The sequence below is a fragment of the Bacillus sp. EA-CB0995 genome, from assembly GCF_055814245.1.
The window spans coordinates 3,420,125-3,477,795 of the sequence record NZ_CP169269.1; the positions used below are offsets into that span (position 1 = coordinate 3,420,125).

The following is a 57,671-nucleotide window of genomic DNA, read 5'->3' on the forward strand; positions in this document are numbered from 1 at the left end:
ACCAAGTTTTGGATTTGTAAATTCACCATCAAATACGAGATAGGACCTTCCACTTATATCAACTGTAACAAATCCTAAGGCTTCATCCATCGGTACATAAGCTGTGCCATAACGATTAATTCCTGCTTTATCACCAAGTGCTTCTTTCAAACAATTCCCAAGGACAATTCCAACATCTTCTACCGTATGATGAGCATCGATATGCACATCACCATCCGCTTCAATTTGCAATCCGAAGCGGCCGTGCTTTGCAAATAATGTCAACATATGATCAAAAAAACCAACTCCCGTTTGAATTGAAACTTCTTGATTACCATCTAGTTGCAGTGCTACAGATATCTTCGTTTCTGTTGTAATTCTCGTTTGTTTTGCGGCGCGCATTACTTTTCCCCTCCTTCAAAACGAATCTCAATTGCTCTCGCATGAGCTTGTAATCCTTCTTTTTCTGCTAGATTGACAATATGCTGTTGCACTTGTCCAAGAGCCTCTTTTGTATAAAATAAAAAGCTCGATTTTTTCATAAAATCATCAACAGATAATGGAGAAAAAAACCTTGCTGTTCCACTCGTTGGTAACACGTGATTCGGGCCTGCCATATAATCACCTAATGGTTCCGGCGCATACGGACCTAAAAAGATAGAACCTGCATGTTGAATATACGGAAGAGCTGTCATTGGTTCTTTTATGTGCAGTTCTAAGTGTTCTGGCGCAATTTCATTTGAGAGCTGGAACGCTTGCTCCAACGATTCTACAACAAGAATCGCTCCGTTTCTGTTAATGGATTCACGAGCTATTTCACTTCTCGGAAGGCTCATCAATTGTTTTTCTATTTCCCTATTCACTTCCTGCGCTAATTCTAAACAAGTTGTGATACAAATAGCGGTTGCACGTATATCATGCTCTGCTTGTGATAATAAATCAGCAGCAATATACGCTGCATTCCCCGTTTCATCAGAAATAACAACAATCTCAGACGGGCCAGCAATCATATCGATATGAACTGAACCAAATACTTCTCGCTTCGCTAATGCAACATATATATTTCCTGGTCCTACAATCTTATCAACACGCGGAATCGATTCTGTTCCATATGCTAACGCAGCAATTGCTTGCGCTCCCCCTACTGTATATACCTCATCAACTCCAGCAACTTTTGCTGCAGCTAAAATATGTGGATCTACTCCTTCACAATTCGGCGGCGTTACCATGACAATCTTATTGACGCCCGCAATTTTTGCTGGTAAGACATTCATGAGAACTGATGATGGATACGCTGCCGTTCCTCCTGGTACATATACACCAACAGTTTGCAATGGTCGAACAAGCTGTCCGCGAATAATTCCCTCTTTTTCTGTATCAATAAAAGCTTGTCTCTTTTGTTTTTCATGATAGGAAATGATATTCTTCTTTGCTTCTTCCAATGCTGCTAAAAATGCTGGTTCAACACTTTGATAAGCTAACTCCAGCTCTTCTTCCGAAACTTGAAATTTGGTTAACTCTACTTTGTCAAAAGTCTTCGTATACGAAAATAGCGCTTCATCTTTCTTTTCTTTAACACTTACAACAATTTTTCTCACATCTTGTTGAATCGTTTCTTCTATTGTGTTTGCCTGTTCCCTTAACTGCTTCACCTTACATAAAATACTAGAATAATCCTCGCATGTAATTTCCATATTTACCCTCCTTTATTCCTTTTCTATTAAGACGCTTTCCATTTTGTTTATAATATTGAATATTTCGTCTTTTTTCATTTTTAAAGATGCTTTGTTTACAATTAAACGTGCTGAAATGTCACAAATTTCTTCAAATACTAGTAATCCATTTTCTTTCAATGTTTGTCCTGTTTCTACAATATCAACGATTGCATCTGCTAACCCTAATAAAGGAGCAATCTCTACAGAACCTTCTATTTTAATAATCTCTACATCTTCTCCCTTCTTACGAAAATATGCAGAAGTAATATTCGGATACTTTGTTGCAATCCTCTTTTTGTTATAACCGTTTGGACTATACGATGAAACGGAAGCAACGCAAAATTTACAACGCCCTACCCCTAAATCAATCATTTCATATACATCGTTTTCATATTCAAGCAAGATATCTTTGCCGGCAATACCAATATCAGCTATACCATGTTGTACATACGTTACAACATCAACTGCTTTACAAGGATGAATGAAATTTGTGAGTTTTTACTTTGAAATACAAGCTTCCTTCCTTTATCCTTTAGCTCTGAGCAATCAATACCGATTCGTTCAAATAACGGTATCACATGTTTTTCTAATCTTCCTTTCGTTAACGCAATTTGAATGTTACGCATGAGGATTCTCCTTTTTTCTGCATAATCCATTTATCTTTCCAAACATATTCGACTAAAGTATCTCCTGATACATCAATTACAGTTTTCACATCATGTGTTCTTGCAAATTGAAATGTATCTTGTAAATTTTCTAACATCGACAATTCTACTTTTATACCATCTTTTCCAAGTAAAATACGTAATTTTTCTGCTTCGGAAATCATATCTAACGAATAATATATGAGAGCATCTATTTGTTTTTGGTATGAATTTTCTATCCGTTCTTGTAAGGTACGTACAATTTGATTTACTTGTATTGCTAAACCTACTGCAGGTAAAGATTCACCAAAATTCCCAATCAATTCATCATATCTTCCACCACTAACAATTTCTTCTCCAACATCGCATATATATCCACGAAAGATTACACCGGTATAATAATTGAGATGTTGGATCATCCCCAAATCAATAGATATATATTGACCATAACCAAGGCGATCAATGTTTTCATATATATTTTTTATCCTCGCAATTGCTCTTTTCATTTCTGTATTCACTGCAAGTTTTTCAGCTTCTTCAACTACTTCTAATCCACCAAATAAACGAGGTAATTTTTGTAATAATCGTACTGTTTCATCTTGCATATCCAACTGCTTTTCTTGTAAAAAACGGGACAAAGCGGCAAAATTTTTACTCTCAATATATTCTCGCAATGCATATTCATCTTCTTCTCGCAAAGACAATTTCTTCACAATGGATTTATAGAGTTCCACTTGGCCAATTTCAATTTTAAATGATTGAATACCAGCTGATTGTAAAGCTGCAATCGCGCTTACTATACACTCGATTTCAGCACGTATATTATCAATACCGATAATTTCAATGCCGGTTTGTGTAATTTCATTATATTTACCTGTTAAAGATTCATTTGCTCTAAAAACATTCCCACTATATGTTAATTTTAAAGGGGTTTTCATCTTTTTTGTTCCAATTACACGTGCTAACGGAATTGTCATATCAGGTCTCAGAACGAGGATACGTCCTTCAGAATCAAAAAACTTATACATTTTCTCCTCATCCATAGGACGATTTTGAAATGCAAACACATCATAAAACTCAATCATAGGTGTCCGTATTTCTTCATATCCCCTATCGATAAATGTTCGTCTTAATTTTTGTTCAACCTCTTCCATCAATGTACATTCTTGAAACAAAAAATCTCTTGTTCCATTCGGATTGGCTCGTTTCCATTTTTTCATCATTACACCTCTACTTTCTCGGCACATATATACAAAAAATCTACAATGATAACATATTTAATATGCTTCTTTTATATGTCCATTATTAATTTCTTGAACTGCTCCTACTCACCACTCAGCTATCCCTTGTAACACACTAGAAGCGGGAATCTTCTGACGGAATTTTGATACATTATTTGTTACGAGTTTATCTTCGAAAATACTCATACATTCATAACATAGCGCTAAGAAAACGAAAAAAGAGCTATGTAGATAAAAATACCTACATAGCTCTTTAGAGAATGTAGGTACAATGAAACAACCCTTGTACCTACACGTTTTTTCACGCTAGGTTCAAGGGTTTATGTATGATGATGTTGTGTAAATGAAATGACTGATTGTAAAGTGAACATTGTCATTACTCCCTTTCTCCTCTTGGTTTGAAGTCAGTATACTACCAATTAAATCAAAAGTAAATAATTTTCTATTATTTTTTTTGAAATAATATACAACTTATCCTCATATAAATACAAGTTAAAAAACTGACATAAAATCTTTCTTTTTAGATAGAAGAGAGCATCCAGCCATGCGCAGAAGCGATCAGACCCTCTCTCTCCCCATAAAATGCTATAACAAAGAGAAAAAACAAGTGTAGACCACTTTTTCTTCTGCATAGCAGCGACTTATATGTTAAAAAAACAAAATGAATATATATACATTAAAGACCTATTTTCATCTCGTATTCTGTAATCACACCTTCATATTGAAGCGTAACTCCAATATCATCTAAACCACTGAGCAACTTTTCTTTCCACATCGGTTCAATGGAGAAAGAAAAGCTTTCCTCAGGAGTTATTACTACTTCATTCTCTAAATCTATTTCTATCATCGCCTGGGGCGCTATAGATGCGAGCAGCTTACGAATTTCCTTTCCCATCACAATCGGAAGAATCCCATTTTTTGTACAATTCATATAAAAAATATCGGCAAAACTTCCTGCAATAATAGCACGAAATCCATAATCCGCAAGAGCCCACGGTGCATGTTCTCTAGAAGAACCGCAACCGAAGTTTTCTCCTGTAATTAGAATCGTAGCACCTTTTCGCTCAGGATCGTTCAATGGAAACGCATGATCTTCTTGACGATTATCTAAATAGCGCCATTCATCAAATAAAAACTCTCCAAATCCCGTTCTTTCAATCCGCTTTAAATACTGCTTCGGAATAATTTGATCCGTATCAATATTATCACGCATCAATACTGCAGTTGTACCTTTATGAATACGAAATGGCTCCATCGTAGTTCTCCTTTCTCACATCAACAAAATGACCGTAAATTGCTGCTGCAGCGGCCATGGCTGGACTAACGAGATGCGTTCTTGCTCCTTTGCCTTGTCTTCCTTCAAAATTACGATTTGAAGTAGAAGCACAATGTTCACTTTCTGGCACTTGATCTGGATTCATCCCAAGACACATCGAACACCCTGGTTCCCTCCACTCAAATCCCGCCTCTTCAAATATAAGATGTAATCCTTTTTTCATCGCTGCATCTCTCACTTGCTTTGACCCAGGGACAACAAGAGCCCTTACTCCTTCTTTTACCTTCTTTCCTTTCACAACCGCAGCGGCAATTTCTAAATCAGATAAGCGGGAATTTGTGCAAGAACCGATAAACACGTGGCGAATTGGAATATCCGCTGTACTTTGTCCTGGTTGAAGTCCCATATAAGCATACGCTCTTTCATCATTGATATCATTTGCCTGCGGAAGAACTTCATCAACGCGCAGCCCCATCCCTGGATTTGTTCCCCACGTAATATACGGTGCTAAACTTGCAACATCAACCGTAATAACCATGTCATACACCGCATCTGTATCCGTGTATAATTCACTCCACTTTGTAACTGCCTGTTCAAACTCTTTTGGTGCGTATTGTCGCCCTTTTACATAATCAAACGTCACTTCATCCGGTGCAATAATCCCAGCCTTTGCACCGCCCTCAATCGCCATATTACAAAGCGTCATCCGCTCTTCCATCGTCATTTCTTTTACGGTTTCACCATAAAACTCTATGACATGCCCCGTACCAACGGCTACTCCATATGTAGCAAGTACATGTAAAATAATGTCCTTTGCATATACTCCTTTTGGCAATAATCCTTTCAGTTCAATTCCCATCGCTTTTGGTTTGCGTTGCCATAATGTTTGCGTTGCTAAAACGTGTTCTACTTCACTTGTGCCAATTCCAAATGCTAATGCACCAAATGCTCCATGTGTTGATGTATGACTATCACCACATACAATTGTTTTTCCTGGCTGTGTAAGTCCAAGTTCCGGACCAATAACATGTACAATCCCTTGTTCCTCATCACCCATATCAGCTAACAGTACTCCAAATTCCTGACAATTTTTGCGAAGTGTATCCATTTGCTGTTTCGCAATTTTATCTGTAATATTCCAAACATCTTTTGTTGGAACATTATGGTCCATCGTCGCAAATGTTAAATTAGGCCGTCTAACTGTTCGATTCGCAAGCCGCAAGCCTTCAAACGCTTGCGGCGATGTCACTTCGTGAACAAGATGCAGATCAATATATAGTAAATCCAGGCCGTTTTCATTCGTTGCTACAACATGTCGCTCCCAGAGTTTATCTAATAATGTTTTCCCCATTATCTCCCTCTCCCTACCAGTGCCTGTTCTTCCATCGTTTGTAATACATACTTTGTAAACGAAGTTGTCGTTTCATTCCCACCTAAATCTGCTGTACATTTTCCAGAACGAAGGACTGTAGAAATAGCTTCTTCAATTGCTTCTCCTTCTTTTCTTAATCCAAATGATTGCCCAAGCATCATTGCAGCGGAGCGAAGCATTGCGATTGGATTCACTTTGTTTTTCCCAGCAATATCCGGCGCTGATCCATGAATCGGTTCATAAAGAGACGGACCATTCTCCGCATGACTTGCAGACGGCAACATCCCTAATGAACCCGCTAATACAGATGCTTCATCACTTAAAATATCGCCAAATAAATTTTCTGTAACGATAACATCAAATCGTCTTGGATTACGAATGAGTTCCATTGCTGCAACATCTACTAATAAATGCTCTAACTCTACATCTGGATAGCGAACTGCTACTTCTTCTGTTACTTGTCGCCATAGTTTACTAGATTCTAAAACATTTGCTTTATCGATAGACGTTACTTTTTTACGACGTTTTTTTGCTAATTGAAATGCGTATGAAACAATTCGTTCTACCTCACGGCGATGATAAGTAAGTGTATCTGTTGCTACTTCTTCTGTCCGCTCTTTCGGAAATGAGAAATAGATACCACCAGTTAATTCACGAACAACAACAAAATCAACTTGCTCTGCTGCCTTTAGTGGTGATAGGTGCGCCGTTGCCTCTTCAACGGAAACCGGTCGAACATTTGCAAATACCCCTAAGCCTTTTCGCAGTGTAAGAAGTCCTTGTTCAGGACGTTCTTTTGCATGATCCCAATATGGACCTCCAACGGCACCAAGCAATACTGCATCACTTGCTAAACACGCTGTTAATGTGCGAGGCGGAAGCGGCTGGCCAAATGCATCAATTGCCGCTCCTCCAAACATTTCATCCTGCAAATAAAAATGATGACCGTATAACCTTTCTACCATCTCTAACACTTGTTTTGCGCTAGCCATAATTTCTGGCCCAACTCCATCACCAGCTAAACAAACGATTCGTTTTTCCATCTTCAAGCACTCCTTTACGATTTTGTAAGTGATCGTAATGTTTTTAATTTCCCTGCTGCATATACGTAAGCACGAGCTGAAGCTTCCAGTACATCTTGCGCTACACCAAAACCTGAAACTTGGTGTCCGTCTTCTTTCAACTCAACATGAACATGAGCTAACGCATCTTGTCCTTGTGTAATCGATTGAATACGATAGTCAGCAAGCTCACATTTTAAATGAAGAATTCTTTGAATCGCATTATAAATTGCTTCAATGCTACCGGCCCCAGTCGCGGCATCCTCCAGCACATTTCCATCAGTATCTTCTAAACAGACGGTTGCACTTTGAATGCTGCTTGATACAAAATGAACTTGCAATTGTTTAATATCGTACTGCTGTTTAGCAAACGCAGTTTCTCCCAATACAAGCGCCTGTAAATCTTCTTCTGTAATTTCTTTCTTTCGATCAGCTAACCGCTTAAAAGCATGGAACGCTAAGTCCCTCTCTTCTTCTGTAAATTCATAGCCTAACTCTTTCATTTTTTCTGTAAAGGCATGGCGGCCAGAATGTTTTCCAAGTACAAATTTATTTTGTTCTTCCCCTACAAGAGAAGGTGAAATAATTTCATAAGTAGATGCTTCTTTTAAAACCCCATCTTGATGAATACCAGATTCATGGGCAAACGCATTTGCACCAACGATTGCTTTATTTTTCGGAACAACCATGCCTGTTAAACGGCTTACAAGTGTACTTGTTGCTTTAATTTCTTTTAATTGCATGGAAGATGACGCCCCGTAATAATCGTTTCGAATATGGAGAGCAACTGCAACTTCTTCGAGAGCAGCATTACCAGCACGTTCTCCAATTCCATTAATCGTTCCTTCTACTTGAAGTGCACCGCCTTCAATTGCTGCTAATGAGTTGGCTACTGCCATGCCAAGATCATCGTGACAATGGCAGGAGAAAATAGCTTTCTCAAAAGATGAAACATGCTCTTTTAAATATCGAAAAAGAGAAAAATATTCCTCTGGATTGGTATATCCTACTGTATCGGGAATGTTAATTACATCCGCTCCAGCGCGAATTGCAACCTCTGCAGCTTCTGCTAAAAAAGAAGGTGTTGTTCGCGTTGCATCTTCTGCAGAAAACTGTACCGTTGAAAATAATGATTTTCCAAGCTTTACAGAACGATGAATTGTATCTAATACTTCATCCTTTGACATACGGAGCTTATATTTCATATGAATATCGCTCGTTGCCAGAAATACATGTAATCGAGGAGATACGCCTCCTTTTAACGCTTCATATGCAGTACGAATATCACTTTCCTTCGCACGGGCCAGACTCATAACAGAAGCATTTTGAATTGTTTCAGCTATACGTTTCACTGACCGAAAATCACCTTCAGAAGCGGACGCAAAGCCCGCCTCCATCACATTAATTCCAAGCCTCTCTAACTGCCGTGCAATTTGTAATTTTTCTTGTTCATTTAAATTTACTCCAGGCGATTGCTCCCCATCGCGAAGCGTCGTATCCATGAACAAAATTTGCTTCATATTACTTAACCTCCATTTTCACTCTCGGCTTTACAAATGGCATCATCTCACGTAATTTACGACCTACCACTTCAATTTGATGCGCATTCTCCTCTGCATTAATTGCATGGAATTTTTGTCTTCCTGCTTTATGTTCAGCAATCCATCCTCTAGCAAACGTTCCATCTTGAATATCTTTTAATACTTCTTGCATCGCTTGTTTCGTATGCTCTGTTACAACGCGCGGCCCTGATACGAAATCCCCCCACTGTGCTGTGTCCGAAACTGAGTAGCGCATATTTTCTAATCCGCCTTCATACATAAGATCGACAATAAGCTTTAGTTCATGTAAACATTCAAAATATGCAAGTTCCGGTTGATAGCCAGCTTCTACTAATGTTTCAAAACCCGCTTTCACAAGAGCAGTTGCTCCTCCGCAAAGTACTGCTTGCTCTCCAAATAAATCTGTTTCTGTTTCTTCTTTAAATGTCGTTTGGAGTACACCGGCGCGAGTTGCTCCGATTCCATCTGCATACGATAGTGCCTTTTCATAAGCTGTTCCTGTTGCATCTTGATAAACCGCAAATAATGCTGGTACCGCTGCGCCTTCTACAAATGTTCGGCGTACAAGATGCCCCGGTCCTTTTGGCGCTACAAGAAATACATCCACATCTTCCGGCGGTGTAATTTGATCAAAATGAACGTTAAACCCATGAGCAAACACGAGTGCATTTCCTTCTTGTAAATTCGGTGCAATTTCTGTTTCATAAACTTCCGGCTGTTGTTCATCTGGAAGCAATACCATTACAACATCTGCTAGTTTTGTAGCTTCAGCAACCTTATATACAGAAAATCCATCTTCTTTTGCCTTTTCCCAAGACTTCCCTTGACGAAGACCTACAACAACGTCAAAACCGTTATCACGTAAATTTTGCGCATGAGCATGACCTTGAGACCCATATCCAACAATCGCTACTTTCTTTCCTTTTAATACATTTACTGTTACATCCTTTTCATAATAAACTTTTGCCATTTTCTTTCTCCTCCTATATTTTAAAAATTAATTAATTAACATTACTTGTTGTTTGTCTTGCTTTTTCATACTTCTTGTAAAGGCTGTTACTCCTGTTCTTGCAATTTCTTTTAAACCATATGGACGCAATAATTCAATAAGCGCTTCTACTTTTTCTTGTGCCCCTGTTACTTGAACGACGATGGAATCCTTTCCAACATCTATAACAGCTGCGCGAAACGGTTCAATTAAACTATATAATTCAGATCTAGAAGCAATTGTCGTAGACACTTTAATAAGTGCAAGTTCTCTTGCAATCATTGCTTCTTCTGTAATATCAGATACTTTTAATACATCAATTTGTTTATGAAGTTGCTTAATAAGCTGCTCCACTTGTTGGACATTTTCAACGTGAACAACAAATGTCATTCTTGAAATATGTGATGATTCTGTATGACCCACTGAAATACTTTCAATATTAAAATGTCTTCTCGTCATCACACCTGTAATACGGTTTAAAACCCCACTTTGATTCCGAACCGTTGCTGTAACAATCCGTTTCACTCTTCCACCCCCTCCATTTGGTGAACACCTTTTCCTGGAGCAACCATAGGCATAACTTTTTCAGATTGTAAAACGCGGCAATCAATAAGCACAGGTTCTTGCAAATTCATCGCTTCTCGCAATTGTTCTTTTGCCGTTAGCGGATTTTCAATACGGATCCCTTTAATTCCATAAGCATGAGCTAACATGGCGAAATCTGGTTGACAAGAGACTACAGAATGAGAATAACGCTGATTATAAAACTCATCTTGCCATTGTCTTACCATGCCGAGTGCTTCATTATTTAAAATCAGCACTTTAACAGGAAGATGATGTTCCTTTAAAACACTTAATTCTTGCAATGTCATTTGAAAACCGGCATCACCTACGATCGCTACAACGAGTTCATTGGGCTCGGCAATTTGTGCTCCAATCGCAGCTGGCAGGCCAAACCCCATCGTTCCCAGTCCTCCTGATGTAACCCATTTATCGGGCTGTTTCAAGGCATAGTATTGCGCTGTCCACATTTGATGCTGTCCAACATCTGTCGTTATAATTGCATTTCCATTTGTAACTTCATGAAGCATTTGAATTACAGCTTGCGGTTTTAACATTTGTGAATCGTCTTTATAGCAAAATGGGTAACGATTCTTTCTTCTTCGTAAAAGCTGTAGCCATTCTTTATGATTTTGTTTCTCTCCTTTACACTCTAACAACGCTTCTAGAGCATGTTTAGCACTGGCTACAATTGGAATTTCCGTCACAACGTTTTTTCCAATTTCTGCAGGATCAATATCAATATGCGCTACCGTTGCTCCCTTTGCAAAGTAAGCTAAATTTCCAGTCAGACGATCATCAAAACGGGCCCCTATATTTATTAACAAGTCACATTCATACAAAGCCATATTTGCTGCGTAAGAACCATGCATACCACCCATTCCCAAAAACAATGGATCATCCGGTGGAAACCCTCCAAGACCAAGTAATGTATGAACGACCGGAATCTGATACATACGTACAAATGCAGTTAATTCACTTGCCGCTTTTGCATGCAATACGCCAGCACCCGCTAAAATAAGCGGTTTCTTTGCTACTTCAATTGCTTGTAGCAGTTTGTTAATTTGTAGTTGATTCGGATGATAATTCGGTTGGTACCCAGGTAAATCCATCTCTACATTGCTACATCGCTCTCCCATTTCTACAACCATATTTTTCGGAAGATCAATGACGACTGGACCTGGTCTACCTGTTGCTGCAATATGGAATGCTTCTTTTATAATCCTTGGTAAATCCGAAACATTTCGTACTTGATAGTTGTGCTTTGTGACAGGCATTGTAAGTCCGATGATATCCGCTTCTTGAAAGGCATCACTTCCTATAAGCGTTGTTGAAACTTGCCCAGTAAATACGACAAGCGGTAAGGAATCCATCATCGCATCCGCTAAACCAGTAATCACATTTGTCGCCCCTGGCCCACTTGTAGCAATAACAACACCTGGCTTTCCAGTAATTCTTGCATATCCTTCTGCCGCATGAATTGCTCCTTGTTCATGCCTTGTTAAGATATGAGGAATTTCACAATCGTAAAGCGCATCATATAGCGGCAAAACAGCTCCTCCTGGATAGCCAAAAATGACTTCTACCTTTTCCTTTCTAAGCGCATTTAACAATAACTGTGCACCGGTTGCCATTTTCTCTTCCGTTTTTGAAGACATCGTTTCTACAAACCTCCTTTATGAAATACGCGTATAAATAAAAAAGTCTTTCGCCCACACTCCAGCTATGTGCTGAAGGGACGAAAGACTTCGTGGTACCACCCTTCTTTGCAAGAAAAATTCTTGCCTCAGTGACTCTAATAGAGTCAAGCTAATAACGGAGCTACCGTCCAAACCTAAGCAAGTGCTTCAGCTTGGCACTCAAGGGCGATGTTCGTCAACGTGAACCATCGGTTTCCACCAACCACCGACTCTCTGTGAGGCTTCACAATCAACTACTCCTCCCTATCAACGCTTTATCCTCCCGCGAACGGAAGTTTTACTTTATACTTTCATAATTCCTCCTGTATTTGCCGAAGTAACAAGCTTTGCATATCGTGCTAAATAGCCAGTTTTCACTTTCGGCTCTGGAGAAATAAATTGTTTTTTCCGTTGTTCTAATGCTTCTTTAGAAATTTCCCAATGAATAATACCATCTTTTAAATTAATAATGATTGGATCACCGTCTGCCACATATGCAATTGGCCCTCCTTCAGCCGCTTCTGGTGATACATGACCAATCGCAATCCCCCTTGTTGCTCCGGAGAAGCGTCCATCGGTAATCAATGCAACCTTTGTTCCCAGTCCTCTTCCAACAATCGCTGATGTTGGAGCTAACATTTCCGGCATGCCAGGTCCTCCTTTTGGACCTTCATATCGGATGACAACAACATGCCCTTCTTTCACAACACCACTATCAATCGCAGCAACCGCTTCATCATGAGAATCAAAACAAATCGCTTCACCAACAAATGATGTAACAGATTCATCGATAGCTCCAACTTTTAAGACAGAACCATCTGGTGCTAAATTTCCAAAGAGAATGGAAAGACCACCTGTTTTACGATATGGTCGTTCTTTCGGACGAATTACTTTTTCATCTAAAATTTTTCCTTCTTCTGCTGTTTCATAAATGCTTTTCCCTGAAATTGTAATGCGCTCTGGATGAATTGCCCCCGGGATTTGTGAAAGCTCTTTAATAATAGCTGCCACTCCACCCGCTTCATGCACATCATGCATGGAATAATGAGAAGCTGGGCTAATTTTCGCTAAGTATGGAACACGCTTTGCAATATCATTAATACGCTGCAAATCATATTCAATACCGGCTTCATTTGCGATGGCTAACATATGTAAAACTGTATTTGTCGATCCCCCATCGCCATATCTAATGCAAAAGCATCATCAATTGCTTCTTTTGTAATAATGTCGCGCGGCTTTATATCACGCTCAATTAAATCCATTAAATGAAAAGCAGCCTGACGAATTAAGTTATGTCGTTCTTTACTTGTTGCAACAACCGTTCCATTTCCAGGAAGCGCAACACCAAGCATTTCCATGATGGTATTCATAGAATTTGCTGTAAACATCCCTGAGCAGGAACCGCACGTTGGGCATGCTGATTTTTCCATATCAATCAGCTGCTCTAAAGTTAATTTCCCTGACTTATGAGCGCCAACTCCTTCAAATACAGATGCTAATGAAAGCGGAGTGCCATCTTTTGATTTCCCTGCTTCCATTGGTCCTCCAGATACAAAAACAGAAGGAACATTCGTCCGAACAGATGCCATTAGCATTCCCGGTGTAATTTTGTCACAATTTGGCATAAACATAACTCCGTCAAACCAATGAGCTTGAATTACTGTTTCTGCTGCATCTGCAATGATTTCTCGACTTGGGAGTGAATATCGCATTCCGATATGTCCCATTGCAATTCCATCATCAACACCAATCGTATTAAATTCAAAAGGAACACCTCCTGCTTCACGAATGGCAGCTTTCGCTACATCAGCAAGATCTCTTAAATGAATATGCCCTGGAACAATATCGATATATGAATTACAAATTGCAATAAATGGTTTATGAAAATCTTCTTCTTTAACGCCTGCTGCATGAAGCAAACTTCGATGCGGCGCTCGGTCAATACCTTGTTTAATCATATTGCTTCGCATCGGTTACTCTCCTATCAACTTACTTTATTTTCTTCATAAATTTTTTCGCCATCTTCTACAACAAGCTTACGAAATTCTTCTAACAAACGATTTGTATGCGCTCCTGGTTTCCCAGCTCCAATTTCTCTGCCATCAACCATTGTTACCGCAATAACTTCAGCTGCTGTACCTGTTAAAAATACCTCATCTGCTACATATACATCATGACGTGTAAATAATTCTTCCCTTACGTCATAGCCAAGCTTCTCACCAATTTCCATAATCGCATTTCGCGTAATTCCTTCTAGTGCTCCAGCAGAACTTGGCGGTGTAATTAACTTATTACCTTTTACAATAAATACGTTATCACCAGAACCTTCTGCAACATACCCTTGTTCATTTAACATTAACGCTTCCTGCACACCGGCAAGTTTCGCTTCAATTCTCACTAAAATATTATTTAAGTAATTTAGTGATTTCACTTGTGGCGTTAATACATCTGGACGATTCCGTCTTGTTGCAACTGTTACAACCGGAATTCCTTTCTCGTAATATTCTGCCGGGAATAACGCTAATTGTTCAGCGATTACAACAACATTTGGCTTTAAACACGAATCAGGATCTAAACCAAGATTTCCAACTCCGCGTGATACAACTAAACGAATATATCCATTAGATAATTGATTACGTCGAATTGTTTCAACAACAATATTGGTCACTTCTTCCAACGTATATGGAATTTCTAATAAAATGGATTTTGCAGATTCGTACAGACGAATGAGATGCTCTTTTAAGCGGAAAACATTTCCACTATAGACACGAATGCCTTCGAATACCCCATCACCATATAAATATCCATGATCATAGACAGAAACCTTTGCTTCATTTTTTGGAACAAATTCTCCATTTAAGAAAATCCATTGCTCGTTCACTTGAAAGCGCCCCCTATATCCTTGAATTTTTTTATTGGTTCCTAGTTTACGCCCCTTTTCAAATAAATCAAAGAAATTTTTTGAAAATTTTAAATTTTAAAATTTATGAACAACCCTCTTTATATTGATATATCAACATTGTTAACGTTTACAAAATGTCAAAAAATTTTTTTCGACATTTTTCTTACAAAAAAATATTTGTTTAGGAGAAGGAATTTTGTCAAAAGATGCGAATCTATTGTATTCAATAAACGGACGTTCTATCACATATTTTTAGAAAAAAGACTAGTAATAAAGCGAGGTGAAAAAATAAAAAATAAAATTTGAGGATAACACTCATATTTTTCCTTATTACTCATAATCCTATTTTCAAAAATCATTTTGACAAATTTAAGGGGGCTAATAATATGGCATGTTTACAAATTAAAGGAACAAGACAAGAAGTAATGGAAATGCTTCAGTTATTTGATTTAATGAATACAAAAGGACTGTGTAAATTAGAAGATTATGTAGAATTACTTCCATATGCAGAGCAAAATAGAACAACGCAAAATCCTATGTACATTGCCTCAGTTGATGTACTATCAAATGATTATACAATGCAAGATGTACAAAACGATCGTTTTGTAAGCGACATGTTGACTGGGGTTTATAACGACTAACTCTTTCCTACTCCTGCCAAACGTGTGAAACCTCTTTGTTAATTAGTGAATATTCTTCCGAAAAAGGAACATATTACTAGATGGGCAGGAGGTGAATGACATGGCGAAAATTGGAGTAGAAGATTCTTTAACAAACGTAAAACAAGCACTAGAACAAAAAGGGCATGAAGTAGTCTCATTGCAATCTGAAAGTGACGTTCAAGGATGCAACTGCTGCGTTGTAACCGGGCTGGATTCTAACGTAGCGGGGATTAGCAACGCTGCGATAAAGGGATCTGTTATCGATGCAAGCGGGTTAACAGCTGAAGAAGTTTGTCAACAAGTTGAAAGTAGAATTCAATAAAGTAAAATTTTAATCAGCGGGGCTCTTCCTCATCCCTGCTGATTAAAAGCCCCACTGATGGTTAGTTGAACCAATCGGGCACATGCTAGCAGTTATCCCCTACCTATCTTTCTGATTTCTCTCTGCATCTTGAGGTGGGGGTCTTACTGCCCGCAAATAGCGGATAAAATAAAAAGAAGGCCGCCTTTTACAAAAAGGCGCCTTCTTTTTTTATATTTAATTAACGGGAAAGTAACATATACTGGATGAAAGCCCTGCCTCTCTTTCATCATTGCGGTTCCAACGACCGCTCCTTATACGCTAGTACGTGTACAGCTTACAAATACAATTCATCATATACACGATCACTAAAGTTGTTGGCATCATTGCCCGATCTTTAGCAAACTAGTGACTTGTATAAGTAAGGAATAACCAATATATACTAGCTGTAACCGAGACACGAATATCAATTTTACTTCTTTTCGATAAAAATGTCAATACTTTTATCAAAATAAAAACAGACTACCAAGTAAGCCTGTTTGTTAAAATTGTGCTTTTTCTTTTAATACGTACACAACAAATCCGCTCACTAACATACATAAACCGACAACAAAATTCTTGATGTTAATCATTTATACCTCTCCCTTGTTCCTCTTAAATCCTAATTCTTTATATAGTCATTTACTTTATATTCGTATAATTTTTAAACACACTTCATCTACTATATCATAATTTCCTTAAAATGCAAGCGTTCCGCTATCTCTTATTTACTAACCGCTGCACTGCATTAGGTACTGCTTCCAATGCTTTTTCTACAAGATGTGTACCGCTATGTAAGTGCATAACCTGAATTCCTTTTGCCCCAACTACTAAAAACGCAACGGGGTTAATCGAAACCCCTGCACCACTTCCACCACCAAATGGATGTAAGTTCTGCCCTTCTTGTGGTTGTCCACTTCCTTTGAAATCACTTCCACCTGCACCAAAACCAAAAGCAACTTTTGAAACGGTTAAAATAACATTCCCATCAGCTGTTGATACTGGCTTTCCAACAATCGTATTTACATCCACCATTTCTTTTAAGTTTGTCATTGCTGTTTTCATTAAGTTTTCAATTGGATGTTGTGTCATACAAAACCACCTCTTTTTCCTATCAATTCCTTTTTATCGTTTCCAAAAACGCGGAAGACATACCAACTTTTGTAATTTAACTATCTCATGAAATGAAACTTTCATCAGGGGGAATTTTCTTCATCCCCCACTGATGGAAAGCTCTTACCAATCGCACTCTTACGACAGTTATCTTCCATGTTTCTTCTTTATTTTCTCAAAATCTTGACGTGAGGATCTTATTGCCCGTGAAATGGAGGATAAAAAAATAAAAGCAGTTCATACTAAACATGAAGCTCTTTATGAAAGGAGATATTATAATGACTGATAAACATGAAGAACGCTATAGAGAAAACGAAGACCATTTTGAAGAGGAATACGCAGCTGAAATTGCACCTAATGGTGTGCCTTACGATGGAAGAGAAGAAGGAACAACAAAAACAGGGGGAGCAACAGCAGGATTTATCGCTCTTGCCCTTGCAGTCTTAGCTTTATTCGTTTTCCCAGTACTCTTTGGACTTCTTGCTGTCCTAATTGGTATATATGCCTATAACCGTGGTGCCACTGTTACAGGTGGAATTGCAGCAGTAATGGGCGGCATAACTGCGATTGTTGCACTAATATTTCGAGCAGCTATTATCAGCTTGCTGTACTCTCTTTTTACGTAATAAAGTGAAACTTCCATCAGTAGAGGAAGGTTTATCTCCTACTGATGGTTAGTTGAACCAATCGAGCTTTTATGGGCAGTTGTTCCCATCTCTCTGCTTTTCTTTGAATATTGAGGTGGGATCTTACTGCCCATTAATGCGGTATAAAGTGAAACTTCCATCAATTAGGATCTTCCAGACAATTTTTCATCACGGAACATAATAAAAGGTATCTCGCTTTTCGCGAGATACCTTATCCTGTAAACACATCCTCAGATGGATAACGAATTTTTTGTTTTGCTGGCCGTGCAAGTGAAAACACAAGTGTTAATGGTCCAATTAATCCACAAAACATAACAAACATAATCACACATTTCCCAAAAGCTGATAAATCAGCTGTAATTCCCATTGATAATCCAACTGTTCCAAAGGCTGAAACCGTTTCAAACAACAATTCAATAAAGCTAAAGTTTTCAGTAAGCATAAGTACAAATACTGCTACAAAAATTAAAAATTGACTTGCAATTACAATCGACAAAGCTCTCATCACTGTTGACATTTTAATTGTACGACGAAATAAAATAACATCTTCTTTTTTCTTAAAAAATGAAATAACAGATGTAATTAAAATAACAAAAGTCGTAAGCTTAATACCGCCTCCAGTTGAAACACTTCCGGCTCCAATAAACATAAGTACCATCGTAAAAAACAACGTTGATTCATTCATACTTCCATAATCAATTGTATTAAACCCAGCTGTACGAGGGGTAATCCCTTGGAAGAATGATGCCCAAAATTTTTCATTTAACGATAAAGAACCTAATGTTTTAACATTACTATACTCTAATATAAAGATTACAGTCATTGAAAAAATAATCAACGCAATTGTACCAACAATCATAATTTTCGAATGCAGTGTTAATTTTCGAAAACTTCGACTGTACCATATATCAATTAGTACTGTAAAACCTAAACCACCTATTACAATTAAAGAACAAATACCAATATTAATGATAGGATCTCCAACATATCTCGTTAAATTATCTGGCCATAAAGCAAATCCTGCATTATTATAAGCAGCTACGACATGAAACAAGCTGTAATATAGCCCTTTTCCCCATCCGAATTCAGGAACAAAACGAATGGATAAAAATAATACTCCAACGAATTCAATACAAAGCGAGAAGAAAAACACTCGTTTTACTAATTTTACAAGTCCGCCAATATTCGTTTGATTTAATGCTTCTCCAATAAGAAGTCGATGACGTAATCCTATTTTTTTCCGAGCACCCAAACTATTAAAATAGCAATTGTCATTAACCCTAAACCGCCTGTTTGTATAAGAAGCATGATGACAACTTGTCCAAATATTGTAAATGTACTATTTACATCTACTACACCTAAGCCCGTTACAGTCGCAGCTGATGTTGCTGTGAAAAAAGCATCAACCCAACTAATAGATGTTTTCGTCGCAATCGGTAATTTCAATAATATGCCGCCAACAATAATTAAAGCAAAAAATCCAATCGCTAAAATTTGTGGTGGACTTAATCGTATAAAACGATCATTCAAGTCACGTTTTTCTATCATTTCCATAATACTAACTCCCTTAATCCGTCCTCCATACTCCATACATAGTTGAGCATAATCTTTTTTCTTTTGAATTTCAACTTTTATTTTCGTATAAAAAATAGAAAATTCCTTATTCTTTCACGCCAAATTCACATTGAATTCACATCAATCTTTTATAGTATAACTATCGAAGCTGTTCCTCCCTAATAATGAGACATCCCCTAATGTCTCGAACAGCTTTCTATCCCTAGCTTAAATTGACAGAAATTGTCCCCCCTTCCTAAGCCATCTTGCAATGACAAGATGGCTTTTTTTATCCATCTACGTGTGGGACATTAGAATTACGTCGCAAAATTCTAAAAAAAGCGGTTAAGCGATGAATACTTGCTGGCATACACCCGTTTAGTGAAAACTTTCACTTTATTTAATAATAAAGAAGAAGTGAATATGCTTCACTCCTTCCTTGATTTGCTCCCTTTTTTCGAGCGATATTCTTTCCCTTTATTATCATCACCAGTAACAAACTCTGTGCCGAACTCCTGTTGATATTGCCCTACTTTGGGTGCTCCTTGATTCCCGCTTCCTTTACTACCATTACGACTTGACATACTTCTTTCTTCCCTTCTGTATAATGATATTGTTAGTATGCTCCATTCCATTCTAAATACACATGAAAAGCCTTCGCATTGATTGCGAAGGCTTTTGCATAGTAAGACCGCTCCTTAGTTTGGAATTTACCCCGCTATTCGCGGGTAGTAAGACCCCCATCTCAAGATTCAGAGAAAAGCGAAGAAGCTAGATGGGGGATGAAGCTCCCAGTTTCACTTCATTATCTTCAATGCCTCATATGATTCCCTAACTTTCCCACCATTTACTTAACAATATGAAATATGAATGCTATTTCTTACTAAATTAGCTTTTGTAAAATAGAAATCATGACTTGCATTTCATCTTCAGACAAAGTAGAAAATCGCTCTTTGAAATATTCCTTCTTTCGCTTTTCCATCTCAGCCACTAATTCTTTCCCTTTATCAAGAATCTCCAAATACACAACACGACGGTCTGATGTACAGCGCGAACGCGTTACAAGTTCTTTTTTAATTAATTTTTCTGCAACAGCCGTAATGTGGCTATTCGATACGTTCAGTTCATTCGCAACATGGGAAACCATTTCTTTTTGGACCCGATTTAAAATACGCAACACGATAAATTCATTCCATGGAATATAATCACCGAAAATTTTGCCCATATCATTACGTAATGTACGAAACATAGCAAAAAAATTCGTAGACAAATCTTCCATTAGCAACTCGCGATTATTAGACATTTTGTACAGCACCTCTATTTATTTAATATGATTAAATAAAAACATTATGAACTATATTAACGTACTTTTTGGAATTTGTCATCCATTTTATTGGGAAAATCATGTATCTTTTTTTAGTTACTTGGTAATAGATGATAAAGGTTGCTTTCATAAAATGCTGTAAATTTTATCAGCAAGAAAACAGGGTGCAAAGAAGCACCCTGTTTTCATTTTATCCCGCATTAACGAGCAGTAAGCTCCCCCACCTTAAGATGCAGAGAGAAACGAGGAAGATAGGTGGGAGATAACTGCCCGTAAAAGCCCGATTGGTGAGAGCTTTCCATCAGTAGGGAGGATGAAGAAAATCTCCACTGATGGAAGTTTCACTTTATTGTTCTAGCTTTTTACACTCGACAAAATATGGATTACCAATAAAAGTAACTTTACCAGCTTTCCCGTAAAATATTTGGTACAATATGAACAAATAGAGAAAGAGGTGTAGTACATGACATTACTTCAATGGTTTAAAAAAGGCATGTCCTTTGAGGCATATGTAAATAATATGACGGTGAATCAACACGAATTACTACATATTTATAATAATTTCTTAATTCCGAATGAACTTCTTCCTGTTTTAGAGCAACATCAAAACGATCGTTTAAACGTTATCGTTTTAACAGCAGATTGGTGTGGCGATGCCCTTCTTTGCGTACCAATTATGAAACGCATTTGCGAAGTTGCCAATATCGAGATGAGCCTACTCATTCGTGATGATAACTTAAAATTGATGGATCAATATTTAACAAATGGTACCGCGCGCGCGATTCCAATTTTCATTTTTATGGACGCAGCAGGAAATGAAAAATATATTTGGGGGCCACGCGCTCCAAAAGTTCAAGAGTTCGTTACTTCTATGCGCGCTACATTACCAGAAAAAGATGATCCACAGTTTGAAGAAAAGCAAAAAGAAATGTATGCTGCATTTCGTAAAACATTAACTTCTGATACTTCCATTTGGGAGCACGTAATGGAAAATATGATTGAAAAAATAGCAAAATAAAAAACTGCCAAATGGCAGTTTTTTTATTATAAAACAAAGAAGTAAAACACCGCGGCAATAATAAAACGATAATATGCAAATGGTGTTAATTTCACACGAGATAATAATTTTAAGAATGAAACAATTGCTAACATAGCAACCACAAATGCAGTAATAAATCCAGTTGCAAATAATGGGATATCTGCTGCGCTTAATTCATTCCAACTCTTAATTAAATCAAGACCTGTTGCAGCTACCATCATTGGTACCGCAAGAATAAATGTATATTCAGCAGCTGCTGTATGAGATACACGCGCTAACAACCCGCCACTAATTGTAGATCCTGAACGAGAAAAACCAGGCCATAATGCTAAACATTGAAACATCCCAATCGTAAACGCTTGTTTATACGTAATGTCATCAAGTGTTTTCGCTGTGCTTGGCTTTGAGAATTTCTCAGCAATAATCATTAAGATACCACCAGCAATTAAACTAATAACAACTGGACCTGGTCCAAATAAAACCTCTTTAATTTTGTCATGTAATAAAACACCAAGTAATCCAGCTGGAATCATACCGATAATAATATGTAATAAGTTTAACGATGGCCCTTGCTTTACTCGTCCAATTCCAACTAACGACCATAATCGCTTCCAAAATACAACAACAACCGCTAAAATAGATCCTAATTGAACAACAATTTCAAACGTTTTTGCTTTATCGCCTTCAAATCCAATTAAATGCCCTGTTAAAATCATATGCCCTGTTGATGATACAGGTAAAAACTCCGTTAACCCTTCAACAGCACCCATGATTAATCCAATTAACCAATCAGCCACGACCGTGCCTCCTTAATACCTTATAATACTTTTTTCATACTTTATCATAATACCTCATCTTCACTAAACACGCATCGTTTTTTTCATATTCGTTCAAAATGCACCAATGTTGTTATAGATACATATTACTTTTCTAAATTCCTATTCAATAGTATGATTGAAACGGCCTATTCGTATTTTAGAAAGGAGTATATATGAAAGAAACTACATCGATTTCACAAAAAATTAAGCAATTTATCTTATTATTTTTCCCCATATTTGTTACACAAATGTCATTATTTTCAATGAGTTTTTTCGATACGACGATGTCAGGACATGCAAGTGCCACTGATTTAGCTGGAGTTGCAATTGGAACAAGTATATGGCTTCCAATTAGTACAGGATTAACAGGTATTTTAATGGCAACAACTCCTATTATTGCTCACCTTATCGGCTCCAAACAAAAAGAAAATGTAGCTCACGTTGTGACACAAGCCGTATACTTAGCAATCTTGGTCAGTGTTATTGTTATAATCATTGGATTTCTTGTGGTTTCACCAATTTTACATGCCATGCATTTAGAGAAACAAGTAGCCCAAATTGCTGCTCAATTTTTAAGTATTATCGCATTTGGTATCATTCCGCTATTTGTATATACAGTACTCCGCTGTTTTATTGATGCCTTAGGAAAAACCCGCACAACAATGATTATCACTTTACTATCTTTACCGATTAATATCATTTTGAACTATATATTCATTTTTGGTCATTTCGGTTTCCCAAAACTCGGTGGAGTTGGAGCTGCCATCGCTTCAACATCGACATATTGGTGTATTTTACTTATCACTATTGTCATTATCCGTACGAAAGAGCCTTTCTCTTCTTATGGTGTCTTTCAACGTTTGTATCGCCTCTCTATATCAAGCTGGAAAGAATTATTAAAACTTGGTGTACCAATTGGATTTGCAATCTTTTTTGAAACAAGTATTTTTGCTGCTGTTACATTATTTATGAGTAATTTTGACACAACAACCATTGCTGCTCACCAAGCTGCGATGAACTTCGCATCTCTTTTATATATGACACCACTCAGTTTATCCATGGCAATGACAATTTCTGTCGGGTTTGAAGTCGGTGCTTCCCGATATAAAGATGCCAAGCATTATAGCTTTATTGGTATAGGATTAGCACTAGCTTTTGCACTGTTATATTCTATCTTACTGTTTTTATTTGATGACAATATTGCCTCTATTTATACAAATGATTCTGCAGTACACGACTTAGCGAAACAATTTCTCGTGTTTGCAATTTTATTCCAATTTTCTGATGCCATTGCAACACCAGTACAAGGTGCACTTCGCGGTTATAAAGATGTGAATGTAGCACTTGTTATGACACTAGTTGCATATTGGATAATAGGTCTCCCGCTCGGTTATACACTTGCAACATATACAACTTTGGCTGCAAAAGGTTATTGGATTGGTCTCATTTTAGGACTAGCTTTTGGTGCAATCTTTTTACTCGCTCGTCTATTTCAAGTACAGCAAAAATATATTACATTAAAAAGCCGCTAAATAGCGGCTTTTTTATATATCCTTAATATTTTTTATATAAATAAAAAAGTAATAGGATTCTTTATAAAAGAAAGCTATAATAAATTTTGATATTTACATAAAGGAGACTAATTTAATATGAGGAAGATTGCGATTGCACTATTATTATTCTTTTCTTCTATGCTTCCTGTTAAGACAGCTGATGCAGGGACATATCAGCAAGAACATTTGTTAATTGTCAATGTAGCGACAAATAAGATGGCATATTATGAAAAAGGTAAATTTGTAAAAGAGTTTACAGTTGCTACTGGAAAAAGCAGCACACCAACACCCCTAGGAAAATATAATATTGTCAACAAAATTAAAAATCGTCCCTACTATACCAAAAATATTCCTGGCGGTGATTCACGCAATCCATTAGGGGATCGATGGCTCGGTCTGAATCTCAAAGGAACAAAAGGAACAACATATGCCATTCACGGAACTAATAATGCAAGCGCCATTGGAAAATGGACAACACTCGGTTGCATTCGCATGTATAATAGTGACGTACATTGGCTATTTGATCGAGTTCCTGTCGAAACAACTGTAATCATCACAAATAAAAAAACAACATATAAAGCAATTGCTGCTACATATGGATTCAAACTCACATAATGTTTTTTGGGAGAAAAGGTTCTTTAAGTAAGAACACCTTTTTTCCTACAAATTATATACATAAATTATAATAATAGGATACATATATTATAAAACAACTATTTTTATAATATCTCCCAAAAAGAATTTCCCCACTATTTTTATAGAAGCATTTTTTTCATTTCATGTATAATACAAGTTAAATATTGGATTTTTAACAAAAGAAAGGAGAAAAATGTGAATTTATTCCTAAATTTTTTTATATATGCTGGAACAGGGCTTGCTTTACTATGTATCGGTTTTCTTCTATTTGATTGGACGACAAAAGTAAAGGAATTTCAATTAATTGCAAAAGGAAATGTATCTGCAGCTATGTCAATTGGCGGAAAATTACTTGGCCTTACGTTTATAGTGGGGGCAACCATCGCTCAGTCGGTTTCACTCATCGATATGATCATTTGGAGTGCTATCGGTATCGTAACGCAAATTATTGCTTTTTACATTGCAGAACTTGTTACAATGGGCTTCAGTATTAAGCAAGCAATTGAAGAAGATAATCGTGCTGTCGGACTTATGATTCTCCTATTATCCATATCTATCGGCTGGGTTCTCGCTCAGTGCTTAACATACTAAGAGTATATTTCTTCCTTATAACGTGCAACATATCAATAAAGTGAAACTTCCATCAGTGGAGGTTTAGTTGAACCAATCGGGCACATGCTAGCAGTTATCCCTCATCTATCTTCCTCGCTTCCCTCTGAATCTTGAGGTGGCCGTTAATGCGGGATAAAAAACATAAAGGAGTTGCAACAGTGGACGAAAAGGAAGAACAACAATCTTATCAAGAAGAGTTTGCACCGGAAATTTCACCCGGTTATCGTCAAGATGTACATAAATCACCTCGTTATTCTAACATGACGTTTTTAGTCGGCATTGTCATTTTTGGAGCTGTACTGCTATTACTTATTACTTTCGTATATTTTAAGTAAAAGAAAGGACGAATTCATATGAATAATAACTCAGCAAGTTCAAGTAAAAGGGTTATAAAAACACAAAAAGGATACGCTGGAGATTCTTTAGACAAACATAGAGCTATCGAAAATGCAAATCTTGATTTGAGTAAAAAGGAGATACAGCAGCAAAACGAGAATTTATAAAGTTCAACTTCCATCAGTGGAGAGTTTCTTCATCCCCCACTGGTAGTTAATTGAACCAATCTTTACGTAAAATTGTCTCACCTCTCAATCAACCCTACATCTTGAGGTGAGATTACCCGTTAAATACGGGATAAGAAAAGAAATCCTAGCTAGGGATTTTTTTCTATTTATAACTAAACGAAAGAGGCGAAAAAATGACAGACTTAGACTATATACAATATATTCAAAAAACACTCCCGAACTTGCCTATCCATTGCTTTCATCAAGATGAAAGCGGTTGGGATAATGTTGCTATTCTCATAAATGATGAATGGTTATTTCGATTTCCTAGAAAAGTTGAATACGCGAAAAAAATTCCTTGTGAAAAACAATTATATGAAGTACTGTCTCCTATACTGCAAACACAACAAATAGAAGTACCGAACTATCATATTCTATATGAAAATAAAGCAGATACAATTCCTGTTTGCAGTTACTATAAAATAATTCATGGTAAACCATTTAAACCAGCTTACTTACATAACCTTTCAATTAATGAAAAAACGAAAATTGTTACACAACTTGCATCATTTCTTGCTGCTTTTCATACAGTTCCTATTACACTTGCAAAAGAGTGGGGATTTCAGGTTGAGCAAACAACTGAATATTGGAAGAAGCTATATATGAAACTAAAACTTTACCTGTTTACTACATTTACAATAGAAGAAACTAAACGATTGAATACACTATTTCAAACATTTTTTGAGCAATTATATACAAGCTCCTCTCCACAAACAGTTATTCATGCTGACTTAACACATAATCATATTTTATTTCATCCTCTCCTGAGGCACATTGCTGGTATCATTGATATAGGAGATGCACAAATTGGTGATCCCGCATTTGATTTTGCTGGATTATACGCTGATTACGGCCATGCCTTTACACTAGAAGTATACGAGGAATATACTGCTTTAACGAATAGAACGGATACAACATTTTTTGAACGGATTATCTCTTTTTATCAATATAGTCCTATACTGCACGACCTTGTATATGGTTTTGAAACAAATGATTCAAAAATGATTGAAAACAATACAAAACGACTGCTACATGTTTTAAGGGGAATACGCTAAACGTCTTCCCTTAATTTCTTTTCTTCAAACGCCATTAAGAAAGGTGGTTTGTATATTCTGTACCAAAACGAAGGCACGCTTCAACATCTTCGTCTTCTGGTGTTAATTCTACTTTTAATCCTTCAAGTACAACGTTAGCTCCGCGCTCCTGTAACTTTTCTATTAAAATATCAACAGCTGCCCCGTATTTCGGATATGCAGAATCACAAGAACCAAACACCGCTGCTTTTTCCCCGTTAAATCCAACTTATCCATTTCATCATAAAAATCTAAGAAATCATCTGGTAAATCACCATCTCCCCATGTGTATGCACCTAATACAATCCCCTCATAATCTTCTAAAACAGACGCTTCTGGTGATGTCATAATATCGATTACTTCAATCTCTTTTCCAGCCTTGCGAATTGCCCCGGCAATATGATCTGCCATCTCTTCTGTATTTCCACTCATACTTGCAAAAATCATTACTAACTTACTCATTTTACTCTCTCCCCTTATTATGTATCTCATTCTCTTATTTTTTATATTCTATATTTCCTTTAGTACAGAATAAATAAAAATGAAAATGAAAATGATAATTATTATCAATCCAAAAGATAACATTAGATTAATTGATAATAATTATCAAAGTCAATGAAATTTTTTTAAAAATTAATGAAAAGATACAAGCTTGTCCGTAAGACATACATATATTATAAATGAGCATAGTTCTTTCTTAACCCTCTCTAACGGAAAGAAATAGAAGCAACTGCGATATTCGCAGTTGCCTTTTTTTATCTCATAATATAATTTCAACTATCCACTGTTTGTTAATTTACCTTATCCTTTTAATAGCTTCATTGCCGCTTGTAAAAATAATTGTGCACCACGAATTAATGCCGTTTCGTCCACATCAAATTTTGAATGATGATGTGGATAACAAGTATCTTTGTTTACATTTCCCGTTCCTAACTTTACAAAACAGCCTGGAGCCTTTTGTAAGTATGCAGAAAAATCCTCACCTCCCATAGAAGGGGGAAGCGAGGTAATACTTTCTTTTCCAAACAATTCAATAGCACTATCTTCTACTACCTTCGTTACATAGGAGTCATTTATTACCGGATTGTATCCGTAACGATACGTATATGAGTACGTTGCATCATGTGCCGCTGTAATCCCCTTCACAATTTGTTCAATAATTTCTTTAGATTCTTGTCGTAATGTGTTCTCAAAGCAACGCACCGTTCCTACAATCGTTGCTGTCTCAGGAATGATATTATCGGCTGTTCCTGCATGAAATTGCGTGACTGATACCACTCGTTGTTCAAACGCATCCGTCCGTCTTGACACAAGATGTTGCAAATTCGTAATAATTTGTGCCCCAATTGCAATCGGATCCACTGTTTGTTTCGGATGAGCAGCATGTCCTCCTCTTCCTTTAACTTCAATTGTAAATACATCCGGTGCTGCCATCATTGGTCCATAGGAAATTCCTATTTGTCCACTTCCTAGCCCTGACATTACATGAAGACCGATGACATAATCTACTCCATCCATAACTCCCGCTTCCACCATCTCTTGTCCTCCACCAGGGTATTGTTCTTCAGCATGTTGAAACAAAAGACGAATTTCTCCCCCACTCTTCGTCATATTTCACTAAGGCCTCGGCTACACCTAACAAAATTGCCGTATGTGCATCATGACCGCAAGCATGCATAACTCCTGGTACACTAGATGCATACGGCTTCATCGTTTGTTCCTGAATCGGAAGTGCATCTATATCTGCTCGAATCGCAATAATATTGCCTGAACCTTTTCCTTTTCGTCTTGCCATTACACTACATGCTGTTGGTCTTGTTAAGTTAAAATAAGAAAATGATTGTAATGTATCATATATAAACTGTGCTGTATGCTTCTCCTGAAATGACAATTCAGGGTGCTGATGTAAATAACGTCGCCACATTCGAATATTTTCTTCAGAAAGATATAATAACCAATCTACTTGAGATGATTTCATTCGTTTCAACCCCTTATTCTATTTTTAACAATCTTATTCCATCATAATGACCGTATTCCTTTGTATAACAAGAGTTTATGTGCGATTTTAGTTAAAGGGAATATAACCTTACCTCTTCCAATTGCAATGGAATTACAATTCTATCTAGAATGTAATATAATTGTTAAGTTAGGGATTTTCTTTTTTAACATTTAGTGCTACTATCAGAAAAGAGCCTTTTTGCCTTACACTTCCCTAAAATGTGGGATTTCTGTGTTTTTCAAAGTGATGTAGGATATGATACTTACATACGGATACTATTTTATAGAGGGGGAAAGACATGAAAATATTAAAAGAAATATGGTCTCAACCACTCACGCAATGGGTTACAAAAACTTGTTACTACCTTGCGATTTTACTTGCTTTACTATGGTTGTATGGGTTCCAAGATACAAACACAAGTACATTTATTTACAATGAATTTTAGGGTGGGAGCGTTATGAAGTTATTAGAACAAATCGAAAAGTGGGCGGTTGAAACGCCTGACCAAACCGCTTTCGTTTGGCGAGATGCGAAAATTACGTACAGACAATTAAAAGAAGACTCTGATGCATTAGCATATTGGATTTCTTCTCAATATGAAGATGATCGTTCACCAATTATGGTATACGGACATATGCAGCCAGAAATGATAGTCTGTTTCTTAGGGTGTGTCAAAGCTGGACATGCGTATATTCCAGTAGACGTGTCAATTCCAACTGATCGTGTGCTGCGCATTGCAGAAAGTTCTGGTGCAAAGCTACTTTTATCTCCAACAGATGTTACAGTGGCTGATTTACCAGTTCAGATTGTTGATGGAAAGAAATTAGAAGATATTCTTCTTACTCATAAAGGAAACATTGCAAATCCTGAATATGCAGTACAGGGTGAAGACAACTTCTACATCATTTACACATCAGGGAGTACAGGAAACCCAAAAGGTGTACAAATTACGTATAATTGTCTTGTAAGTTTCACAAAATGGACAGTTGAAGATTTCAACTTACAAACTGGACAAGTCTTTTTAAACCAAGCGCCATTCTCATTTGACTTATCTGTTATGGACATTTATCCGTCATTAGTAACAGGTGGTACACTATGGGCAATTGATAAAGATATGATTGCACGTCCAAAAGATTTATTTGCTTCTTTAGAACAATCAGATGTACAAGTTTGGACATCTACACCATCCTTTGCAGAAATGTGTTTAATGGAGCCATCTTTCTCAGAAGGTATGCTTCCAAACATGAAAACATTCTTATTCTGTGGTGAAGTACTGTCTAATGATGTTGCAAGAAAACTGTTAGAGCGCTTCCCAAAAGCTACTATTATGAATACGTATGGACCAACAGAAGCGACTGTTGCTGTAACTGGTATTCATGTAACAAATGAAGTAGTAGACAAATATCAATCTCTTCCAGTCGGTTACTGTAAGTCAGATTGCCGCATCATCATTATGAAAGAAGATGGTACTGTTGCAGCTGATGGTGAGAAGGGTGAAATCGTAATCGTTGGTCCGAGTGTAAGTATTGGATACTTAGGAAGCCCTGAATTAACAGAGAAAGCATTTACAGTTATTGACGGCGAACGTGCTTATAAAACCGGTGACGCTGGTTATTTAGAAAATGGACTTCTTTTCTATAATGGTCGTCTTGATTTCCAAATTAAGCTACACGGTTATCGTATGGAATTAGAAGAAATTGAACATCACCTTCGTTCATGTTCGTATGTGGAAGCTGCTGTGGTACTTCCAATTAAAAAAGGTGAAAAATACGACTACTTATTAGCGGTTGTTGTTCCAGGTGAACATTCTTTTGAAAAAGAATTCAAATTAACATCCGCTATAAAAAAGAACTCAATGAACGATTACCAAATTACATGATTCCACGAAAATTCATGTATCAATCTTCTATTCCAATGACACCAAATGGAAAAGTAGATCGTAAAAAATTATTGAGTGAGGTTACAGCATGATCCCATATGCATCATTTTATTTTTTCGTGATTGTGGGCATTTTGCTTATCCCTACCATCATTGCTGGGTTACAAGGGAAAATGATGCGCAAATATAATGCAGTTGTAACACTTATTATGTTGGCAATTATCTTTTCTGATAAACCAACACAAGCTGTTGCATTGGCAATATTTGCAATTTGGCAATTTGTTTTAATTAAAGGATATTTAACGTTGCGACAGCGTGATAACAAAACAAGTATCTTTTGTACTGCTGTTATTTTATCAATCTTACCGCTTATCTTAGTAAAAATTACACCTGTTGTACCAGCTTTAAAATCAATCGTATTTTTTGATATACCAGCTATGAAATTAGTCGTATTTCTTGGTATATCATACGTAACATTTAGAGCAGTACAAATGATATTTGAAATTCGCGATGGACTTATTAAAGAAATATCACTATTTAAGTTCTGGGAGTTTCTTCTGTTCTTCCCTGCAATTTCAACAGGTCCAATTGATCGATATCGTCGCTTTCAAAAAGATGTAGAGAAACCACCATCAGCTGATGAGTATAAGGCAATGCTTTATACAGGAATCAATCGTATTTTCCAAGGATTTCTTTACAAATTTATTATTGCGTATTTAATTAAAACTTATATTTGGGATGCAGCAATTTCTAAACAAGCTACATTTGCTTCATTTATGACTGATATGTACTCGTATAGTTTATATCTATTCTTTGACTTTGCAGGATATAGCGCATTCGTAATTGGTGTAAGTTATATGATGGGTATTAAGACGCCTGAAAACTTTAACAAGCCATTTTTAAGTCGTAATATTAAGGACTTCTGGAACCGCTGGCACATGAGCTTATCATTTTGGTTCCGCGACTTTATTTATATGCGCTTTGTCTTTTTTGCGACAAAGAAAAAACTAATTAAAAACCGTTATACAATTTCTTATATCGGTGCATTTTTAAACTTTGGAATTATGGGACTTTGGCATGGACTAACGTGGTATTATATTACGTATGGCTTATATCATGCAATTTTGTTTATTGCATTTGATATTTTTGAACGAAAAAACAAAAAACATAAGTTTTGGCCAAATAATAAATTCACACATGCCCTTGGAATTATCATTACATTCCACTTCGTTTGTCTCGGTCTCCTACTCTTCTCAGGTAACCTAGGTAGACACTTTTAGTTAAAAACTTCTTAGGAAGTTACACATCATACATTATGGATATAAAGGAGAATACACAATGGCTGAATTTAAAGATCAAGTATTAGATATTTTAGAAGAAGTATGTGAAAATGATATTGTAAAAGAAAATACGGATGTACAATTATTTGAAGAAGGTATTCTTGATTCTTTCGGTACAGTATCTTTATTAGTAGAATTTCAAGAACGTTTAGGTATTGAAGTGCCTATTTCTGACTTTGATCGTGACGAATGGGCAACGCCAAACATGATTGTTAAGAAACTGGAAGATATGCGATGAAAAAACCAACGTTTGGCCCGATGCTTCTAGCATTTGCTCTTTTTTGCGTGGTGTTACTTATTCCATCACGCTTCCTCTTACCACTTATCGGGGAGCAAAAGGTCAACGATGCCTCAACATCTTTAAACAAAGAAATGTTCCAGGGCATTGCACTGCAACAAAAAGCGCTAGAAGATCCAAAATACCTTCCGATGTACGGTTCATCGGAATTTTCTCGGTTAGATGTATATCATCCATCTAACTACTTTAAAGTGAAAAATGAAGAATTTACTCCGTTTCTTATCGGTCGCGGTGGAACACAAAGTCTTACTCATGTGTTAAATCTAGCATCGTCAATGGATCAGTTAAAAGATCGCAAAATTGTCTTCGTCCTTTCACCGCAATGGTTTGTAAAACAAGGGTTAGACGAAGTTCATTTTGCGCCAAACTTTTCATCTCAGCAAGCGTACCATCTCATCTTTAATGATGAATTAAAGCCTGAGACGAAAAAAGAAATCGCAAACCGCTTATTAAGTTTTGAAATTGTTCGTAAAGATACACTCCTAAAAACTTCTTTAGAAGGAATCGTATATGACGATACAAAACATAAAGTGAAAGCAGCGGCGGCAAAACCATTTGCGTATGTATATCGTAACATTTTAGATCGTAAAGATTTAGTTACATCAATGTTTGATATTAAACCGCGAAAAACACATACAGATGCTGAATTAAAATCCCTTGCATGGAACGATATTCGTAACCATGCAGAAAAAACTGGCGAAGTAGAATCTCAAACGAATCCATTCGGCATTGAAGATCGCTACTATGACCAAAAGATTAAGGATAAATTAAAACGTCTAAAAGGATATCGAGCAAATGAATCATTCGATGAATCGCCAGAATATGACGATTTCCAATTAGTTTTAGACATTTTAAAACAACAGCATGCAAAACCATTATTCATTTCTGTTCCAGTTAATGGTCTATGGTATGATTATGCTGGATTCCCGAAAGAACGACGTGATGTATACTATAAAAAAATAAATGAACAAATTGAAAAAGCTGGATTCCCAGTTGCAGATTTTTCAAGCCATGAATATGATAAGTATTTCTTAAAAGATACGATGCATTTGGGTTGGAAAGGCTGGGTATATGTCGATGAGGCAATTCAGCAATTTTATGAGAGTAACTAAAAAAGAACGCTTGAATTTTCAAGCGTTCTTTTTTATATATAGATTGTACTTTGTAATCTTTCTAATGTCTCTTTCGCTTCTTTAATCACTCGCATTATAACTTGCTGCGCCTCTTCTGTTCTGGCTAAAGCAGAAGCTTGTCCTGCCCAAAGCGACATATATTGGCGATTATTTTGTATCGCTGCTGCTTGGCGAATTTCTGTTGTTAATACATTTTGAATTGGATATACAGGAAATGTTCCTTCTTTACTTTCCAATTGTTCAATAAAAGTATTTCGAATCCCTCTCGCATATTTACCCGAAAATGCACGAGTCATTGTCGTACTTTGGTCTGTACTCATTATAATTGCTTCTTTATGCGCCTCATGGGCTATACTTTCATAACATGTTAAAAATGCTGTACCCATTTGTACCCCTTCTGCACCAAGTGCATAGGCTGCCACTACTCCACGTCCATCCATGACTCCACCTGCCGCCACAATTGGAATATGCGGAACAGCATCAACAAGCTGTGGAATAAGCGCAGTTGTTCCAATCATAGAATCTTGTTCTTTTCCTATAAATGTTCCACGATGTCCCCCTGCTTCACTTCCTTGCCCAACAATAATATCTACTCCTAAATGAGCCAATATCTTCCCTTCTGCTACATTCGTTGCCGTGCCAATTACTTTTATGCCATTTCTTTTTAATAATTCTATCTCCTCCTGTTCTGGTGTATCAAAAGTAAAACTAAAAACAGGAACATTCTCCTCAATAAGAACTTGTAGCTGCTCTTTGTAACTTTTCGGCAGCTGTAACGTTTGCTTTGCTATTCTCAATTGCAATTTTTCTCGAATGGGCTTTAACAGATTTTGTGCCTCTTCCACTTGTTTTTCGTCAACTTCCATTTCTTTTGTAATAAATAAGTTCACCGCAAACGGATTATCAGTTAACTGACGAATAGTACGTACAGCTAAACGGATTTGTTCAGGGCTCATATATCCTGCACCTAATGTACCTAACCCGCCACTATTAGATACAGCTGCTACTAGCTCTGGGGTTACAATTGTTCCTGCCATCCCAGCTTGAATAATAGGGTATGTAATTTCCAATTTCTCGCATACTCGACTATGGAACATTTTTTCTTCTCCCCTTTCTCTTATACTTTCTTGTCATGCCAAATGATTTCCTTCTTTTCACAAGGATTGAATATCCTATAAGCGAATATAGTGAAAGAAAGGGGGTGGAGAAATTTGATGCAGTATCCCAAACCATTAAAATACGGAGATACCGTTATGATCATTGCTCCAGCAGGTCCACCATCTATAGAGCATATTCTTCAAGCAAAGCAGAAATTAGAGGAAATAGGATTGGTCGTTATAATTGGACAGAGCGTACAAGAAAAACGAGGCTATTTAGCCGGAGATGATGCGATTCGTGTTCATGACTTACACAAAGCCTTTGCAGATCCATATGTAAAAGCTATTTTTTGCGCAAGAGGCGGATATGGTACTGGTCGCCTTTTATCTTATATTAATTATGCACTAATTCGAGATAATCCAAAAATCTTTTGGGGGTATAGCGATATTACTGCCCTACATATTGCTTTTGGACAATTCTCACAACTCGTTACTTTCCATGGTCCCATGATGGAGGAAGTTGGAAAGGGTCTTGATTCTCTCTCTTTCTCCTTTTTCAAACAACTCTTCCATCCGTACTCTATTATTTTGGAAGGAGTAGAATTTATTCATTCTTTCTCTTGTTCTATCACAGCTCCTCTTGTAGGGGGCAATTTAGCTGTAATTACAAGCACACTCGGTACACCTTACGAAATCGATACAAAAAATAAACTACTTTTATTAGAAGAAGTTGCAGAAGAACCGTATCGTATTGATCGCATGTTAAATCAATTACGCTTAGGAAAAAAATTTGAACAGTGTGCTGGCGTTATTTTTGCAAGTTGTCACAACTGTACATCTACAAAGCCATCTTTATCTATTTCTGACATTCTACATGATCACATTACATCTTATAATATCCCTCTTTTAAGCGGTTTACCAATTGGGCATATACAATTGAACGTAGGAGTGCCTCTTGGTGTTCTTGCTACAATAAATGGACAACAAAAGACGCTTTCCATCTCTTCTGGTGTAAAGTGAAACTTCTATCAGGAAGGGCTTCTTCATCCCCCACCAATCTTCTTCGGTTTCTCTGAATCTTGAAGGGGGAATCTCATATTTCTCGTTAATGCGAGGGAAATTTGTATAGAAATAATAAAGGAGAAGCTTTTTGCTTCTCCTTTTTCCATTCAGTTGTTGTTGTTATTGTTGTTATTTCTGTAATTCCAGTAATTCCAGTGATTCCAGCAACAGTTGTATTTGTTTTTGTTATTATTGTTATTGTTGTTATTATTGTTATTATTGTTATTATTATTGTTGTTATTATCGTTATTATTACGGTTTTTCCAATTGTACAAGTTATCCCAGCAGCAGTTGTTGTTATTATTATTGTTATTATTGTCAGCCATCTATGTCCATCCCCCTTGGTCAAGCTACTAATACTATATGACGCAAAGGAAAAATGGTAACGGTACTTTATAGATAATAATTAAAAATTCTTCTTGAAGCAATATCAGCAATTTCTGGAGGTGTAAATGTTTTATCAAGATCTGTACCAATGTTTAAGACTGCCGTTGCTTCAGCATCAATGTTCTCAAATAATTCTTTTCCACGAATCGTAATAACAGGCACATCTTCAGGCAGTACGGCTTGTAAAAATTCAAGCTGTGTAAAGAATGGTAAAATCCATCTTCCATCACCTTGGAAATAACGTAAATGCACTGTTCCTTGTGAATCTCCTTCTTCAATATCAACTGTCCCTGCAACATAAACGTATGTTGTTAACAATGTTTCGTAAAATTCTTTTTGTTTTTGTTTATCATGATCAGCTAATGCTAATAATGTTTCTAGTTTTTTTCTGGAATATGTGCCATACGTTGCCACCCCTGTTTTCAAAATTATTGTAATGTAATTATACAAAATATTCTTATTTTTTTCTATAAAATTATTCTTTATTTTCTTACTATAATATTAAAGTGAAGCTTTACTACAACCTTTATATAAGCAATTTAAAACTTCTTCAGCTGTAACAAGTGTTGCAGACTTATTGTGACAGTCCAGAAATGTCATTAACACCTAATATTAAACATGGCTTTCCTGAATGAAAATTTTTTTGTTAAATTCATTCAAAAAATACGTAAAAACCCCTTACAAAAAGAATAAAAATGTATTATCATGTATTAAAATACAAAATAAGAAAGGGGCATCACGGTGAAAATTTGGTTTTACGAAAAAACAAAGACAATGGATGATTTGCTTGGTATCTGGGACAATGTTCCAACTATTCCGAGAATCGGTGAAAAAGTAGAAATTTTAAAGCAAGTACGTACTGTAACAGATATTAAATATATAAAAAACGGAAACAATTTCCACGTAGAAATACTTATTTACTAAAGAGAAAAGCTCTCCGTATTCCCTTTAGGAGAGCCTTTTTCGTTCATCTGCTTTTTTAATCACAATCATATCATCAACTAGTTCCACTTTTACGTAATCACGTTCTTCTAAACACAAATGATTGACAGCCTCATCAGGCAATTCGACAGCCATATAGCGCTCTGTTAATACAACTTGGCTATATGCGGCTTGCTGTGCAATCCAATTAGCTTGTTTTTCTTCTTGAATCACTCGTAGTGATGGCACTCCAACTTCTTTTACTGTGCGCCAATTGTTACGAATAAAGGGAACAAGCCATAATAAACTAATGATAATAATAGCTAAACCAATCCATAAATTACTTTGCGCTTGCAGATCAGCAATTTTCACTGTTTCTTGTGCACTGCTACTATCACTAAATTGAATGATGCTAACAACACTATTGTTTAAAGCATGCACAATGATATTGGTCCATAAGCTTTTCGTCTTAATATATAACAGGCACATGATTACGCCAAATAAAAACGCACCAATCACATCTATATGCCCGAATCCAAAAATAAGCGAAGAAACGATAATAGCACGTTTCAGCCCCCATTTATACGCCATTCGATTTAAGAAAAAGCCGCGAAAAATCACTTCCTCCATAATTGGTGCAAATATACAAGCTGAAATTACACTAAAAATCTTTGTAAAAGTAGTGCTCATATCAATAACATTGCCATCATTTAATAAATCAACTAGAAAGTTAGGAATCAGCTGAGCTAATATGTAAAACTGAATAAAAGACATACCAAATGCAAAAATCATTCCCATAGCCGTAGCAATCAAAATTAACGCCCATGGAATTGATGCTGGTTTATCAAAAAAACTTGTAAATACTGCGTTATGTTTTCTCATCTTATAAAATAACCAAAGTAATGGAAAAACAAAGAAAACCAATGTTTCTGAAACAAACTCAAATGAACTACTTTCAGCACCTATTATGCCTAATGGAAGATATGTAGCCAACGCACCTAAAATCATCCATCCAAAAAAACTGCGAAGTCGAATACGCGAAAATGCAAGATTAATAGAAAACACCTCCAACATGATATGTTTATATTATAGTATCAATATGCTATAATCTCTTCTTTTATTTATCAATTTGTTTTTATCTCATCCGATAACCGCAGAAAATAAATTCCCGTTCTTGAAACGATGCACTTGAAGCAATAAGTAAAACAGCTAGAAGACAATACTACTGTAAGCCGCTTCCTTGGATAAATTAATAATTGTTTAATTGTCCTTTTAGGAAATTCTTCTGTAATTGTGTGAGATGCTAACCCACTTCCAAAGATTGTTGTAAATGTAGCAATCATTTAAATGTTTTACTCCGCAAACATAATAAAGTCTTCCATTTTTATTTCACGTGGAGCGCATTTTTTATCCCGCATTAACGGGCAGTAAGACCCCCACCTCAAGATTGAGAGAAGCGAAGAAGATAGGTGGGGAATAACTGCCCGTAAAAGTCCGATTGGTTCAACTAACCATCAGTGGGGGATGAAGAAAACCCCCACTGATGGAAGTTTCACTTTATAATAACTACCCCTGTAATAGCCCAAAAATTCATCTTCTAACGATTTAATAAGGTTTTTCATATAAAAAAACAATATATAAAATTATATTAACCTCTTAACAATTTGAGAAATACGGTAAATTCCCTGTTTTATATCTGCCAAAGATGCATAAGAGTAGGAGAATCGCAAATATTGATTGCATACTGAGCTATATATATTTCCTGGATAAAATAATACGCCCTCGTCAAGCGCTGCTTCAAAAAGTTTTTGCATTGATATAGATGGAAGAATTTTTACCCAAATAAAAAAGCCCCTTTAGGAATATTCCAGGTTGCAATTCCTCGTAAATATTTCTCTAATGCTTCTAACATTGTACGGAGACGAATAGTGAGGTTTACTCTAACCGTTTCAAGATGTTGAGTATATAAACCACTTGACAGCCATTCAGTAGCTGCCCATTGTGATAATGAACTGGACCCATAATCAATTTGCATTTTAATATCAGCTAAACGATCGATAACAGGCTCAGGACCAACAAGCCATCCTACTCTTAATCCAGGGCTCAATGTTTTAGAAAAACTACCAATATATAAAACTTGTCCATGTCTATCATTTGCTTTTAGTGGTAAAGGCGGAGCAGTATCGATCCATAATTCTCGATAAACATCATCTTCTATAATGGGAAGATTCTCTTTTTCACATACTTGCAAAAGTTCTTTTCGTCTCTTCTCTGACATGACAATACCTGTTGGATTATGAAAAGAAGGAATTGTATATATAATCGACTGATTTCGTTGTTTTTTTGCAGCAATATTAGTTGGTATTAATCCTTGATTATCTACTGAAAGACTAGAAAATTTCATTCCTGCTGATTGAAAAATATGTAGAGAATACAAATAGGATGGTTCTTCAAGAAGAATAGTTGATCCTTGTCGTAAAAGTCCAACTGAAATGAGTTGCAGCGCTTGTAAAGCACCTGAAACAATTAAAATGGAGTCAGGAGAACAAGTTATCCCGATTGTACTTAAATATTTGCTTAATTCTTGACGTAATGGTAAAAGCCCTTTCGGCACTTCATATCCTAAAGAGTCAATACGGTTTATACAACGGTGCATAACCGTATTTAAATTTTCTACAGAAAATAATTCAGAAGAAAGCTCTCCTTTCCCTAATTGAATTATATTTAAATCTGCTTTATTAATTTCTTGTACGATCGATTGATTCGGCTTATAAAACCCTGTTTTTACAAACTTATTCCAATCAGGAGGAGCAGTATTTGCTAGTAATGTCCATGTATTATTGACTACTTTTGTACTAGCACCCATTTTTCCTTCAATTAAACCTTCCGCTTTTAATTCTTCTAAAGCTGTAACAACTGTACTTCGATTTACTCCAAACCATTTAGCTAGCTCACGTTGTGTCGGAAGTTTGCTTCCTATTGGCCATTCCCCGCTCATAATTTTATTTTTTATATACACAACAACTTGTTGATACAACGGGAGGTGTGATGATTTACTTAACTTCCTATTTTCCTTCTCCATCAAAATCACCTACATTTGGTTGGTTTTTAAAACAATACAATTGGTTGCAGACATTTTACTAAATCCTTAATAACATAAAAATCAATTAACATAATAAGGATGTGAAAATATGAAGAAACAATGGGATTTTCGAATCATAGCTGCTTATGGATCTACAATTTTTCTTTGGGCTTCCGCTTTTCCAGCCATACGAGTCGGATTAGAATCCTATAATCCTGAGCATTTAGTTTTGCTTCGCCTATTAATCGCTTCGCTAGCGCTTATCTTCTTCGCTATATTGACTCGCATGCAACTACCAGAATGGAGGGATATCCCTATTATTCTCGTATTAGGTTTGCTAGGATTTACTGTTTACCATGTAGCCCTAAGTGCCGGAGAAGCAACTATTAACGCAGGTACCGCAAGCCTGCTCGTTTCTACTTCTCCCATTTTTTCATCCATATTAGCTGCTTTATTTCTGCATGAACGATTTGGGCTTCGTGGTTGGATTGGATCTATTATTAGCTTTTGTGGTGTCGCTATTCTTTCATTAGGAAAAGATGGTCATTTTACGCTCAATAGCGAGGTTTTGTTAATTCTTCTAGCATCCTTTTCAGAAAGCATATACTTTGTATTTCAAAATCGATATTTAAATAAATACGGGTTTCTTGCATTTACTTCCTATACAATTTGGTCTGGTACATTTTTCATGCTTTTCTTTCTCCCAGGGTTAGGAGAAAGAATTATGCATTCATCTATAGAAACAACACTTAGTGTTGTCTATTTAGGTCTCTTTCCTACTATGATTCCTTATTTTGCTCTAGCTTATATCATATCACGTATAGGGACATCCGAAGCAACAACTTCTTTATACTTAACACCCGCTCTAGCAATTATTATTTCTTGGATATGGATTGGAGAAATTCCCACTGTTTTATCAATAATAGGAGGGATAATAACTATATTCGGCGTTGTTATAACAAATATAAAAGTTGATAAAAAAGAAACCCAAATAATGAAATTTGATAAAAATATTATGTAAACTATAAATTTTACTTACTAAATGAAGAACAAGGCTATCTCCTTCTTTGAGACAACCTTGTTCTTCAACTTACTATATTAAAACTCAAAAATAATATCATCATCAGATAATTTTCAACACTCGTTGCTTTTACAGAGAAGAAATCATGGTTTTTCGTATCTGTACGTAAACCGTTTCATACGATTGAGTTAATTTCTTCTTAACTTTACTTCGTTACCATTTCTGCTTCACTTTCTTCAAAAGGCCACTTCGGTAACATGTTACGAAGCTCCTTATCAGAACGATATCCAAGTGCGTATTCCGCTTGCATAATCGTATGAATTTCACGTGTTCCTTCGTAAATAACTGGAGCTTTTGCATTTCGTAAATATCGCTCTACTGGGAATTCATTCGAATATCCATAGGCACCGTGCACCTGCACTGCATCATTTGCAGCTTCAAATGCAGCATCACAAGCAATCCATTTTGCTAAAGATGTTTCCTGTGTATTACGTTTCCCTTGATTTTTTAACCATCCTGCTTTATAGACCAATAAACGTGATATTTCAAGATTCGCAGACATTTTCGCAATCATTTGCTGTACAAGTTGATGTTTTCCAATTTCTTTTCCAAATGTTTTACGCTCTTCACAATACTTTACGCTCGCTTCTAAACTTGCTTGAATGAGCCCACACGCCCCTGCCGCTACTGTAAAACGGCCATTGTCTAATGATGCCATTGCAATTTTAAATCCTTCTCCCTCTTCTCCAAGAAGATTTTCCACCGGCACTTTCACATCATCTAGAAATACCTCTCCTGTATTGCCCGCTCTAATACCAAGCTTTCCTTTTATCGCTTTTGTCGATACCCCAGGAAATGTTCGTTCTACGATAAAACAAGAAATACCGCGGTGCTTTAATTCTGGATTTGTTTTTGCAAATATTAAGAAGTGGTCTGCAACATCACATAAAGAAATCCATGTTTTGGATCCATTTAATACGTAGTAATCGCCTTGTTTTACCGCTGTTGTTTGCATAGCAACAACATCTGATCCTGCATTTGGTTCAGTTAAACCGAACGCCCCAATTTTTTCACCTTTCGCTTGTGGAACAAGGTACTTTTGTTTTTGTTCTTCTGTTCCCCATTGGAGAAGTGTCATACTATTTAATCCCGTATGTACAGATACAGCTGTACGGAAAGCTGTGTCACCACGTTCTAATTCTTCACAAACAATAGCGAGCGTATTATAATCCATACCAACACCGCCATATTGCTCTGGAATACAAACGCCCATAAACTGTAACTCAGCTAAACGCTTCAAGATCTTTTCTTCAAAATGCCCTTTTTCATCCCATTCTTTAATGTATGGAATAATTTCATTATCTACAAATGATCTCACTACTTTTCTGACACTTTGTTGTTCCTCTGTTAAAGAAAAATTCATTTGTACTGCCTCCTATATCCATTGGTTTTTTTTCATTTCCGTAATGCTTTCCTGCGAATACCCCAGTTCTTTCAAAATCTGTTCTGTATGTTCCCCGTGGAGCGGCGGATGTTTCTGCATCCGCACTGGTGTCTTTGCAAGTTTTAATGGTGAACCTACAAGTGTAAGATTTTCAATGGTTGGATGTTCCATATGAATTGTCATATCTCTCGAAACTGCCTGCTCTGTTTCTAACGCTTCCTTCACATTGAGAATTGGTCCATTTGGAATCCCTGCTTCATCCAAAAGTTGTTTCCAGTCCTCTTTCTTTTTCTTTTTCATTTCTTTTGCAATAATATCTACAAGTTCTTCCCTATGCAAAAGACGATTTGCATTTGTTTTATAGCGATCTAAACGAGATAAATCTTGTCTACCAAGTAACAAACAAAACTTATGAAACTGTTCATCATTTCCAACTGCAACAACAAGATCTCCATCCTCCGCCTGAAATACTTGATACGGAACAATATTCGGATGCTGGTTTCCAAGTCTCTCTGGCAATTCTCCTGTACACAAATAATTGCTTGCTACATTTACTAATGCCGCTAATTGTGAATCAAATAAAGAAATATCAATTTCTTGCCCTTCTCCTGTTCTATTTCGATGCTGCAAAGCGGCTAAAATCCCAATACACGTAAAAAGACCTGTGAGCACATCTGCAATCGCAACTCCTACTTTTGCAGGCTCTTCGTCCTTTCCTCCTGTTATACTCATAAGTCCACTCATTGCTTGAATCATATAATCATAACCAGGAAGATGTGAAGCAGGACCATTTTGGCCAAAACCGCTAATAGAAGCTAGAATAATATCTTCCTTCACCTCTTGTAACACTTCATAACCAAGTCCCATTCTCTCAAGTGTTCCAGGCTTGAAATTTTGTACAACGATATCAGCATGAGAAACAAGTTTTTTCAAAACATCCTTTCCCATTTGTGATTTTAAATTTAATGTAAGCGACTCTTTATTACGATTCGCACAAAGAAAGTAAGCGCTTTCTCCTTCTACGAAAGGCGGTCCCCATCCTCTCGTATCATCGCCATTTCCAGTATTCTCAATTTTTATTACCTCCGCTCCCAAATCACCGAGAATCATCGTACAAAAAGGACCGGCAAGAACCCGAGATAAATCAATAATTTTGATTCCGTGTAATGCTCCCTCCAACCCCTTCTCCTCCTATAGTAAAAACCAGTAAAACCAATTAGAGTGAACATAAGCATGGTGGTTTTACTGGTTTGTTTTTACACGTTATTGTATGGAATGATTATTGTACTTTTACTTGTGCTAACACTGATTTGAAAGCATTGATTACTGTATCTACTTCTTCATAACTAATTGTAAGAGACGGTTCAATACGAATTGTTTTTGAATTAATTAACGTTCCTGCAACAAGGATGCCTCGATCAAACATTGCCTTCGATACTTCATAACCAATTTCATCTTTATGGAATTCGATACCAATCATTAAGCCTTGACCACGAATTTCAAATACTTTGTCTTCGTGTCCTTCCGCAGCCTTTTTCAACCCGTTTAAGAAATACTCCCCAACTTCCGCAGCTCGTTCTGGTAATTTGTCTTCCAATAATACATGGATTGTTGCAATTGCAGCAGCACATGCAAGTGGATTTCCACCAAACGTTGTTGTATGCATGAATGGGTTCTCAAACCAGCTTTTAAATACTTTTTCTTTGGCAACAATTGCACCTGCTGGCATTACACCCCCGCCAAATGCCTTCGCAAGACAAATAATATCTGGTACTACATCATATAATTCTGCAGCAAACATTTTCCCTGTACGTCCCATTCCAGTTTGCACTTCATCAAAAATAAGTAGTGATCCAAATTCATCACAGAGCTCTCTTACTTGTTTTAAATAATTTTCTGGAGGTAAAATAATACCGCCTTCTCCTTGAATTGGTTCTAAAATAACAGCTGCAACATCTTCCCCTACTAATGCACATGTTTCAAATGTTTTTCTCATCATCTCGATATCGCCAAATGGAACGTGACGGAAACCTGGAATTAATGGTAAAAATGGTTTACGGAACATTCCTTTTGCTGTTCCAGATAAAGCTCCAAGACTCTTACCGTGGAAGGCACGTGTTGTTGAAATGAAAGTTGTTCGTTCGCTGTACATTTTTGCTAGTTTTAATGCTGCCTCTACACTTTCTGTCCCACTATTTGTAAAGAAAGCATATTTCAAATCACCAGGTGTAATATCCGCTAAAATCTTCGCAAGAATCGCACGGAGTGGATCTAGTAAATCCTGACTATGCAATGCTTGACGCTTTAATTGATCCGTTACAGCTTTTACCACTTTCGGGTTACGGTGTCCAACATTATAAATCCCGAATCCACCTAAACAATCAATATATTTTTTACCATTGATATCCATGAAGCAAGATCCTTCATCAGACCATTCTACTGCTGCAAACTGTCCATCTTTTGTTACTGTTTTTCTATATGCAAGAAAACCAGGATTGACATGCTCTCTAAATCCATCTACTGTTTCTTTTTGGATCCAGTTAGCCTCTTCTTCAGAGACCTTTTCTTTTTCAATTAATTGCAGTACTTTCGTAATGTAATCATTTACACTTGTATCCTTCACATCTTGTTCATTAGATTTACTCTTCATATTCGTTACCATCTATTTCACTCCTACAGTTTTTTTATTTGCAAACCAACCAATTGGTTCTACTTCTAGATTTATATTAATCTGCTTAATTTCTTGGAATTCCTCTAAACCAAACGTTCCTAAACTACGACCGATACCACTTTGCTTATATCCGCCCCAAGGCGCCTCGTTGTATGTTGGATGATAACTATTAATCCACGTAATCCCTGCGCGAAGCTTGCGGATTACGCGCATCGCTTTTGCGCCATCAACTGTAAATACACCTCCAGCTAAACCGTAATCTGTACCGTTTGCTAGCTCAATTGCTTCCTGTTCATCCTTAAACTTTTGGATAACTACAACAGGACCAAAAATTTCTTCCTGCACAATACGCATATCAGGTTTTACATTGACAAAGACTGTTGGTTCAATAAAGAAACCATCACCTTTTCCATCCGTTGTAATACGATTTCCTCCGCAAGCAATTTCTGCTCCTTCGTCTTTCCCAATCTCAATATAGCGTAATACTTTTTCCATATGCTCTTGACTTACAAGTGGTCCCATCTCTGATTCTGGGTTATCACCAGGTCCAACATTAATTTGCTTTGCACGTTCTACGAAACGAGTAACAAATTTATCGTAAACGCTTTCTTGTACAAGAATTCTTGATCCTGCTGAACACACTTGTCCAGCACCCGCATAAATACCAAACAACGCATAATCGACCGCTGTTTCAAAATCTGCATCTGCAAAAATAATATTTGGAGATTTTCCGCCAAGTTCTAGCGAAATCTTTTTCATATTATCTGCCGCTGTTCTCATAATGTGCTTTCCAGTTTTCGTTCCACCTGTAAAGGAAACCATATCTACTTTACCGCTCGCCGCAATTTCATTTCCTACTGTTGGTCCGGCACCCATTACCATATTTGCAACACCTTTTGGTAATTCTATTTCCTCAAAAATTTCAAATAACTTCGTTGCAGTGATTGGTGTAACCTCAGACGGTTTAAATACAATCGTATTTCCAGCCGCTAAAGCAGGTGCAATTTTCCATACACTCATTAATAACGGATAATTCCAAGGAACAATTAATCCACAAACACCAACTGGTTCTCTGACTACCATAGCTTGCATTGGATCAGCTACATGATATGTTTGTCCATCTGGTTTTGTAATAAGCCCAGCATAATAACGGAAGCAAGCTGCAGCATCCCCAATATCACCTTCTGCCTCGCGATGTGTTTTTCCATTATCCATTGTTTCAAGACGTGTAAGTTCTTCCTTATTTTTATCAATTTCATCTGCTATTTTAAATAAATAAGATGCTCTTTCAGCCGCGGATGTTTCTGACCAAATTCCGCTATCAAAAGTCGCTCTTGCCACTTCTATTGCTTCTTTTGCATCCTCGATCGTTCCTTCAGGCGCATATGCGATAACCTTGCCATTCGCAGGGTTAATAATAGGTCGTTTCTCTTGATTACTAGACTCTCTCCATTCACCATTTAGATACATTTTTAAATCTAGCATTTTATATAATCCCCCTTTGTCGATCGTTCATATATTATATAAGCAATAATTGTGCCAACATTTAAAATACCAAGTAATCATACAAAAACTGACTATTTCTTCAAATAAAACATATGAACTTATGCGTTTTTGCATAAGTTATTACATTTTGCATAATTACAACAAAAATAACAAAGAGAAAGGAGTAGTTCATGTAAACTTCCCTTTCTCTTTTAGAAATATGAAATTGTATCAACTGCTATTTCCTTTTCATTCATGATTTTTTGATATTTACGACTAACCGAAGATTGACTAATTCCAAGAGCTTTTGCGGCCTTCGTCGTTGTTTTATACTGCTTCATCGCAAGTAAGATTAATTGCTCTTCTACAGAATGTAATGCTTCTTGTAATGGTAAGACCCTTGTAATAACTGGCTTTGATTTTTTAAAGTCATAACCAAGGGTTAAAAATTTGCTAACAAATTCAGCTTCAATAACTGGCTCATCTGCTGATACTACTAAACGTTCAATCATATTTTGTAATTCTCGTACATTTCCAGGCCATGAATAAAATTCTAGTAAATTCATTGCATCTGGAGTTAAATGGTAGTTTTTATTATATTTTTCATTTAATTGTTGTAAGAAATGAAATGCGAGTACTGGAACATCTTCCATTCGTTCCCTTAACGGGGGAACATGCAGTGGAATTACATTTAAGCGATAAAATAAATCTTCACGGAACGTACCAGCTTCCACCATTTTTTCGAGACTTTTATTTGTGGCCGCAATAATTTGAACGTTTATTTTCGTAGGTACTGTGCTTCCGATTGGAATTACTTCTTGCTCCTGTAACACCCTAAGTAATTTCACTTGCAAATGTAAAGGCATTTCTCCAATCTCATCCAAAAATAAAATTCCTTGATCCGCTCGCTTAAAATATCCTTCTTTTCCATTTTTATCAGCACCGGTAAAAGCACCTTTTGTATATCCGAACAGTTCACTTTCCAATAATGATTCTGGAATTGCACCGCAATTTAATTTTAAAAACGGCTTTGAAGATCGATTTCCCAGTTGATGAATTGCTTGGGCAATCACTTCTTTTCCAACACCCGATTCTCCAGAAATAAGAACATTAGAAGAAAAATCAGCTATTTTTTTAGCTTGATTAATAATTTGTTCCATTTTCGGACTACAATAAATAAGTTTCTTAAGAAAACGATCTTTATTTTTATAGTTGTCCAATTCCTTCTTATATTGTTCAGATATCTTTTTCATCTCATGCAATTCCGTCTTTAATCTCGTTGCCTCTGTAATGTCCCTTGATGCAATAATAATACGATGCAGTTCACCGGTTTCACTAAACACAGGGTTTCCAACCGCTAATATTTTTCTACCACTTTTTGTTTCTTGTACAATCGATACCTTTTTCTTTTGTTCGAGTACCAAACGAGTAACAGATGGACTAAATAAACCTTTTCGCTCTAAATCTAAAAGATTTTTCCCTAAAAGATCCTTTAAATCTCCTCCCCAGAAATCATTGATAATGGTTTCACTATAACGAATTAATTCCCCTTTAGGATTAACTACTAATATTTCATCATAAATACTAGATAAGATTGCGTTTAAATCTTTATTTAAATCCTTTATATATTCAATTTCCATGGCCATTTCCTCAACCATTGGTAAATCTTGTACAATAATAACCATTCCTTCAATGCTTTGATCGAGACTAGGAATCGGACTGTAATCAACTAATACTCCCATCTCATTTGTTATTTGTAACTGATTTAAAATCGTTTTTCCCGTTGCATATACATTGTTAATATGTTCCCCATTAAAAATCTGTTCTGCTGGTACATTCAGTACTTTTTCAGAAGTAGACTTAATCATCTTTAAACCAGATTCATTACAATTTACAATTTTCTTTTCCCTGTCTACCACAAAAATCCCCATAGGAATAGACATTAAAATGATTTTTAGTATATCTACACTTTTATTTTCTTGCTTAAATAATTCTGCAAAAACATCCTCTCTTCTTATGTATCCTTTTAACTCTCCTATTTCATTTTTCACAATCGCAATAGGCGCCCCAATAATTTGAAAGAGAGCTGTTAAGGAAATAATTTTACTAAGGTGACAAATTGTATCTAGTGAAACAGCATTTGAAAGTAATGCTTGGGCAGTTAATTCCTCATTTCTTGATAGCAGATCCTTTACATGGACGTATGCAAATAATTGATCATCCCTTTTTAAAAACAGAAAAGGTTCTGTTATATTTTTAACATCTATATTCCATTCCTTTTCAGGTTGATCAATAGGTAGAGAAACAATCTGTCTAATTTTTTTATGAGCAATGGAAAACATTCCGCTACCCCTCCTTTGAACTACTTAACTTGTATTGTATCACTAAAAACAGATTTTTTTAATTAATCCGATAATAAACTTTTTTCCTTTAATTTATTAAAAAAAGGAAGATGAATACTTCCATCTTCCTTTTTGTTCTCTAATTAATCACTACCACTAATTAAAATATCTTCTTGAATATAAGCTAATACCATCCCTGGAATTACCTTATCTCCTGCTTCTACTTCTAAAGATTGTACTTCTCCACTACATCCCATTTTAATTACTTCCAGCTGCCCATTCATATCTTTAATAGCAAACAGTGGTTCCCATTCGTAAATTCGAGAGTCCTTATCAATAGATACTTTTTCAACCGTTCCATAGCATGGGCTCGTAACGATTTCATAAAACAAAATGAATCATTCCCTTCTTTTATTCTATTAATATTGTTCTGCCAACATTTGTGACTGAAGAATCATATGGAAAAAACTTCGAAAATCTTCTACATCTTCTACTTCAATCCCTAACTTAGGTGCCCAATATTGTTCCTGTTCAATATCTTCTTGACTTAATAGAATCATTCTTCCATTCTGAATAGAAGTAACCATTGCTTTTCCCAAAAATTGCTGTGAATACGTAACGGCTATATCATATCGATGACAATTCGACACGATACAATAATAACCGATTGGTTGTCTTTCAATTTCTTCTAATAAAATATCAAGCTTCATTTTATTCCTCCCTTTGTTAAAAGGTTAAAAATGCAACCAACCTCTTAGGCGCGATGCCTCTACAATCTTACGAACTCCCTCTATATAAGCAGCAATTTTCATATTTACTCCAAAATGTTTTGAAGTATTGAATACATCAGAAAAACTAGATGTGATTTTCTCCTTTAAGCATTGGTCGACATATTGCTCTGTCCAATAATACCCTTGGTTATTTTGACACCATTCAAAATAAGAAACAATAACCCCTCCAGCGTTTGCTAGAATATCTGGAACAACCAAAATGTCTTTCTCCTCTAACATTGTGATTGCCTCTTTTGTTGTCGGACCATTTGCGGCCTCAATTACAATCTTACATCCAAGCCTTTCTGCATTATGTTTCGTAATCACTCCTCCAATTGCTGCTGGAATGAGTACATCACATTCTTTTTCTAACAACTCTTGGTTAGAGATCGTTTTACTAAAGAGGTTTGATACTACTCCAAACGAATCTCGATTTTCTAGTAAATAAGGAACATCCAAACCATCTGGATTGTAAATGCCACCTAAAGCATCAGATACTCCTACCACTTTCACACCAATATCATATAAATATTTTGCTAAATAACTTCCAACGTTTCCAAAGCCTTGAATGATTACTCGCATATTTTGGAGTGGAATATGTTTCAACTCACTCACTAGCTGAAGTGTATAGAATACTCCTTTAGAAGTAGCTGTTTCCCGCCCTTGTGATCCTCCTAGCATCAATGGTTTTCCAGTTATAAAGCCTGGGGAATCAAATTCTCTAATATGATCATATTCATCTAGCATCCAAGCCATAATTTGAGCATTTGTATACATATCAGGAGCTGGAATATCTTTAGTAGGCCCAACAATTTGGCTCACTGCTCTTACATAACCGCGACTAAGTAACTCTAGTTCCCTAGAACTCATCTCCTGCGGATTACAAATAATCCCGCCCTTTGCCCCTCCATATGGAAGACCCGTTACTCCACATTTCAAGCTCATCCAACCAGCAAGTGCTTTTACTTCCTCAGCTGTAACATCTGGATGAAACCGAATACCACCTTTTGTTGGCCCTGCTGCATCATTATGCTGGGCACGATACCCTTGAAATACTTTTGTTCTTCCATCATCCATTCGAACAGGAATGCTTACTTCTAAAAAGCGCATCGGCTTTTTAAGAAATTCAAATACTTCCTCTGGATAACATAAAATCTGGAGTGCCTCTTTTAATATAGACTGAAATTCCTCTAAAGGATTTTCAACCTCAACTTTTCCCTGTATAGATTGAGTTGTATTTTTTTCTGATTGAATTGCCACGATAACACCTCATTTATATATTTTTACTAGTTTTATAAAGCAATAAGCGTGCCAAATAAAAATATAGTGTTTATCCCGCTATTCGTGGGCAGTAAGACCCCCACCTCAAGATTGAAAGAGAAGCGAGGAAGATAGGTGGGCGATAACTGCCCGTAAAAGCCCGATTGGTTCAACTAACCATCAGTGGGGGACGAAAAAACCCCCACTGATGGAAGTTTCACTTTATATTCCCTTTTCAGCCTTCTCTCTGGCACTGATTTACAAATTTTCTCTCTTTCTTTATGAATTGTTGAATGGCTTATGCAATATTGCATAATTTTAAAATCTCCAAAATAAAAAACATCGGAAAATTTCCGATGTCTTTTGTTATTTTACATTTCCTGTACTTCTTCAAAATGCATTTGCGGCGGAGCTGATCGAAACATGTTCGTAACATATAAAAGGTAACCAATCCCAATGGCAGCCCAGCTAAGTCCAAGAATAAGCGAATGAATATTGAGATTAAACCATAACACAGCTACTGTACCCGCTCCTAAAATAGGCAGAACTAAGAAATTTAAAAAGTCTTTTACTGTTTTATATCTTTTTTCTTTATAACATAGTAAGCAATTACAGATAAATTAACAAATGTAAATGCAATAAGCGCTCCGAAGTTAATAAGAGATGCTGCTGTTTCTAAATCGATAAATATAGCGGAAAGTGAAATAATTCCCACAATAATAATGTTATATATGGGAGTTCGCAAGCGAGGATGAATGTATCCGAATATCTTCTCCGGAATTACATTATCTCGCCCCATTACGTATAATAATCGCGACACACTTGTATGAGAAGCTAAACCTGATGCCAATGTTCCCATAAATGTCCCTACTAAAAAGAATGTTTGAAATAATTTTCCTCCAACGAATAGCGCAATTTCTGGTGCCGCTGATTCTTGATCTTTAAATACGGATGCATCTGGGAAAAAGGATTGTGTGAAGTACGTAGTAACAATAAATAAAATTCCGCCAATTAAAGCGGTAAGAAAAATAGCCCGAGGAATTGTCTTCTTCGCGTTTGGTGTTTCTTCCGAAAATGTAGTTACCGCATCGAAACCTAAAAATGAAAAACAAAGAATTGTGGCCCCTGCAACTAACGGCGATATTTGTATATCTGATTGAAAAAACGGCTGAATGGAAAAAACTTCTCCAGTTCCTTCTCCTGCTATCAATCCTTTTATAACAAGAACTACAAACACAACCATTACTAATATTTGAAACACTACTAAGAATGTATTGAAATTAGCAGTAACATTTATACTAATAATATTTACCAGTGTAATCAGTAGGACAAATCCAACGACCCATAACCAAGAAGGAACACTTGGAAAAAGTGCGGACATATAAATCCTCGTTAATAGCGCGTTTACCATTGGTAAAAACAAATAATCCAATAACGCTGACCATCCAACAAGAAATCCAAGCCTTGTACTAATTGTCTTCTGTGTATAAGTATAAGCAGATCCCGCAGTCGGAAAAACCTTTACCATTTTGCCGTAGCTTGCAGCTGTAAATAACATTCCTGCTAATGCAATAAGATAAGCTCCTGGAACATGCCCGCCTGTTTTTTCAGAAACGATTCCAAATGTATCAAACCCCACCATCGGCGTCATATATCCGACACCTAGCATGACAATTGACCAAAGTCCTAATGAACGTTTTAAACTAACTTCTTTTCCCACCTATCATTCCTCCTACCTTCTCTATCTAATTTCCATGTAAAGTTTGATAATTAAACAGAAAACGCTTTCAATAAACCGTGTATATGATATATCGCATTCCAAACCCTCCTTTTTCTATTTTTTAAATATTCATGCAATTTTCGAGCCAAAAATTTCTTGTTCAAAAAATTGAGAGGATAAGCCTATTTTCACGCTTCAAAGATACAACAGGTGAGATTATTTTCTTTACATTTTTTGTTGGTTTTTTATTCATTTTGACATAACTTATTCAGTCTCTCATACCACTACATACACGTGAAATGAAACTTTAATCAGTCGAAAAATAACAAATTTATCAAGAAATAAAGTGAAACTTTCGTCAGTGGGGGCTTCATCCCCCCACCTATCTTCTTTGCTTCTCTCTGAATCTTGAGGTGGGGGTCTTACTGCCCGCGAATAGCGGGATAATAACATTATGTAAAGCCAAAAAAGCTGCCTTTATATGAAAGACAGCTTTTTTCAATCCTATCTATTAAAAATCAAATACGAAATCATCATCTGATAATTTTTCAACATTTGTTGCTTTTACATAACCGTTCCCTTTTACAGAGAAGAAATCATGATTTTTCGTATCAGTACGTAAACCATTTAACACAATTGGGTTAATTTCTTCTTCTTCAAAATGCGGTTCTAATCCTAAGTTCATTAGCCCTTTATTCGCATTGTAACGAACAAAACGATTCACATCTTCCACAAGACCAATAGATGTATAAATTACTTCTGTGTATGCTGTTTCAATTTCATACAGCTCTACTAATAAATCCATCGTTTCTTTTTGTACTTCTTGTTGTTCTTCAGCAGAAAGCTCTGCAAAAACTTGCTGTGCTAAAATACCGACGAATACGCCGTGGATGGACTCGTCCCTGATTATTAAATTAATAATTTCTCCACTCGCCGTTAATTTTCCTTGCCCTGCTAAATACAGCGGATAGAAGAATCCACTATAAAACAAGTAGCTTTCTAAAAACACACTTGCTACCATGGCCATGTATAGCTCTTTTTTCGTTACAGTTGGCTTTAATAAACGGTGGTAGTATCTTGTTATAATACCTGCTTTTTTCTCAAGTAATGGATGCTTATCTACCCATTCAAAAATTTCATCAATTTCTTCTTCACTTGCTAATGTCGTAAAAATGTGACTGTAGCTCTTCGCATGCACTTCTTCCATAGCACCCATGAACGCAAGCACACTTTTTGCCTGTAAGTTCTCAAGATGCACAAGAATTAGTGGCATTCCCTCGCCGCCTTGCTTCGTATCAAGGAGCGTTAAACCACCTAGTACACGCTTATACGCCTGTTGTTCTTCTTTTGATAACTGCACCCATGTATTTTTGTCAGAAGAAACAGCGATCTCCTCTTCTGTCCAAAACTGAGCGATATTTTGCTTCCAAAACATTAAACTAAAATCGTCTTCTTTCTTGTTCCAGTTTACCGCGCGCATTGAATCGCCCCTTCTTTATATTGTTGCATCGTCCTAACGTACGGTAAAACTTCCATTTCATAATGAAAATCTAACCGTGCGTTAGAACGTAAATTTAATAACTAAGCATGAGCAGGGTGTTTCTGCCCCTGCTCATGCTGATACTCTATCGTAAATACTACTTGTACAATTTGTTTCTTCTCTTTCAAAAGCAACTCATCATACCGTGCAGGCTACACACTCTTCGACACTTAACTTGCGTGTTCTTGTGTAATACAAACTCTTTAATCCTTTTTTATGAGCATAAATATAGTAACGTGCTAGTTCACGTGTAGAAATATCACTATTTACATAAAGAATTGTACTAATCCCTTGGTCAACATGCTCTTGAATTTCTGCGATTAAATCAATCAATTTAAACTGATTCATATCGTAAGAAGATTTATAATACCAGAACGTATCTTTTGATAAATACGGCATTGGATAATATGTTGTTGCATTCGCATACGTTCTTGATTCGATTTGACTTACGATTGGCATTACACTTGAAGTTGCATTTTGAACATAGCTAATCGATTGTGTCGGAGCAATGGCTAGTCGATATGAATTATATAAACCATGCTTCTGCACTTGTTCTTTTAAGTTTGTCCAGTCTTCTTTTGTTGGAATGTGGATTCCTTCAAATAATTGTTGTACTTTCTCAGTTACTGGACTGTAATCTGTTGTTTCATACTTCTCAAAGTATGTTCCTTTTGCATAATCCGATTTATCGAAGTCTTTAAATGTTTCGCCCTTCTCTTTCGCAATTTCCATACTCTTCTCGATGGAGTAGTAGTTAAGCATCATAAAGAATGTACGAGCAAACTCTTGCGCTTCTGCACTCTCATAAGCAATTTTATTTTTTGCTAAATATCCGTGTAAGTTCATCGCACCAAGCCCAACAGAATGAAGCTCATCATTTGCTTTTTTCACAGTCGGTGCGTTTGGAATAATTGTCATATCAGAAACAGCTGTTAAAGCTTCCATACCTGCATGCACTGCTTCACGCATTTCTTTATTCTCCATCACGTTCACAATATTTAATGATCCTAAGTTACAGTTAATGTCACGGCGAATAATGTCATCTGTACCATAGTCATTAATTTCAGATGTTTCTTGTAACTGGAAGATTTCTGTGCAGAGGTTCGACATCTTCACAGTTCCAATATCCTTTAACGGATGCTGTTTATTTGCATTTGATTTAAACATTAAGTAAGGGTAACCAGACTCAAGCTGAATCATTGCAATTTTAATGAGCATATCGCGTGCGCTAATATCAAGTGGTTTCTTTTTGATATTCGGATTGCTCATCAGTTCATCATACATTTCATCAATATCGATATCATCTAAATGTTTTCCGTACTCTTTATACACTGTATAAGGTGCGAAAACATGGAATGGTTCGTTTTTCTCAGCAAGCTCAAAGAACTTGCTTGGAACGATAACTCCGATTGAAAGAGATTGAATACGGCTCTTCTCGTCGGCATTTATTTTTTTGTATCGAGGAACTCAATAATATCCCAATGGAAAATATTTAAATATACCGCTCCGGCACCTTTTCTTTGCATATTGTTACTCCACACACTTAAAACGTATGGGGGATAGCCATTTCTGCTACCCTCTCTATATCGCTATAGAGTTCAGACCATATCTTCTTCTCAATATATACACCCTTTAAATTTGGTTTGAGAAGCCAGGTTCGAGCTATATAGTCACCTACATAGCCACTTGGTCGTTGAACCTTCTCCTTGTCTAACAGACTTAGGAGCTCGGCTGCTGATTTCCTGCAATCTTGGATTTTTAGGGGGCGCTACGTAATTTCTCCGTAGTATCCTACCTCGATATACTCAGGCGTTCCAGCAATTGACCCGGTTTTATAGTTGAGCCATAAGTTAACCCAACTGATTCGCATACGAAAACGAATCTTCAAGCAATTTCATAACTGGTACAACACCGCTTGCTGCGTTTTCGATACCTTTAATTTGTTCACCGCGCGCGCGCAGCTTGCTCAAGTTAAGCGCTACACCACCGCCGATTTTTGATAACTGCATCGCCGTATTAATATTAAATCCAATTGAGTTTAAGCTATCATCCATCTCTAACAAGAAACAAGACACCATTTCTCCTCTTCTGCTTCTTCCCGCATTTAAAAAGGTTGGTGTCGCTGGTTGATAGTTTTGTTTTACAATCATACTTGCGAATTGCTTTGCTTTCTCGACGTTTCCTCGTCCTAAGTATAACGATACGATTGCTACGCGATCAGGATAGCTTTCTAAGTATTGTTTTTGATCATTCGTTTTTAACGCATAATCTTTATAAAACTTAGATGCCGCCATATAAGATTGAAACTCGAAGTTTTCGCCATATGTGATATCATATACAGCTTCTATCTCGTCCATCTTATATTCGCTTAACACATCATAGTAGTAATCGTTCTCCAACATATACTTGATGCGTTCTGCCACGCTATCAAAATGAACGGTATTCTCTTTCGCCTCTTCCATAAAGACTGCTAATGCTTCTTTATCTTTGTGCAGCTGATAGAATCCGTCCTGCATTTGCGTAAGCTCATTATTCAATTCAATGTGTCGCAATCTCCAGCACCCTCTCTTTAAAAAATTCTACATCTTTATTTGTTCCAGATAACTCAAATTTCGATACAATCGGCACCTCATATCTCGTTGCAATCTTGTCTGCACTTGCCCCAAACATATCTCCCCAATTGCGATTCCCGCTTGCAGATACTCCTTTTAAGCGTTCGTGATTACGTTCTAAAAATTCCAAAACACGTTCCGGTACATTTCCAAAACCTGTTGTATACGTAATAAGGACAAATTCTTCATCTAATACGAGATTTTCATTAATTTGAACGGCCGGCATATTTAATTTGTGGATGAAACGCTTCACGTTTCCTGTCATAGAATCATATGCAACTAACATCTCCGACCCTCCTCTTACATCTTTTCACATCATGTTCGTTCGTGATGAATTCTCCATATATTGTATTACTTTTTAAAAAAGGACACAAGATATATGTATAATTTCTTTTTTTTTAAAAATTTATTTTTTCGACAAAAAAGGCCGATCTTTTTACAATACAAAGAATATGAAACAACATTCTAAAACGCATGTCAATAAAGTGTATTTCAAAAAAGTTGTCAACGGATTTACCCACATTTCCAAAAAAGTTAACAGTATAAAATTGTCAAAAAAAGAAACATACCTACGAAATCTATCGGTCATTTGTCATAAAAAAACAAACAGTTTCCTTATTAGAAACTGTTCGAAACCGGTTACACATTTTCTATATGATGCACCTCTTACTTTTTTTAAAAAGAGGCAGTTACAT

At 36.5% G+C, this 57,671-nt stretch carries 46 protein-coding genes, 13 pseudogenes and 1 other annotated feature (1 of these 60 cut by a window edge); of the genes and pseudogenes, 19 read left to right on the forward strand and 40 right to left on the reverse strand.

Annotated features, from left to right (window positions below):
• From hisB to ilvE, 13 genes and pseudogenes are all read right to left on the reverse strand, one after another.
• Positions 1–381: pseudogene (gene hisB / locus ACEWFJ_RS17670) on the reverse strand (imidazoleglycerol-phosphate dehydratase HisB); it reaches 205 nt to the left of the window's first position.
• A complete protein-coding gene (gene hisD, locus ACEWFJ_RS17675; protein WP_473689381.1) occupies positions 381–1,673 on the reverse strand; it encodes a histidinol dehydrogenase in 1,293 nt (430 codons plus the stop codon). The pseudogene hisB and the gene hisD overlap by 1 nt, the downstream one beginning before the upstream one ends.
• Positions 1,674–1,685: 12 nt before the next feature.
• A pseudogene (gene hisG / locus ACEWFJ_RS17680) lies at positions 1,686–2,320 on the reverse strand (ATP phosphoribosyltransferase).
• Positions 2,296–3,558 (reverse strand): ATP phosphoribosyltransferase regulatory subunit, encoded by a 1,263-nt coding sequence (gene hisZ, locus ACEWFJ_RS17685; protein ID WP_473689382.1) that lies wholly within the window; start codon positions 3,556–3,558, stop codon positions 2,296–2,298. The pseudogene hisG and the gene hisZ overlap by 25 nt, the downstream one beginning before the upstream one ends.
• Before the next feature lie 697 nt (positions 3,559–4,255).
• Complete coding sequence (gene leuD / locus ACEWFJ_RS17690; protein ID WP_473689383.1) at positions 4,256–4,834, reverse strand: 3-isopropylmalate dehydratase small subunit; 579 nt, start codon at positions 4,832–4,834, stop codon at positions 4,256–4,258.
• The gene (gene leuC / locus ACEWFJ_RS17695) at positions 4,812–6,206 is read right to left on the reverse strand and encodes a 3-isopropylmalate dehydratase large subunit (RefSeq protein WP_473689384.1); all 1,395 of its coding nucleotides are present in this window, start codon (positions 6,204–6,206) and stop codon (positions 4,812–4,814) included. The genes leuD and leuC overlap by 23 nt, the downstream gene beginning before the upstream one ends.
• Entirely contained in the window at positions 6,206–7,270 is a 1,065-nt protein-coding gene (gene leuB, locus ACEWFJ_RS17700; RefSeq protein ID WP_473689385.1) for a 3-isopropylmalate dehydrogenase, read from the reverse strand. Before leuB ends, leuC begins: the two co-directional genes overlap by 1 nt.
• Positions 7,271–7,284: 14 nt before the next feature.
• Positions 7,285–8,808: a 2-isopropylmalate synthase gene (locus ACEWFJ_RS17705; protein ID WP_098309515.1), complete on the reverse strand. Its 1,524-nt coding sequence runs from the start codon at positions 8,806–8,808 to the stop codon at positions 7,285–7,287.
• 1 nt (position 8,809) lies between these two features.
• Complete coding sequence (ilvC, locus tag ACEWFJ_RS17710) at positions 8,810–9,820, reverse strand: ketol-acid reductoisomerase (RefSeq protein ID WP_098309516.1); 1,011 nt, start codon at positions 9,818–9,820, stop codon at positions 8,810–8,812.
• Between the two features lie 27 nt (positions 9,821–9,847).
• Entirely contained in the window at positions 9,848–10,363 is a 516-nt protein-coding gene (gene ilvN, locus ACEWFJ_RS17715; RefSeq protein ID WP_473689386.1) for an acetolactate synthase small subunit, read from the reverse strand.
• Complete coding sequence (gene ilvB, locus ACEWFJ_RS17720) at positions 10,360–12,057, reverse strand: acetolactate synthase large subunit (protein ID WP_473689387.1); 1,698 nt, start codon at positions 12,055–12,057, stop codon at positions 10,360–10,362. The genes ilvN and ilvB overlap by 4 nt, the downstream gene beginning before the upstream one ends.
• A gap of 73 nt (positions 12,058–12,130) precedes the next feature.
• Positions 12,131–12,358 (reverse strand) — a binding site (T-box leader).
• Positions 12,359–12,381: 23 nt separating this feature from the next.
• Positions 12,382–14,048: pseudogene (ilvD, locus tag ACEWFJ_RS17725) on the reverse strand (dihydroxy-acid dehydratase).
• A 14-nt stretch (positions 14,049–14,062) separates the two neighbouring features.
• Entirely contained in the window at positions 14,063–14,959 is an 897-nt protein-coding gene (gene ilvE, locus ACEWFJ_RS17730; protein ID WP_098309520.1) for a branched-chain-amino-acid transaminase, read from the reverse strand.
• Positions 14,960–15,366: 407 nt separating this feature from the next.
• Between ilvE and ACEWFJ_RS17735 the strand changes: the two genes are divergently transcribed.
• A complete protein-coding gene (locus ACEWFJ_RS17735) occupies positions 15,367–15,621 on the forward strand; it encodes a DUF3911 family protein (RefSeq protein WP_429717855.1) in 255 nt (84 codons plus the stop codon).
• Positions 15,622–15,721: 100 nt separating this feature from the next.
• Complete coding sequence (locus tag ACEWFJ_RS17740) at positions 15,722–15,964, forward strand: YkuS family protein (RefSeq protein WP_098309522.1); 243 nt, start codon at positions 15,722–15,724, stop codon at positions 15,962–15,964.
• 521 nt (positions 15,965–16,485) lie between these two features.
• Here ACEWFJ_RS17740 and ACEWFJ_RS17745 read toward each other — a convergent pair.
• Both ACEWFJ_RS17745 and ytfJ read right to left on the reverse strand, forming a co-directional pair.
• Positions 16,486–16,575: a hypothetical protein gene (locus ACEWFJ_RS17745; RefSeq protein ID WP_020063024.1), complete on the reverse strand. Its 90-nt coding sequence runs from the start codon at positions 16,573–16,575 to the stop codon at positions 16,486–16,488.
• 124 nt (positions 16,576–16,699) lie between these two features.
• Complete coding sequence (ytfJ, locus tag ACEWFJ_RS17750; RefSeq protein WP_098309524.1) at positions 16,700–17,074, reverse strand: GerW family sporulation protein; 375 nt, start codon at positions 17,072–17,074, stop codon at positions 16,700–16,702.
• Positions 17,075–17,373: 299 nt separating this feature from the next.
• Between ytfJ and ACEWFJ_RS17755 the strand changes: the two genes are divergently transcribed.
• Complete coding sequence (locus tag ACEWFJ_RS17755; protein ID WP_098309525.1) at positions 17,374–17,721, forward strand: imidazole glycerol phosphate synthase; 348 nt, start codon at positions 17,374–17,376, stop codon at positions 17,719–17,721.
• 232 nt (positions 17,722–17,953) lie between these two features.
• Here ACEWFJ_RS17755 and ACEWFJ_RS17760 read toward each other — a convergent pair.
• The 3 genes and pseudogenes from ACEWFJ_RS17760 to ACEWFJ_RS17770 all read right to left on the reverse strand — a co-directional run bounded on the left by ACEWFJ_RS17760 (position 17,954) and on the right by ACEWFJ_RS17770 (position 20,599).
• A pseudogene (locus tag ACEWFJ_RS17760) lies at positions 17,954–19,296 on the reverse strand (TrkH family potassium uptake protein).
• Positions 19,297–19,724: 428 nt separating this feature from the next.
• Positions 19,725–19,880 (reverse strand): imidazoleglycerol-phosphate dehydratase, encoded by a 156-nt coding sequence (locus ACEWFJ_RS17765; RefSeq protein WP_098309527.1) that lies wholly within the window; start codon positions 19,878–19,880, stop codon positions 19,725–19,727.
• 299 nt (positions 19,881–20,179) lie between these two features.
• A complete protein-coding gene (locus tag ACEWFJ_RS17770; RefSeq protein WP_473689388.1) occupies positions 20,180–20,599 on the reverse strand; it encodes a MarR family winged helix-turn-helix transcriptional regulator in 420 nt (139 codons plus the stop codon).
• Between the two features lie 484 nt (positions 20,600–21,083).
• Between ACEWFJ_RS17770 and ACEWFJ_RS17775 the strand changes: the two genes are divergently transcribed.
• Positions 21,084–21,638: a thioredoxin family protein gene (locus ACEWFJ_RS17775; protein WP_473689389.1), complete on the forward strand. Its 555-nt coding sequence runs from the start codon at positions 21,084–21,086 to the stop codon at positions 21,636–21,638.
• Between the two features lie 26 nt (positions 21,639–21,664).
• Here ACEWFJ_RS17775 and bacA read toward each other — a convergent pair whose 3' ends face one another.
• A complete protein-coding gene (gene bacA / locus ACEWFJ_RS17780; RefSeq protein ID WP_098309529.1) occupies positions 21,665–22,456 on the reverse strand; it encodes an undecaprenyl-diphosphate phosphatase in 792 nt (263 codons plus the stop codon).
• Between the two features lie 194 nt (positions 22,457–22,650).
• Here bacA and ACEWFJ_RS17785 point away from each other — a divergent pair, with 194 nt between their 5' ends.
• The 6 genes from ACEWFJ_RS17785 (at position 22,651) to ACEWFJ_RS17810 (ending at position 26,896) form a co-directional block, all read left to right on the forward strand.
• Positions 22,651–24,009, forward strand: a complete 1,359-nt coding sequence (locus ACEWFJ_RS17785) for an MATE family efflux transporter (protein ID WP_473689390.1) — start codon at positions 22,651–22,653, stop codon at positions 24,007–24,009.
• A gap of 117 nt (positions 24,010–24,126) precedes the next feature.
• Positions 24,127–24,645 (forward strand): L,D-transpeptidase, encoded by a 519-nt coding sequence (locus tag ACEWFJ_RS17790; protein WP_473689391.1) that lies wholly within the window; start codon positions 24,127–24,129, stop codon positions 24,643–24,645.
• A gap of 216 nt (positions 24,646–24,861) precedes the next feature.
• The gene (locus ACEWFJ_RS17795) at positions 24,862–25,257 is read left to right on the forward strand and encodes a DUF350 domain-containing protein (RefSeq protein WP_429717843.1); all 396 of its coding nucleotides are present in this window, start codon (positions 24,862–24,864) and stop codon (positions 25,255–25,257) included.
• Between the two features lie 179 nt (positions 25,258–25,436).
• Positions 25,437–25,613 carry a 2-isopropylmalate synthase gene (locus ACEWFJ_RS17800; RefSeq protein ID WP_098309585.1) on the forward strand — a complete coding sequence of 59 codons (177 nt, stop codon included), beginning with the start codon at positions 25,437–25,439 and terminating at the stop codon, positions 25,611–25,613.
• An 18-nt stretch (positions 25,614–25,631) separates the two neighbouring features.
• On the forward strand, positions 25,632–25,781 hold the full coding sequence (locus ACEWFJ_RS17805) for a hypothetical protein (protein WP_195933936.1): 150 nt from the start codon (positions 25,632–25,634) through the stop codon (positions 25,779–25,781).
• Positions 25,782–25,975: 194 nt separating this feature from the next.
• Positions 25,976–26,896 (forward strand): aminoglycoside phosphotransferase family protein, encoded by a 921-nt coding sequence (locus ACEWFJ_RS17810; RefSeq protein WP_473689392.1) that lies wholly within the window; start codon positions 25,976–25,978, stop codon positions 26,894–26,896.
• Positions 26,897–26,930: 34 nt separating this feature from the next.
• On the opposite strand, the pseudogene ACEWFJ_RS17815 reads toward ACEWFJ_RS17810, so the two are convergent.
• Positions 26,931–27,376 (reverse strand): annotated as a pseudogene (locus tag ACEWFJ_RS17815) (flavodoxin).
• A gap of 339 nt (positions 27,377–27,715) precedes the next feature.
• Positions 27,716–28,892, reverse strand: a pseudogene (locus ACEWFJ_RS17820) (M20 metallopeptidase family protein).
• A 319-nt stretch (positions 28,893–29,211) separates the two neighbouring features.
• Between ACEWFJ_RS17820 and ACEWFJ_RS17825 the strand changes: the two are divergent.
• The 5 genes and pseudogenes from ACEWFJ_RS17825 (at position 29,212) to dltD (ending at position 33,541) form a co-directional block, all read left to right on the forward strand.
• Positions 29,212–29,358, forward strand: a complete 147-nt coding sequence (locus ACEWFJ_RS17825) for a teichoic acid D-Ala incorporation-associated protein DltX (RefSeq protein WP_473689393.1) — start codon at positions 29,212–29,214, stop codon at positions 29,356–29,358.
• Positions 29,359–29,370: 12 nt separating this feature from the next.
• Positions 29,371–30,884: pseudogene (dltA, locus tag ACEWFJ_RS17830) on the forward strand (D-alanine--poly(phosphoribitol) ligase subunit DltA).
• Complete coding sequence (dltB, locus tag ACEWFJ_RS17835; RefSeq protein WP_473689394.1) at positions 30,881–32,071, forward strand: D-alanyl-lipoteichoic acid biosynthesis protein DltB; 1,191 nt, start codon at positions 30,881–30,883, stop codon at positions 32,069–32,071. The pseudogene dltA and the gene dltB overlap by 4 nt, the downstream one beginning before the upstream one ends.
• Positions 32,072–32,129: 58 nt before the next feature.
• Positions 32,130–32,369: a D-alanine--poly(phosphoribitol) ligase subunit DltC gene (gene dltC / locus ACEWFJ_RS17840; protein ID WP_098309540.1), complete on the forward strand. Its 240-nt coding sequence runs from the start codon at positions 32,130–32,132 to the stop codon at positions 32,367–32,369.
• On the forward strand, positions 32,366–33,541 hold the full coding sequence (dltD, locus tag ACEWFJ_RS17845; protein WP_473689395.1) for a D-alanyl-lipoteichoic acid biosynthesis protein DltD: 1,176 nt from the start codon (positions 32,366–32,368) through the stop codon (positions 33,539–33,541). Before dltC ends, dltD begins: the two co-directional genes overlap by 4 nt.
• A 32-nt stretch (positions 33,542–33,573) precedes the next feature.
• Here dltD and ACEWFJ_RS17850 read toward each other — a convergent pair whose 3' ends face one another.
• Positions 33,574–34,659, reverse strand: a complete 1,086-nt coding sequence (locus ACEWFJ_RS17850; protein WP_473689396.1) for an NAD(P)H-dependent flavin oxidoreductase — start codon at positions 34,657–34,659, stop codon at positions 33,574–33,576.
• 117 nt (positions 34,660–34,776) lie between these two features.
• On the opposite strand from ACEWFJ_RS17850, the gene ACEWFJ_RS17855 reads away from it, so the two are divergent.
• Positions 34,777–35,679, forward strand: coding sequence for a S66 peptidase family protein (locus ACEWFJ_RS17855; protein WP_473692578.1), 903 nt, complete (start codon positions 34,777–34,779; stop codon positions 35,677–35,679).
• A gap of 101 nt (positions 35,680–35,780) precedes the next feature.
• The gene (locus tag ACEWFJ_RS17860) at positions 35,781–36,107 is read left to right on the forward strand and encodes a hypothetical protein (RefSeq protein ID WP_473689397.1); all 327 of its coding nucleotides are present in this window, start codon (positions 35,781–35,783) and stop codon (positions 36,105–36,107) included.
• A gap of 7 nt (positions 36,108–36,114) precedes the next feature.
• On the opposite strand, the gene ACEWFJ_RS17865 is transcribed toward ACEWFJ_RS17860, so the two are convergent.
• Complete coding sequence (locus tag ACEWFJ_RS17865; protein WP_473689398.1) at positions 36,115–36,522, reverse strand: SseB family protein; 408 nt, start codon at positions 36,520–36,522, stop codon at positions 36,115–36,117.
• A gap of 327 nt (positions 36,523–36,849) precedes the next feature.
• Here ACEWFJ_RS17865 and ACEWFJ_RS17870 point away from each other — a divergent pair, with 327 nt between their 5' ends.
• Positions 36,850–37,032 (forward strand): DUF3913 family protein, encoded by a 183-nt coding sequence (locus ACEWFJ_RS17870; protein ID WP_098309545.1) that lies wholly within the window; start codon positions 36,850–36,852, stop codon positions 37,030–37,032.
• 24 nt (positions 37,033–37,056) lie between these two features.
• On the opposite strand, the gene ACEWFJ_RS17875 is transcribed toward ACEWFJ_RS17870, so the two are convergent.
• From ACEWFJ_RS17875 to ACEWFJ_RS17885, 3 genes and pseudogenes are all read right to left on the reverse strand, one after another.
• Positions 37,057–38,085 (reverse strand): lysostaphin resistance A-like protein, encoded by a 1,029-nt coding sequence (locus ACEWFJ_RS17875; protein ID WP_473692580.1) that lies wholly within the window; start codon positions 38,083–38,085, stop codon positions 37,057–37,059.
• Positions 38,086–38,243: 158 nt separating this feature from the next.
• Positions 38,244–38,372, reverse strand: a pseudogene (locus ACEWFJ_RS17880) (ABC transporter permease); the annotation flags it as partial.
• Positions 38,373–38,672: 300 nt separating this feature from the next.
• Positions 38,673–40,111: pseudogene (locus ACEWFJ_RS17885) on the reverse strand (aminotransferase-like domain-containing protein).
• Positions 40,112–40,220: 109 nt separating this feature from the next.
• Here ACEWFJ_RS17885 and ACEWFJ_RS17890 point away from each other — a divergent pair.
• Complete coding sequence (locus tag ACEWFJ_RS17890) at positions 40,221–41,132, forward strand: DMT family transporter (protein ID WP_473689400.1); 912 nt, start codon at positions 40,221–40,223, stop codon at positions 41,130–41,132.
• Between the two features lie 77 nt (positions 41,133–41,209).
• On the opposite strand, the pseudogene ACEWFJ_RS17895 reads toward ACEWFJ_RS17890, so the two are convergent.
• From ACEWFJ_RS17895 to nrdI, 14 genes and pseudogenes are all read right to left on the reverse strand, one after another.
• Positions 41,210–41,331 (reverse strand): annotated as a pseudogene (locus ACEWFJ_RS17895) (class 1b ribonucleoside-diphosphate reductase subunit beta); the annotation flags it as partial.
• Positions 41,332–41,337: 6 nt separating this feature from the next.
• Complete coding sequence (locus ACEWFJ_RS17900) at positions 41,338–42,555, reverse strand: acyl-CoA dehydrogenase family protein (protein WP_473689401.1); 1,218 nt, start codon at positions 42,553–42,555, stop codon at positions 41,338–41,340.
• A gap of 12 nt (positions 42,556–42,567) precedes the next feature.
• Positions 42,568–43,755, reverse strand: coding sequence for a CaiB/BaiF CoA transferase family protein (locus tag ACEWFJ_RS17905; RefSeq protein WP_377881411.1), 1,188 nt, complete (start codon positions 43,753–43,755; stop codon positions 42,568–42,570).
• Between the two features lie 100 nt (positions 43,756–43,855).
• Positions 43,856–45,238: a putrescine aminotransferase gene (locus ACEWFJ_RS17910; protein WP_473689402.1), complete on the reverse strand. Its 1,383-nt coding sequence runs from the start codon at positions 45,236–45,238 to the stop codon at positions 43,856–43,858.
• Positions 45,239–46,732: an aldehyde dehydrogenase family protein gene (locus ACEWFJ_RS17915; RefSeq protein ID WP_473689403.1), complete on the reverse strand. Its 1,494-nt coding sequence runs from the start codon at positions 46,730–46,732 to the stop codon at positions 45,239–45,241.
• A gap of 212 nt (positions 46,733–46,944) precedes the next feature.
• Positions 46,945–49,074, reverse strand: a complete 2,130-nt coding sequence (locus ACEWFJ_RS17920) for a sigma 54-interacting transcriptional regulator (RefSeq protein WP_473689404.1) — start codon at positions 49,072–49,074, stop codon at positions 46,945–46,947.
• Positions 49,075–49,217: 143 nt separating this feature from the next.
• On the reverse strand, positions 49,218–49,466 hold the full coding sequence (locus ACEWFJ_RS17925) for a biotin/lipoyl attachment domain-containing protein (RefSeq protein WP_429709183.1): 249 nt from the start codon (positions 49,464–49,466) through the stop codon (positions 49,218–49,220).
• Between the two features lie 27 nt (positions 49,467–49,493).
• On the reverse strand, positions 49,494–49,784 hold the full coding sequence (locus ACEWFJ_RS17930; protein WP_473689405.1) for an SAV0927 family protein: 291 nt from the start codon (positions 49,782–49,784) through the stop codon (positions 49,494–49,496).
• Between the two features lie 24 nt (positions 49,785–49,808).
• Positions 49,809–51,104 (reverse strand): Glu/Leu/Phe/Val family dehydrogenase, encoded by a 1,296-nt coding sequence (locus ACEWFJ_RS17935; protein ID WP_473689406.1) that lies wholly within the window; start codon positions 51,102–51,104, stop codon positions 49,809–49,811.
• Between the two features lie 371 nt (positions 51,105–51,475).
• Positions 51,476–52,824, reverse strand: a pseudogene (locus ACEWFJ_RS17940) (APC family permease).
• Between the two features lie 511 nt (positions 52,825–53,335).
• Positions 53,336–54,304, reverse strand: coding sequence for a class 1b ribonucleoside-diphosphate reductase subunit beta (nrdF, locus tag ACEWFJ_RS17945; RefSeq protein ID WP_230573876.1), 969 nt, complete (start codon positions 54,302–54,304; stop codon positions 53,336–53,338).
• A gap of 198 nt (positions 54,305–54,502) precedes the next feature.
• Positions 54,503–55,887: pseudogene (locus ACEWFJ_RS17950) on the reverse strand (ribonucleoside-diphosphate reductase subunit alpha); the annotation flags it as partial.
• A 330-nt stretch (positions 55,888–56,217) separates the two neighbouring features.
• Positions 56,218–56,916 (reverse strand): annotated as a pseudogene (locus tag ACEWFJ_RS17955) (ribonucleotide reductase N-terminal alpha domain-containing protein); the annotation flags it as partial.
• Positions 56,903–57,262, reverse strand: a complete 360-nt coding sequence (gene nrdI, locus ACEWFJ_RS17960) for a class Ib ribonucleoside-diphosphate reductase assembly flavoprotein NrdI (RefSeq protein ID WP_429709175.1) — start codon at positions 57,260–57,262, stop codon at positions 56,903–56,905. The pseudogene ACEWFJ_RS17955 and the gene nrdI, both read right to left, overlap by 14 nt.
• Between the last annotated feature and the right edge of the window lie 409 nt (positions 57,263–57,671).

Coding starts and splice junctions, on each gene's coding strand:
- hisD (WP_473689381.1), bottom strand. CDS start 1,673: ATGGAAATTACATGCGAGGATTATTCTAGTATTTTATGTAAGGTGAAG.
- hisZ (WP_473689382.1), bottom strand. CDS start 3,558: ATGAAAAAATGGAAACGAGCCAATCCGAATGGAACAAGAGATTTTTTG.
- leuD (WP_473689383.1), bottom strand. CDS start 4,834: ATGGAGCCATTTCGTATTCATAAAGGTACAACTGCAGTATTGATGCGT.
- leuC (WP_473689384.1), bottom strand. CDS start 6,206: ATGGGGAAAACATTATTAGATAAACTCTGGGAGCGACATGTTGTAGCA.
- leuB (WP_473689385.1), bottom strand. CDS start 7,270: ATGGAAAAACGAATCGTTTGTTTAGCTGGTGATGGAGTTGGGCCAGAA.
- ACEWFJ_RS17705 (WP_098309515.1), bottom strand. CDS start 8,808: ATGAAGCAAATTTTGTTCATGGATACGACGCTTCGCGATGGGGAGCAA.
- ilvC (WP_098309516.1), bottom strand. CDS start 9,820: ATGGCAAAAGTTTATTATGAAAAGGATGTAACAGTAAATGTATTAAAA.
- ilvB (WP_473689387.1), bottom strand. CDS start 12,057: ATGTCTTCAAAAACGGAAGAGAAAATGGCAACCGGTGCACAGTTATTG.
- ACEWFJ_RS17735 (WP_429717855.1), top strand. CDS start 15,367: ATGGCATGTTTACAAATTAAAGGAACAAGACAAGAAGTAATGGAAATG.
- ACEWFJ_RS17740 (WP_098309522.1), top strand. CDS start 15,722: ATGGCGAAAATTGGAGTAGAAGATTCTTTAACAAACGTAAAACAAGCA.
- ACEWFJ_RS17745 (WP_020063024.1), bottom strand. CDS start 16,575: ATGATTAACATCAAGAATTTTGTTGTCGGTTTATGTATGTTAGTGAGC.
- ytfJ (WP_098309524.1), bottom strand. CDS start 17,074: ATGACACAACATCCAATTGAAAACTTAATGAAAACAGCAATGACAAAC.
- ACEWFJ_RS17755 (WP_098309525.1), top strand. CDS start 17,374: ATGACTGATAAACATGAAGAACGCTATAGAGAAAACGAAGACCATTTT.
- ACEWFJ_RS17765 (WP_098309527.1), bottom strand. CDS start 19,880: ATGTCAAGTCGTAATGGTAGTAAAGGAAGCGGGAATCAAGGAGCACCC.
- ACEWFJ_RS17770 (WP_473689388.1), bottom strand. CDS start 20,599: ATGTCTAATAATCGCGAGTTGCTAATGGAAGATTTGTCTACGAATTTT.
- ACEWFJ_RS17775 (WP_473689389.1), top strand. CDS start 21,084: ATGACATTACTTCAATGGTTTAAAAAAGGCATGTCCTTTGAGGCATAT.
- ACEWFJ_RS17785 (WP_473689390.1), top strand. CDS start 22,651: ATGAAAGAAACTACATCGATTTCACAAAAAATTAAGCAATTTATCTTA.
- ACEWFJ_RS17790 (WP_473689391.1), top strand. CDS start 24,127: ATGAGGAAGATTGCGATTGCACTATTATTATTCTTTTCTTCTATGCTT.
- ACEWFJ_RS17805 (WP_195933936.1), top strand. CDS start 25,632: ATGAATAATAACTCAGCAAGTTCAAGTAAAAGGGTTATAAAAACACAA.
- ACEWFJ_RS17810 (WP_473689392.1), top strand. CDS start 25,976: ATGACAGACTTAGACTATATACAATATATTCAAAAAACACTCCCGAAC.
- ACEWFJ_RS17825 (WP_473689393.1), top strand. CDS start 29,212: ATGAAAATATTAAAAGAAATATGGTCTCAACCACTCACGCAATGGGTT.
- dltB (WP_473689394.1), top strand. CDS start 30,881: ATGATCCCATATGCATCATTTTATTTTTTCGTGATTGTGGGCATTTTG.
- dltC (WP_098309540.1), top strand. CDS start 32,130: ATGGCTGAATTTAAAGATCAAGTATTAGATATTTTAGAAGAAGTATGT.
- dltD (WP_473689395.1), top strand. CDS start 32,366: ATGAAAAAACCAACGTTTGGCCCGATGCTTCTAGCATTTGCTCTTTTT.
- ACEWFJ_RS17850 (WP_473689396.1), bottom strand. CDS start 34,659: ATGTTCCATAGTCGAGTATGCGAGAAATTGGAAATTACATACCCTATT.
- ACEWFJ_RS17855 (WP_473692578.1), top strand. CDS start 34,777: ATGCAGTATCCCAAACCATTAAAATACGGAGATACCGTTATGATCATT.
- ACEWFJ_RS17890 (WP_473689400.1), top strand. CDS start 40,221: ATGAAGAAACAATGGGATTTTCGAATCATAGCTGCTTATGGATCTACA.
- ACEWFJ_RS17900 (WP_473689401.1), bottom strand. CDS start 42,555: ATGAATTTTTCTTTAACAGAGGAACAACAAAGTGTCAGAAAAGTAGTG.
- ACEWFJ_RS17910 (WP_473689402.1), bottom strand. CDS start 45,238: ATGGTAACGAATATGAAGAGTAAATCTAATGAACAAGATGTGAAGGAT.
- ACEWFJ_RS17915 (WP_473689403.1), bottom strand. CDS start 46,732: ATGCTAGATTTAAAAATGTATCTAAATGGTGAATGGAGAGAGTCTAGT.
- ACEWFJ_RS17920 (WP_473689404.1), bottom strand. CDS start 49,074: ATGTTTTCCATTGCTCATAAAAAAATTAGACAGATTGTTTCTCTACCT.
- ACEWFJ_RS17930 (WP_473689405.1), bottom strand. CDS start 49,784: ATGAAGCTTGATATTTTATTAGAAGAAATTGAAAGACAACCAATCGGT.
- nrdF (WP_230573876.1), bottom strand. CDS start 54,304: ATGCGCGCGGTAAACTGGAACAAGAAAGAAGACGATTTTAGTTTAATG.
- nrdI (WP_429709175.1), bottom strand. CDS start 57,262: ATGTTAGTTGCATATGATTCTATGACAGGAAACGTGAAGCGTTTCATC.